The organism is Hyphomicrobium zavarzinii ATCC 27496 (assembly GCF_000383415.1).
Taxonomy (GTDB): Bacteria; Pseudomonadota; Alphaproteobacteria; order Rhizobiales; family Hyphomicrobiaceae; genus Hyphomicrobium_C; species Hyphomicrobium_C zavarzinii.
This window is the reverse complement of the sequence record NZ_KB911265.1, coordinates 1-56,868: the sequence shown is the minus strand read 5'-3', so window position 1 is coordinate 56,868 and position 56,868 is coordinate 1. Positions and strand designations below refer to the sequence as shown.

Here is a 56,868-nt window from a genome sequence, read left to right as displayed (position 1 = left end):
ATCGCTCCCACCGGCGCCGGAAAGACGCTTGCTGGCTTCCTTCCGAGCTTGATCGCGCTTTCCGAGGCGCCAAAGCGGCCGAAGCAGGGGGCGGGCCTCCGCACGCTCTACATTTCTCCGCTGAAGGCGCTCGCCGAGGACATATCCCGTAACCTCGTCGCGCCCGTCTCGGAGATGGGCCTCAAGGTCGCGATCGAGACACGCACGGGGGATACCTCCGTCGCGCGCCGCGCCCGCCAGCGGGTGAAGCCGCCGCACATCCTGCTCACCACGCCCGAGCAGGTTGCGCTGATGTTGTCCAGCTCGGACGCGGGCTACGTGTTCGGCGACCTCGACACCATTATCCTGGACGAGCTGCACGCCCTCGCCCCCTCGAAGCGCGGAGACCTGCTCTCACTCGGCCTCTCCCGCCTTCACACGCTCGCCCCCGGCCTCATGACGCTCGGCCTCTCGGCGACCGTCGCCCGGCCGTCGGAGCTGAGAAGCTATCTCGTGCCTCAGGCTGCGCCGGATCTCATGCGCACGATGGCCGATGTCGTCGTCGCGAAGGGAGGCGCAGCGCCAGAAATCGCGATCCTGGAAATCGAGGAGCCCGTGCCGTGGGGCGGTCACTCGGCGCGCTACGCCATGGCCGACATTTACCGCGCCATCGAAGCGCACCGGACGACGCTCGTCTTCGTCAACACGCGCATGCAGGCGGAGATGGTGTTTCAGGAGCTGTGGCGCATCAACGAATCCAACCTGCCGATCGCGCTGCATCATGGCTCGCTCGACAAGGCGCGCCGCATCAAGGTGGAGAAGGCGATGGCGGAGGGGCAGTTGCGCGCCGTCGTCGCAACGTCCACGCTCGATCTCGGCATCGACTGGGGCGATGTGGATCTCGTGGTGAACGTCGGCGCGCCGAAGGGCGCGTCCCGCCTCGCGCAGCGCATCGGCCGCGCCAACCATCGTCTCGACGAGCCGTCCGAAGCGCTCCTCGTGCCCGCAAACCGCTTCGAGGTTCTCGAATGCCGCGCCGCTCTCGAAGCCGCGAAGGCCGGGGAGCAGGACACCTACATCGCCCGCAGCGGCGCCCTCGATGTCCTGGCTCAGCATGTGCTCGGAATGGCCTGCAGCGGTCCGTTCCGGCCTGAAGATCTGTACGAGGAGGTGCGCGCCGCCGCGCCCTATTCCGCCCTTACGCGCGACCGCTTCGACCGCGTGGTGGACTTCGTGGCGACCGGCGGCTACGCGCTCAAGGCCTACGAGCGTTTCGCGCGCCTGCGCCCCACCGGTGACGGCCACCTGCGCCTCGCCCATCCCTCGCTCATACGCCAATACCGCATGAACGCGGGCACCATCGTCGAAGCGCCGATGATCAAGATCCGCCTGGTCGGGCAGCGCCGCCGGAAGACGACCGGCCAGCCCGGCGCACGTCCCCTCATGGGTGGCCGCGTTCTGGGCGAGGTGGAGGAATACTTCGTCGAGCAGCTTTCGCCGGGCATGACCTTCGTGTTCGCCGGAGAGATCCTGCGCTTCGAGGGCATGGAGGAGACGGAGGCTTACGTCACCCGTGCGCCGGGCGCGGATGCCATGATCCCGAGCTATGCCGGCGGCAAGTTCCCGCTCTCCACGCATCTCGCGAAACGCGTGCGCGCCATGCTGGCCGATAGGAAGCAATGGAACGGCCTTCCGCTTCCGGTTGCGGAATGGCTGCGCCTTCAGGATGGCTATTCGCAGCTCCCCGGCATCGACGACGTTCTGGTGGAGACGTTTCCGCGCGGCAATCGCCACTTCATGGTCGCCTATCCGTTCGAAGGGCGTCTCGCCCACCAGACGCTCGGCATGCTGCTGACGCGGCGGCTCGAACGGGATGGCGCGCGCCCCATGGGCTTCGTCGCCAACGACTATGGCCTTGCCATCTGGGGGCTGGGCGATCTCTCCCAACGCATCGCCGACGGCACGTTAAAACTCGATAGGCTGTTCGCCGAGGACATGCTCGGCGACGATCTCGAAGCCTGGCTTGCGGAATCGAGCCTCATGCGCCGCACCTTCCGCACCGTGGCGGTCATCGCCGGGCTCATCGAGCGCCGCCATCCGGGGCGCGAGAAAAGTGGCCGCCAGGTCACGATGTCGACCGATCTCGTCTACAACGTGCTGAGGCGCCATGATCCCGGCCATATTCTGCTGGAAGCCGCCTGGGAGGATGCGGCCACGGGATTGTTGGATATTGCTCGGTTGGGGCAATTCCTGGCCCGCACGCGCGGGCGAATCAGGCATCAAGCTCTAGATCGGGTCTCGCCGCTATCGGTTCCGATCCTGATCGAGATTGGTGTCGAGCCCGTCGCGCGCATCGCGCGGGAGGATCTCCTGAGGGAAGCGGCCCAGGAGCTGATCGCCGAAGCGATGCGGCTCGATGGCAGCGGCAAGAAGAGGACGTGACGTGAGAAACACGACACAACTGCTCGAGCTCAAGCCGGAGCGGCTCGACGTCGGCGAGTTCAGCCAGCAGCCGATCTCCATCTCGGGCCGCTCGTTCCTGGCGGATGTATCGGGCGCTCTCTACTGGCCGGCCGAGGACGTGCTGATCGTCGCCGACCTCCATCTCGAAAAGGGCTCCTCCTTCGCCGCTCGTGGCGTTCTGCTCCCGCCCTACGACACTGCCGCTACCTTGGAGCGCTTGGCTGCCACGCTGGATGCCTATCAGGCCGCGACCGTCATCTGCCTGGGCGACAGCTTCCACGACCGCAATGCCGGCGAGCGCATGTGCGACAAGGATCGCGAGACGCTGGCCATCCTCCAGGAGGATCGCGAGTGGCTTTGGCTGAACGGCAATCATGACCCGGTGATCGCGGAGTGCTTCGGGGGCCAAGTGCTGCCTGAGATCACGGTGTCCGGCATCACCTTCCGTCATGAGCCGGCGGCAAGCCCCGTCACGCATGAGATCGCGGGCCACCTTCATCCCGCAGCGCGCGTGTCCTTCCACGGCCACGTCATCCGCCGTCCCTGCTTCGTCGGAAACGGCAATCGCCTCGTGCTGCCGGCCTTCGGCACCTACGCGGGCGGATTGAACGTGCTCGACGACGCGTTCGCGCCCCTCTTCGGCAACGACGGCTTGTCCGTGCTCGTCATGGGCCAGGAAGGCCTCTACCCGATCGCCGCACGTCTTCTGAAGGAAGACTAGACCATGATCGCTTCGGACCCTATCAGTCCGAAGCGTGAATCATCGGTCTAACAAAAGAGACCATGATCGCTTCGGACCCTATCAGTCCGAAGCGTGAATCATCGGTCTAACAAAAGAGACCATGATCGCTTCGGACCCTATCAGTCCGAAGCGTGAATCATCGCTCCCGTTAAAGCGCCGGGAGCGCGATTCTGATCCAATAAAAATTGATCGCGCTCTAAGCTGCGTCCCGCCGCCGGAATGCGGCCGAGGCAAGAAGCCCCGCACCCACCGCCACCGCCACCGCAAACAGGCCGTAGAGCGCAGGCTGGCGCATGGCAAAGCGGTAGAGCCACAGCTCGATGCCAGACCGTTCGAGCCGCACACGAGACTGGAACGCACTGAGCAATTCCCCTTCCCGGAACAGATACACGCGCGCCGTGAGCGGCCCCACGGGAACGTTCGCCGGCAGCGAGATGGAACTGCGGAACAGGCTCTTGCCCATGAAGATCACCGCATAGTCTTCCTTGAGATAGAGCCCTTCCTTCTGCTTCAGCCGGATGACGGCATCCTTGAAGGCCTTGAGCTCTTCTGGGTCGGTCTCGATGGCCGACTTCGCGGCCGGCGCGAGGCGCACGAAATCGAGCCCGATCGCATTCCGCTCGAGCAGCGGCTCGTCGGCGATTTCCTCAATGGGCCGTGTCGAGACGATGGCGTAGTAGCTCGGCGCGCTTTCGTAGGCGACGGATTCCGTGTTGACCCACAGCCCCGCCACGTTGGATTTGCGGCGTGCGAGCAGCGGGGTCGGCATCCCTTCGAGCACGACGATCACGTCGTAGTATCCGGCCTCTGCGCTCGGCTGGCGGCTGTTGACCACGGAGCCGAACACGACGATCTCGGTGCCCGTGAAGGCGGAGGTCACTGCAATCGTCCGCGTCGAAACATCGGCTTCGACAGCCTCCCGGGGAGGCGCCTGATCGGTCTTGGCTGCGGTGCGCTCCGTCTTGCGGTTGCGTGGCGTCTTGACCGGAGGCACCCGTTTGTCCGTCGCCCCCGGCTCCTGCGCGATAGCATTGCTCGCGGGCACAGACGCGAGCCCGAGCCCGGCCACCATCACGCCCATCAGCGGAATAAGCCGTAGCCAGCCTCTTGGGATCAGGCGGACGGGCGTCATCACATCCCCCCGAGCGTTGCGGTGATGCTGAACAATTCCCGCGGCGTCACCACGAGATCCCAGCCGATGCGGAAGCAGACGAGCAGCACCAGAGCCGCGAGCAGTAACCGCAATTGCTCGCCCCTGAGCCGGGCTCCGGCAGCCGCGCCATATTGCGCACCGATCACGCCGCTCACGATCAGCAACAGCGCGAGGACCACGTCCACGCTGTAATTCTCGCTCGCCTGCATGATGGTCGTCACGGCCGAGACGAACACCGTCTGGAACAGCGACGTTCCCACCACCACGTTGGTCGGCACGCGCAGCAGGTAGATCATGGCGGGAACCATGATGAAGCCGCCGCCTGCGCCCATAATCGCGCCGAGAAACCCGACAAACGCGCCGATCATCAGCGGCGGAATGGCGCTGATGTAGAGCTTGGAGCGATGGAACCGCATCTTGAGCGGCAGACCATGGATCCAGTTGTGCTGCCCGGGCCGGCGCATGGAGTAAGGCCGGCCGCGGCGCACGCTCTGCAAGGCATTTATGCTCTCGATCAGCATCAGGATGCCGATCACGCCGAGGAACGTCACGTAGGCGAGCGCGACGAAGAGATCGAACTGGCCCGCAAGGCTCAGGATGCGCACCATCTTGACGCCGATGACCGAGCCCGCGACGCCGCCCGCGAGCAGCACCACGCCGAGCTTGATGTCGACGTTGTTGCGCTGATATTGCGCCATCGCGCCCGAGACGGAGGAAGCCACCACCTGCGCGGCACCGGTGCCGACCGCCACCGCGGAAGGAATTCCGGAGAAGATCAGAAGCGGCGTCATCAGAAACCCGCCGCCAACGCCGAACAGGCCGGAGAGAAAGCCCACCGCTGCGCCCATGCCAACGAATAGCAGCACGTTGGCGGACATCTCGGCGATCGGCAGATAGATGTGCATGCGTGGGGAGCTGTTACGCCGGTATCGCGCGATGAGGCTTCACAGCCATCCCGGAGGGATGGAGAACGGCATGGCACCGTCCGCCCGCCCTGGAACGGCGCGAGGACATGTGCGGCCCCGCCGCATCATCGTATTGAACCTTTGCCGCGAGTGCCAGTGCGCAGTGGCCCGCAAGATGCGCCGGCGATTGACGGATTTCGGGCGGGGCAACGCGCCCCGCCGGAAATCTTAACCGTTCGCGTCGTTGTTCACGCGCTTCTTCCAGTCTTCACCGGCCGCGCGGGCATCGTTGGCCAGCGGAACGGGTGTCTGTGCCTTGAACGACGAGACGAGGCTCTCGGCGATGGCGAGGTCGCTCGCGCTCAGCGTGCCCTTGAGCTCGTCACGGCGGGCTTTCGCATCCGTATCGCCGTTCTTCGCCGCGAGCGCATACCACTTGTAGGCTTCGACCCGGTCGGCCTTCACGCCGAGACCGTTCTCGAGCAGAACGCCGAGATTGTACTGGCTGTCGGAGAGGCCGTGTGAGGCAGCCTTTGTGAACCACTGCGTGGCAGTGGTGTAGTCGGGCTCGCCCTGCTCGCCGCCTGCAGCAAGCACAGCGAGATTGTGCATCGACTTGACGTTGCCCTGCTCGGCGGCGCGGCTGTACCAGATGCGCGCGCGTCCGATGTCCTTCGTCACGCCGAGGCCGCGCTCATAGAGCGTTCCCAGGCGATACTGAGCCTGCGCGAAGCCTTTCGTGGCCGAGCGCTGATACCAGCGCAGCGCTTCTGCAAAGTCCTGCGAGGTTCCCTTGCCCTCGGCAAGGCGTGCGGCAACTTCGAATTCCGCCGAAGCATCGCCGTTTGCAGCCGCGAGACGAAGCGAAAGCGGCCCAACCGTTGCAGGCGGCAGGTCGAGCGCGCTCGAGCGCTGTGCGCCATCCACCGTATCCGGCGTGCTTGCGGGCTCGGTGTAGGCCGTCTCGACGCGGCCGCTCTGCTCCGGAAGCAGCGCGTCCGGCGACTGTGCCGCAGCGATCGTGCCGAGCTTGCCGGAAAGGCTCGCCAGCACCTGCTGCTGATAGACGTCCGCCACCATGGCATCCGGCACGGCGCCGTTGGCACCGGCAATCGTCATGCCGCGCGGAGGCGAGGCCGGCGCGCCGCTGGTTTCGAGCGCGGGCGGATCGAGCACGTCGTCCATGAAGCCGTAGGGCGTAAGCGCCGAGCTGCCGGTGGGGTCGGCCTGCTGTGGTTCAGCCGTCGCGGCCGGCGGCACGAACTGCGCAAAGCCGGTCTCGTCGTCCGTGAGATCGGAGCGCGGGGCCGTATTCGGAGCGGGCTCCGGCGTCTGCTGAGGCGCTGCCTCGGAGCCGCTGGCCGCCGGGGCCTCCGGCTCGGCGCCGATACCCTCGGGCTGGATCGTGATCTGCGGCGCAGGCGGCGGGCTGCTCTTCCGGTTGAGCAGAAGGATGCCGCCGTTGATGGCGACGACGAAGGCCAGCGCGGCCGCGAGGAGCTTGGGAGAAGCGCCGAACAGGCGGCCCGCGCCTGCGGCGAACGGCAGGCGGGCGGCCTGGGCGAGAGCTGCGCGGGCGGGCTCGGCGGCTGGGCGGCGCGAAACCTCAGTCTTCTCGGCGATCGCCTCGGCCCGGTTGGCCGCCGCCTTGAGCTTGGCGCGGCGTGCGTCCGCGATGAAGTCGCGGCGTAGGCGATCGACGGGCGATGCCGCCTCGTCGGTGGATGCGGACACGTCGGCGTCGGCAGGAGCGGCGAAGACCGAAGGCACTTCGACGGGCGCGACCAGCATGGGATCGGCCGCCTCACCTTGATCGTGGAAGCGATCCTGGAAGCGGCTGGCGGAAAAGTCGGCAGGCGCAATGTCGGCAGGGGCCGGAGCCGCCGCATACCGCCGGGCGGGCTCGTCGTTGAACGAGGCGAACATCTGCGTCTCGGCGGCAGGCTCGGCCACGGGCCACGGCGCGGTGGTCGCGGGATGGCCCTGCTGCTCGAGCGAATCCATCCGGTCGAGGATGCGCACCATCGCCTGCTGCAGCGTGTCGAGCATACCGAACGCGGTCTGCTCGTTCTGGCGCTGCTCCTGGATCGCCTGTTCCAGAAGCACCTTGAGCTCGTCGTAGCGGTCCGCCTGCGCGTTGACGCGTCCCGAAAGGCCGGTCACCAGAGACGTCGCCGCGGCTTCCGCCTGGCGCCGGTCCTGGATCGAAGCCTCGATCAGGTCGCGCAGCTCCTGATGGCGCGCGGCCTCCGCGCTTGCGCGCTCGCCATCCTGGCCAAGACGCGCGTGCACTTCCTCGGCGGCGCGCACGGCCACCGCTTCGATGTCGGCGGCAAAGCGCGTGTCGTAGTCGAGCAGCTTCGCGATGCGCTCGTCCGACACCTGCTCCATCACGCTGCGCACATCGGCTTCGATGCCGTCGATGCGTGCCACGTGGCGATCCAGCTCGTCGAGCTTGTCGCCGAGAAAGCTGATATGGGTCTCGATGAGCCGCAGTCCGTCGAGATCCGAGCGGCGCACCACGTCTTCCAGCGCCGAGCTGATGTGCTTCTGGAACTGATCGAGGCGCTCTTCCAGCAGCATCATGGTGCTGCCGGGCTTGAGGTCGGCCAGCGTGCGCTTGATGCGATCGGCGATGTCGTAGAAGCGGTGGCCGAGCCAATCCTGGCGGTCCTGGGCCTCTGTCGCGGCAGCGTGCTGAGATGCTGCGTCGGTCTCGTAGGTCCGCATCAGCGCTTCGGCGCTGGCCGCATCCCAGGGCTCTTCGCCGGCCGGATGCGTCTGGTCGGGGCGGCGCAGATCCAGCGCGCGAAGCCGCTCGACGATGCTGGCGATGGTCTCGCCCTGGCGCCGCTGTGTCTCCTCGATCTCGCGCGCAAGCTCATGCACGAGCCGGTTGGGGCCGCCTGGCATTCCAGAATAGCCGTAGGCCCCCTGAGAGGCTGGCCATTTCTGTTGTTCTGTATGCAACATCACGATCCCCACGGTGAATGCGGCGCCCACGGCCGGCCGTTCCCTTGAGGGAGTCGAAGGCGGATCAAAAACCGCCCCGTCTTGCCGGGCTGAAGCGTGCGAGAAGGGTCAGACGAGGCACAAGCAGAAACCCGAACAGTGTGAAGGTCTCAGCCGTCAGTAAATGTTCAGTTAAGTCCCTCTTGGAGCCAGGAAATCGGCCATTAAATGAGGGTGTTGGCAGGGCGAAGCGCCCCCGTGGCGTGCGAAGTGATTCGTTGGCCTAGGGGGCGACGGCGCGGACGCGGTCACAAACGGCTGCTATGCTTGAGCCAAAGCCTGCCATGTAACGAATGGAGAATTTCCGTGAGCAATATGTCTCGTCGCGGCTGTAACCATGGCCGCCGCCCGTGGCTTCTGGGCTCGCTCGCCGTCGTCCTTGCCGCGCCCGCCTGGGCGGCCGGAAACGAGTCCGGCCGCTACACGATGTCTCCCACCGAAGGCGGCGTCATTCGCCTCGATCGCGAGACCGGCGCCATGTCGTTCTGCGCCGGCAAGGAGGGCGAGTGGTCCTGCAAGGAGATGCCCGAGACCGAGAGCGCCTTGAAGAAGCGCGTGGAGGAATTGGAGGGTGAGAAGCGGGCGCTCGAAGCGGAAAAACGCCTGCGCGACGGCGCCCTCGGCGGCCCTTCCGTAAAAGAGCCGGAGGCGGGCGAGCCTCACGCGGAAGCGGTGCCGGCCCCTCCGGGCGATTTGCCTGTCCCGAACGAGCGCGACGTGGACAAGCTGTTCGACTACGTCGAAGGCATGGTCAAGAAGTTCAAGGAGCGCATCGACCGCCTGGAGCGCGAGGCCAAGAAGGAGCCGGAGATGCCGCTCTGAAGCGGCACCCCGGTCCGATCCTTAGGCTGCGGTCGGCTGGGCCTGCGGCTCACGCAGTGGCTCGCGGCGCGGCGTGAGGCGGAACGCGTCTGGCCGCGTGAACAGGAAGCCCGCCCACGTGCCCTTGACGGCCCACTGCAGCGCCAGCGCCCCCACGATTCCGGCAAGCGCCGAGAGAAGTGCGATGGCCGCAGCCGCTTCGCCGCCGGTGAGCTTCAGAAGCACGATCCGCACCGGTCCCATGAACACGGTGAAGGCGAGGTAGACGGCAATCGAATTGCGCCCGCAGTAGGCCAGAACGTCGCCGGCCGTACGCTGCGTGGCGAGCACGCTGAACGCGATCACCGCACCGATGCCGATGTAGGAGAACACGAGATCCGGACCGTGCACGAGCGCGACGCCTGAGGTGACGCCCACAGCGTTGAACGCGGCCCACACGACGAGGCCAAGCGCCATTGCGGCCGCCGGAACTGCGCGCAGCCTGTCTGCGAACGACAGGATAAAGGGCGCGAGCGCGTAGCCCGAATAGAAGAACACGAAGCGGTTCGAGAACTCGTCGACGATGAACACGCCGCTCTCGGGCGCTGCCACGTGCAACAGCGCCGCGACCGCCAGCACGATCCACTTGGGCACGGGGCGCAGGAGCTTTGCGACCACGAAGTAGACCATCAGGAGATAGATGAACCAAAGCGTGCCGAAGGGGATGAGGTAGCTCGCGAGGTAGTCCTGAAGCGTCGCCGTCGCGCCGCTCTCCTGCACCATGCCCGGCGCCTTGAGCGCGAACTGGATGGTGAGCCACAGCACGTAGAAATAGGCGAAATGCACGACCTTGGTGTCGAGGTAGCTGCGCCACGGACGATCGATGCGGGCAGCGAGGAACAGGCCCGAGATCAGAAAGAAGTCCGGCATCCGGAACGGCCGCGCCCAGTCGATGAAGGCATGAAGGCTCGTTTCCGAGCCGATGGCTTTTTCGACGCCGAGCGTGGCGTGCATCATCACGACGAGGATGATGCAAAGGCCTTTCGCCACATCGACCCAAGCCAGACGGGCTTCGGAACTCTTCTCTGAACGTGTCATTTTGCGCCTCGATTGGGGAGCGGCCCGTACCAGTGCGGCACACGACGGCTGATGCTGAGGAGCAAAGCAAGACGCGTTCCGGGTCGCCGGACCCTAGCGCCGGGAGAGTTAGAAAATGAGCCTGTAGCGGACGAAATCGTCCGCGAGCGTAAAGCGATCGTAAACGCTGCGCGCCGCCGCGTTCGAAGTCCGCGTGTGCCAGTAGAGGCGCGACCAGCCCTTGGCCTTGGCCGTTGTGACGAGATCGCGGATCAGCGCTTCGCCGATACCGCGCCCCCGCCGCTCGGGCGCGACGAAGAGATCTTCGAGATAGCAGACGGGGTCGGTCGTCCAGGTGCCCGCATGGAGCACCGAAAGGCTGAAGCCGCACACCTCGCCCGATGTCTCGGCAACCCGGCAGAACAGCCCGTCCTGGCGGCGGATCAGCCGCTCCCAGGTCTTGGCTGTCACCTCGTCTGGCAGCTCGGACTCGTAGAAGGCCAGGTAGCCGGCCCAAAGCTGGCGCCAAGAGGGTTCGTCGCTCGGAACAGCGTCTCGGATTAGCACGGGCGGAGGGGTCCTTTTTGTGAACGCCACATAGTTACCGGTCTGCTCCCCTCCTGACCAGCCGAAGAGATGAATTATGGTCTACACCTCTAAAGGTCAGTGTGCAGGCTTATGCGATCGCGTGCCCAAAAAAGAAGCGCGACGGCCGCTGAACAGCGGCCGCCGCGCTAAAGACCGAAAGACGATCGATATTAGATGATATCGATCTCGGCCGGCAGGTACGAAGTGACCTCGAGGCCAACTTCCTGCTCGCGAACCGACGGCTTCATCCAAGTCTTCATGGGTAGTTCCTCCTTAAAAACATGCGAGACGAGATGCGTCTGCGCACGGGTATTAAATAGGCAGGTGACCGCCTGATTTCCAATCGTATTTTCATTCGCGTTCTATCAGGCAGGCTGATGCTACTGTGTACCAGTTTCGGCCTCGAATGCGTGTCACGAAACACGCGTGAAACCTCCGCAGCAGGCGAGAAAAACGCGGAAAAAGGCTGTCTGGGAGCGAGTGAAGTCCGCGATAGGTGGGGAGCGCGGCAGAGGAAAGAGGGCGTGCGAAGCGCCTAAAATCGCGGGGTTGTCGGCAGCCGCCACGCGCGGGAACACGCACATGTGAAGGGAAGCGGTGCCCGTGTGATGCCCCTCATGCGAGAAGAGAAGGCGCGATCTAATTTCCGCGCAAAGCAGCCCGAAAAACAGAAGCGGGAGGTCCGCCGAAAACCGGAGCGGGCGGATATGAAGATCCGATTAAAAAACCCGTCAGCGTATGAACGCAATGACACAAAGTAATGACACAAAATAAAAACGGCGGCCGCTTTGGCGACCGCCGTCTAATTCGACAAAAAGCCGATCGACTTAGATGATGTCGATCTCAGCCGGCAGATACGAGGTAACCTCGAGGCCGACTTCCTGCTCGCGAACCGAGGGCTTCATCCAGGTCTTCATGGCAATTCCTCCTTAGGGATCCAATGACCAGCGGGCCGCCAGCCCGTCTAGATCTAGGGCATATATAGTCGCACCCCCTGATAACGACAAATCGCAAGTTCGTGATCTGTACATCAGGTAATTTTATCGGATAGAAAAGATATTCTTATCGCGGAAATAGGCAAAAAATAGAAGTGATATCAACTGACTGAATGTTGATCAGAAAAGCGGAGCCTTCAAGCCCACAGCACGCCTGCCACGGGAAGCGCCAGCCATACGAGGGCATGGGCGATCCTCGGTGCACGGCCGAGCCAGGCCAGCAGCAGGCCCGGAATCGTGAAGAGGAGCAGCGGAAGCGCGATTGCGATGCCCATGCTCTCGTCAGCTGACGAGCCGAGCGGATCGAGCGATTGCAGCTTCAAGTGCGCGAACAGCAGAAAGCCAATGATCTGGATGCTGCCGACGGCCAGCGTCGCCAAGCGAAGCACCTCTCCGCCCCGCAATACATCCTCACGATCGATATCGTCGGTCATTCCTGGCTGTCCGTTCGGTGGGCGGGGTCAATTGGCGGGCACGCCTTCGCAGAGCTGAAGCCCTTGGGGCTCCAGCGCACACGGCGCGAAGTCGAGGATCACCAGATTGGCCGCTTGGCGGGCCCTGCGAAAGACGGCGCGGCGTCTCAGGCGGCGCTGCCGCGGTCCTCCTCGAAATCCGATTCCAGCGAGGCCGCGAGATCCTTCAGGTCTTCCGGGATCGGCAGACCGTAGGCCTTGAGCTCGTTGAGCCGCTCCTTGAGCTGAAGGTAAAGCTCGTGGCTGTCCTCCGGCTCGTTTTGCATCTGTGTGAGCAGAAGCCCGATCTCCGCTTTGACGTCTTCAAAGGCCATGGGGGTCTCCCGAGAAGAAGCGCGACATCCCGAACCGCACCAGGCGCGCTCACGTGGAACCAGAGCGTCTCCAAGTGCTTATCCGGAGATAGGGATGTCCCCCATGCCGCCGCAAGAGGCGAGGGGCCTTCCCGCGCCGTCCGCCGCCACAGCGAGGTCCAATTTTTCGGCCCATCTGCCCGCGTGCGGAACAAAGGAACCATTGGGGGAACAATGGACACTCCAAACATCCGCCGCGGAGCCGGCATTCTCACCGCGTCCGCTCTTCTGATCGCGCTCTGCCACCCGCTGCCGGCATCCGCCGATGATCCGCCTCAGTACTGGGCGGTGACGGGCGTTGCCGACAACGACACGCTGCACATGCGCGACGTGCCGCACGGCGACAGCCGGATCCTGGCCGATATCCCGCCGAAGACGCGCGGATTGAAAGGGCTCGGATGCCTGAAGCCCGAGCCGAGCCTCGACCGCTGGATGACGATGACGGCCGACGAGCGCGCCAACGCCAAGCTCGAATGGTGCCGCGTTGACTACAAGGGCCGGCAGGGCTGGGTCGCTTCGCGCTTCCTGCGTCCAGACAAATAACCCCACGCTGCGCGCGTCATCTCGGCTCGCGAGCTTGCGCCCTTCTGAGCACAAGCCCACGAATGCGCGAAACAAGCGCCACACGCCTGCAACTGCGCGGAGGAGAAACGATACGCGCAGTCCCGCGTTGTCCTCCACGTGTGCTATCCTCTTCGCCGTGCGGGACGAACGGGGATGGAGTGAGAGCATAGGCGATGCCTGAGCGGCAGGCTGATCGCGTGGTGGGGTGGTGATGCGTTTTGATTTCGAGGCTCTTCGGCAGCACGTTGCGGCAAAAGCCGCGTTGAGCGTGCCCGCATTGGTGGCAGCCGGAGGCGTGGCGCTGGCCATGCTCGCGGTGCTCTATGGCGTGATGCGCGGAGCCGATGATGTCCCCGCCGATGCGGTCGTCGTGAACGGCCCCGTTTTTACACCCGTCGCGCTGACACCGCCTGCTCCCGAGCCCGCCATGCGCCCGTCGTCGCCGGGCAGCGCGTCCGCCATGCGCTTCGATGATGCCGTATCGGTGACGCGCGCCGTGCAGACCGAGTTGAAGCGCGCCGGATGCTATCAGGGGCCTGTCAACGGCGTCTGGAGCGTGCCGACGCGCAAGGCGATGGCCGAGTTCACGACCCTGGTGAACGCGCGCCTCCCTGTCGACCGCCCGGACAGCGTGCTCCTCGTTCTTCTCGAAACGCACAACACCACATCATGCTCGGACGGTGCGTCGGCCGGAGCGGAGGAAAAAAGACGCGGCCGCGAGCGCAGAACGGAAACCGCGAGCATCGAGCAACGCCGTGCTGACGAGCAGCGCGATGTGACGCGCGCGCCGGTCGAGACCGAAGCCTCCATTCCGAAGTTCCGGAGCGAGGATCGTCGCTATTCGGTGGAGGAGAGGCAGCCGTCCGACGCAGCCTCCTCCGTCGAGACCGCGGCGGTTGAGCCCGAGCCTGGGAGCGACACGCTCGGCACAGGCGAGGCGGCAGCACTGGCCGCTGCAGGAACGGCCGCCGCAACGACGCATTACAAAGCCTCGCCGCCCGAGCGCCGCCGCACGTCCCGCCGATACAAGAAGCAACCCTCGCTCGCGCGCTCCGTGTCCAAAGGCTTCCGCCAAATTCAACGCAGCCTCAACAAGCTGTTTTGATCGGCGCGGTTCTTGGGGTCTGCGCGACCTAGCATATGATGCCGGCTCGCCTTTCGAGCGGCCGGTATCGTGCAATACGAGCGCGCAACAAAAAACGTCACTCCGGCGAAGGCCGGAGTCCAGACACATCAAAGTTCAGAAATCCTCGGTTGAATGCTCCGTCTGGCGCATCTGGACCCCGACCTACGTCGGGGTGACGGAGTGGTATCTCGCAGAGCACCTATGTATTCAGCGCGGATCTCACGCTGTTTATGCGTTATGACCCACTTCCCAAACCTCCTCCTGCACGCGGATGTCGGCGAGGATGCGGTCGAGGAGCAGGCACGTGCGCTTGAAGAGATCGGACCCGCGGCGGTAGTCGGCGGCGGCATAGAAGTCCACGCGGCCCGCCCGGAACAGCTCCACGCACTTCTCGGGCGCCTTGCCATCCGGATGCACCGCGATCGCGTGTCCGCCGCTCTTCCTCATGAGCGCCATGGAGGGAACGTCCGTGTCGCCGTCGCCGAAATAGATCATGTTGCGGAACGGGATCGGCCGCTGGTCCTCGGGCATGTGCGAATTGATGCTCTCGCCCAGGTCCTCGATGCCCTTGTTGATGCGGAAGAGATACTGCGTCTTGCCGGTGTCCGTGATCACGCGCTTCGGATACGGCAGCTCATAGGCGTCGAACCAGTATTCGGACGCGAACACGTTGTGGAAGTGCTTGCGGATCTTCGTGCCCTCGACGATCTCGGTGAGGCCGGAGGAGACGAGATAGTGGCGCAGCTTCACGCCGTGGCTCTCCGCGCGGATCTTGATGTACTCGGCGATGGCATCGAACCATGCCTCCACCCCGGGAAAGAGCTCCACGTCGCGCCCCTGCTTGACGAGGTCGGAGCGATCGATGCGGATGCCCTTCTCCTTCGCCTTTTTGTACATCAGGTGCATGTAGGTGATGAGCGGATCGGCGCCCTGTTCGCGCGCCACACGTCCGCACTCTGCCCAGAACTCGGCCGGATCGACGCCGAGCTGCGGCAGGAACGAATATTCCTGCATCGGGCGCGGAGAGAGCGTGCCGTCGAAATCATAGACGAGGGCGATGGTCTTCTTGTCGAAGCCCGCAGCTTTCGGCTTTTTCTTGGCCTTGCCGGAGGGTGCGCTCTCGCGCGCGGGAACATCCTCGTCCCGCTCTCTCTGCCGCCCCGTCGCGCGCTCGGTCATCGCCGGCTCCTGTCCCAATCTAGTGACGGAGACTTTCCGCCGATTCGGGTGGCGGGCTGAAGGCGGCAAGCTCCCGAGAACAGGGTTGATGCACAACTTGAAGCAGCCGCTCAGGCTGCGGTGGCCGTCGGGAACACGAGCGACTGATGTACGCTGGCGCCGGCCATCACGCCGTCCGCCGAGGCCAGCGTCGCATTGTGCATGGCGCGCGTGATGTCGCCGGCCGCAAAGACGCCGGGAACGCTCGTGCGTTTGGTGGCATCGGTGGTGAGGATAGGGCCGAGCGGACCGTCCTCGATGGCGCATCCCAGTCGATGCGCGATGTCGCTCTGGAAGCTGGTGCGAGGCGCCACGTAGAGCGCGGAAACCGGCACCAGCCGCCCATCCGCGAGCCGGACGCCGTCGAGACGTGGCGTCTCGCCTTCGAGCGCAGTGACGGGCGCAGGCTCGATGGTGACGCGTCGTTGAGCGAGGCTCGCGAGCGTCTCGCTGTCCGGCATCGCCCCGCCATTGAGAAAGAACGTCGTCGGCCCCCATTCGGGAATGAGTTGGGCCTGATGCGTCGAAAGCGGCATCACGCTCAGCACGCCGAGCGGCTGGCCCAGGAATTCGAAGCCATGACAGTAGGGGCAATGGATCACCGTCTTACCCCAGCGGTCCTGGACACCCGGTATGTCCGGCAACGTGTCGGCGAGCCCGAACGCGAGCACGAGCCTGCGCGAATGCAGCCGCCGCCCGTCGGCCAGCGTCACCGCGAAGCCGGTCTCTTCGGCTGCGGCAGTCACCGCTGCGCCGTCGACGAAGCGCACGCTCGGATAGGCAGAGACCTTGGCCCGCGCTGTCGCCAGCATCTCGGCGGGTGCCATTCCGTCCTGCCCGAAGAAGCCGTGCGAGGCAGCGGCGAAGCGGTTGCGCGGCGTGCCGGTGTCGATCACGCACACAGCCCGGTTCGCGCGCGCAAGCTGCATCGCGGCGGAAAGCCCCGCGAAGCTGCCGCCGACGATGATCGCGTCGCAGCGGTTCTTATCCATGAGCATGCTCCTTGTGAGTCCGGCCGTGTTTGCGGAGGCGGCGGTTGAAGTCCTTGGAAAGATCGGCCAGCGTCACCGAGGCAAGCTTGGCCTGGAACAGCGCCTCCACCTCGCGGAACGTGGTGTCGAGCGCGTGGTTCACCGCCTGCTCGACAAGGCATTGGGGATTGTCGCTGCGGTGGCCGAGCGCGACGAGAGGCGGCTCGCCGACCGCCTTGTAGATGTCGGCGAGCGTCACGGCCGCCGGATCGCACACCACGGTCCAGCCACCGCCGTGGCCCTTTGCCGAGGCGACGAAGCCCTGCTCGCGCAGCCCCGCCATTACGCGGCGGACGACCACGGGATTGGTCTCCATCATCTTCGCGAGTTGCTCGGATGTGGCAGGCCCCTTCGTGAAGAGCATGTGCAGGAGGACGTGGAGAACGCCCGAGAGTTTGCTGTCCTGTTTCATGTAACTAGTTATGTTACATGATGGCGAAAATTGCAAGAGCATGTCCCGTGGATGTGCCGCGGGAAACAGCCGTTCACGCCTCTTTGAGCGAGAAACGGCTTGTTTTCGGCGCAATTCGCAGCTATCAGCGCCGCCCATACGAATTGCCGAAAGGAGACCTCCATGCGCCGAGCCACCAACGAGACGCTGACAGCAGCCGTCCGCGGTGGCCTCATCGCGGGCATGGATACCTTCTATCTCCTGAGCAACTGCCATGGGCAATTCACTCACGGACGCGACGCCTAGCGCGCCGAGCGACGTCCGGCTTTTCACCACCGACAAATCCTGGATCGAGGGCGCGGCCCTCGAGCAACTGAACACCACGGCACGCCTTCCGGGCATGGTGCTGGCGGCTGGCTTTCCGGATCTGCATCCCGGAAAGGGCATCGCCGTCGGCGCCGCGTTCGTCTCGCGTGGCGTGTTCTATCCGGCCCTCGCAGGCAACGACATCGGCTGCGGCATGAGCTTCTGGGCGCTGGACCTTCCGGCCCGCAAGCTCAGGCTCGACCGTCTGGAGCGCAAGATCACGGGGCTCGAAACGCCCTGGGATGGCGATCTTACCCCCTGGCGAGACAAGTTTGGCATCGCGCCATCCCTCGCGGATGCAGGTCTCGGCACCATCGGCGGCGGCAACCACTTTGCCGAGCTGCAGGTGGTGGAGGAGGTCCGTGATGCGGAGGCATTCGCGGCGCTCGGACTCGACAAGGCCGACGCGGCCTTGCTGATCCACTCGGGCAGCCGCGGCCTCGGCCAGGACGTCTTCCGCGAGCTGCTGGAGCGTCACGGCGCCAACCCGCTCGAGGAGGACAGCGAGGCGGCTGCGCACTATCTCGCGCGGCATGACCACGCCATGCGCTTCGCCCGCGCCAACCGCGCGCTGATCGCGCACCGGTTCGCGGGCGAGATCGGTGCAGGTCTGCGATGCATCTCGGACGTCGCCCACAACATGGTGACGCGCGAGGACTTCGCGGGTGCTCCGGCGTGGTTCCATCGCAAGGGCGCGGCGTCCACGCGTGAGGCGCTGCAGCAGGGCGCACTCATGATCCCGGGATCGCGCGGCACGCCGAGCTATCTCGTGCGGGCGCTCGCGGGCGAAGGCGAGAAGGCAGCCTGGTCTCTCGCTCACGGGGCCGGGCGGCGCTGGCAGCGTGGCTACGCCAAGTCGCGTCTTTCGCACAAATACCGCGTGGAGGACCTTGCACGCACGGAGCTCGGCGGCCGCGTGATCTGCGAGGATCGCGAGCTGCTCTATGACGAGGCACCCCAAGCCTACAAGGACATCGCCCAGGTGATCGCCGATCTGGAGGCGGCCGGTCTCGTCACCACCGTTGCCGTCTACCGGCCGGTGCTCACCTACAAGGTGCGGAGGGCGCGCGATGAGGACTGACAGCAAGGAGCACGAGCGCATCTGGCTTCAGATCACGTCGGGACGCGGCCCCGCCGAATGCCAGCTCGCCGTCGCCAGGCTGGCGGATGTGCTGGAGAGGGAGGCCAGCAAGCAGGGGCTCGCCTGCGTGCTGCTCGACGTCGTCGAAGGCCGCGAGCGCGGCACGGCCCTCTCCGCGCTGCTCTCGCTCCAAGGGGAGGGCGCCCGCGCCTTCGCCCATCGTTCGCGCGGCAGCGTGCTTTGGATCTGCCCGTCGCTGGTCCGTCCAGGGCACAAGCGCAAGAACTGGTTCGTTGGTGTGGAGCTTCTCGCGCCGCCGGACGCAGGAGCAACGGCGCTTCGCCCCGCGGATGTGGTGTTCGAGGCCATGCGCGCGTCTGGCCCCGGCGGCCAGCACGTCAACAAGACCGAAAGCGCGGTGCGGGCCACGCACCGCCCCACCGGGCTTGTCGCAACGGCGCGCGAGGAGCGCTCTCAGGCCATGAACAAGAAGCTCGCACTCGCGCGTCTCGCGGGGCTTCTGGCGGAGGGTGCCAACGCTGCGAAGGCGGACGCCGAGCGCGACCGCTGGGCCCAGCACGATGCCCTGGAGCGCGGCCGTCCCGTTCGCACCTTCGAAGGCCCATCCTTCACGGAGCGCAAGTAGGCACATCCCTTCTCCTCATCGAAGCCGGTGGGGAGAAGGGAGCCTGGGTCAGTGAGTGCGAGTGCCGGAGTTCAGTGATTGTGTCCGCAGCCGCAGCCGCCCTGGGCGTGCTGATGGTCGTGGTCATGATCGTGCGCGTGGCCCTGGCCGCCGCAGCAGCCGCCGCCCTCGTGCGAATGGGCATGATGGTCGTGCCCATGATCATGGGAATGATCGTGCCCGCATCCGCATCCGCCGGCGTGATGGTGCGCGTTGGGGTCGACCAGCGTCGCGGCCAGCCGGCGCTCGATCGCGATCGATTGCTCGCGCGGCGCGTCGCGTGCCTCAATGGCGAGCGCCATCACCTCCGCGCCGAGACGCAGATCGTCCACCTGGCCCAGGTAGTGGCGGCGCAGACGGCCCTGACGGTCGAACACGAGCACGGTCGGCGTACCCTGGATCTCGTAGGCTTCCATCGTCTTCGGCAGGCTTTTGCCGTTGGTCTTGTCGAGCGCGATGGCGAACGGAAGCTCGTGCTCTTCCACGAATTTCTCGAGCGCTGCCTTGTTCTGCTTTTCGGTCTCTTCGAACGGGGTGTTGAGGCCGATCACCACCACCTCGTCGGGGCTGAATGCACCTGCGATGCGGGCAGCCTGCGGCAGGCCATGCTTCACGCTGCCGGGACAATGCTGCTGGAACGCCGCCACCACGACGACCTTGCCCTTTTGCTCCTTGAGCTTGAGGGGCGCCTCGGTGTTGAGCCAATGGGCTGTTTCAAGCTCGGGCGGGCTTTCGGGGTCGAACATCGACGGCAATCCTCTCTCGAAATTTGTGCGTTCATGTAGGCTGGCTGGCGCCACCATAGCCGGAAATGGGTCGAGACGTCAGTGGGGGACCGGTCGCCGCTTGAGGAATACGCCCCTGGTTGGCCCAACCACTTGAGCAAACTCAAGTTCCTTGCGTGCGGCCAATGCGGCGGCCCCGGTTGCCTTGCGGCCCGCGCCCGCCCGCGCGCTGCCGCGTGACCCGATCGTCGAAATGGATCATAGTGAGCATCTGGCTCAGACAAGACTCTTGCCAAAGGGAGCGAGCATGTTTGGGAAGGCCGCCTGTTTAAGCCTGATCGCGGGAGCGGTCCTGCTGACCACGTCTATAGGCGTGCCCCAGCTTCGCGCTCAGAGCATGATCGACATGGTCGATCTCTCCTCGCCCCAGTTCACTCAGGCCGAGATGACCCGCGCCGACATCGAGGCCGCCCTCGCCAGCCTGCCCGAGGGCGAGACGTTGAACCTCTTCGGCAAGGCCCTGAACAAGCTCGACCTCTCGGGCATGGATCTGCGCCGCGTGAATTTTCAGGCCGCGCGCCTGATGGGGGCGACCCTCGCGAAGGCGAACCTGGAGGGCGTGAACCTCGATTCGGTCTGGGCGCTCAATTCCGATTGGACCGGCGCCAATCTCAAGGGCGCGAGCCTGTTCGGAACCCAGCTCATCGGCGCAAAGCTCGATGGGGCGGATCTGACCGGCGCCCGCGTGGCGGGTGACTTCTCGAAGGCCAGCATGAAAGGCGCCAGGCTCGACGGCGCCGATCTCTCGGCCGACGAGAAGAACCAGTCCATGGGCCTCATGCGCGGCACCTTCAAAGGCACGAACCTCGAAGGCGCATCCTTGCGGAATGCCAACCTACGCCGCGCGTTGATCGAGTTCACCGACCTCAACGGCGCCGACCTCACGGGCGCCTCCCTCGCCGGCAGCGAACTTGGCGGAACGGACTTTACGGGCGCCAACGTGGACGGCGCCGATTTCGACGAAGCGGATGTGAACAACGCCCGCATCGGCGCGATGGCGAACGCTGGCAAGGCCAAGAACCTGGATCGGGCCAAGAACCTCGACCGCGCCTTCCGTAACTGAGCGATCATCCAGAGCGCCGGGGCCCCTTTAACGGGCTGTTAGCCATCCCGCCAGGAACAGCGGCGCGCAACGCAATCCTTAACTCGCACTTAGCGCAACGCCACAGACAATCCCGGCCGATGAAGTCCGGTGCAATCCAGGATGTCTCCGGTCTGGAGTGGGTGATGCGCGAGTTCGAGGTCGCAATCGTCGGCGCGGGTTTGGCGGGGTCGATCGCCGCCACGATGTTGGCGCGCGCCGGCCATTCCGTGGCGATCGTCGACCCGAACGAGACCTATCCGGACGAGTTCCGCTGCGAGAAGATCGACTTCGACCAGATCGACATCCTGAATAAGGCTGGCATCGGCTCCGCGGTCCTGGCCGCAGCCACCCACGATAGAACCGCCTGGGTTTCGCGCCTCGGCCATCTGGTCGAGAAGCGCCCGAGCGACCAGCTCGGCATCGACTACGGACGCCTCGTCAACACGATCCGCACGGAGATTCCGCCGGAGGTCACCTTCATTCGCGGCAAGGTCACCGCCGTCGCCAACGGACCCGAGACGCAAAAGGTGACGCTCGCCTCGGGCGAGATCCTCACCGCCCGGCTCGTGATCATGGCTAGCGGCTTGAACAACAGCCTGCGCCAATCCCTCGGCATGGAGCGCTGCGACTTCAAGCCGTGCTATTCCATCACCTTCGGCTTTGACCTGGAGCCGGCGGAGGGAGGCAGTTTCCCGTTCCGCGCGCTAACGTACTACGGCGAGCATCCCCGTTCCCGCGTCTCCTACATCACGCTGTTTCCCATCGGCACGCGTATGCGGGCGAACTTCTTCGTCTACCGTGACCTCGACGATCCGTGGATGCGCGAGTTCCGCGCCGCGCCCGAGGCCATGCTGAAGGCCACCATGCCCCGCCTCGAGCGCCTCACGGGACCGTTCCGCGTGGCAGGCCCGGTCAAGGTTCGCCCCATCGACTTCTACGGCACGAGCAACTATCGCCAGCCGGGCGTGGTGCTGATCGGCGATGCCTTCGGCACGGCCTGCCCCGCGACCGGAACCGGCGCGCGCAAGGCGATGATCGACGTCGAGCGCTTGTGCAACGGCTATGTCTCCACCTGGCTCACAACGCCCGGCATGGGCGTCGAGAAGATCGCCGACTTCTACGACGATGCCGCGAAAGTCCGCTCCGATCGCAAATCCCGCGCGCTCGCCGCCAGCGCCAAGGGCATGGCGACGGACACCGGGATATACTGGTGGGCGCGCCGCTGGGCGTCCGTGGCCCTGGGATTGGCCCGCTGGGCACGCAACATTGCCCGTGAGACGTGGCAGAGCGCGCTGCAGAGCTTCCACGCCGCGCAAGCGCCCGCCGGCTCCCCCAAGCCGCGCGCCTGAGCGCTTCCCGCGCTCTTACACGAGCTCGGCCGCCGGCCAGATCTGGAACACGCCGTTGCCTGTGCTGCTCATGGCCTCCACCACGGCCATGTTGTCGAAGCCCGTGAGGCGCACCTGCATGGTCTGCAAAAGCGCATGTTCCCCGTCGGCCCCCATCGGGATGGTGAGAAAGCTTCGATTGTCCCGGTCGGAGAGAACCCAGAAAAGGTCGATCTCGAATGGTCCGAGGTCGGTGGTGAGCACCGTGACGCTCGCCACGTCCGCCCAGGCAAGCGTCGAGACCTCGGCACCGTCGCGGACTGTGATGGTCTTGTCGTCGTGGGTGACGCGAACGGGGCTCGCCGTCGCGGGGCGGCGTCGAGGGGCGACCTCATGGCGTCGCAGGAACAGCCTCGAAAGCCAGTTCAGCATCGCGATTGTCCCATGACCCAGCCTCTCGGAGCCCGGCCCGCTATTCGCCCTCCACTCTCGTGAGTATCGAGCCGCGGCTCGCCTCGACAGCCGGAGGAAAGGTCGTCAGTACACTTGATTTATAGCGCGTGTGAGGACGCTTTTTGATCCTTCTCAAATCGATAGACCACGATTCACGCGGGAGATCGATAGCCGATGCGTCGCGTTGCGGTAGCGAGCGAAACAAAGCGCGGCAAACCCCGGGCTTGCACCCGAGGCGCGCTGCTGGAGCACGGTGTCGTGATTAGCCGAGGCGTTGCTCGAGCGCGGCGAGCTCGTCCGAGAGGCCGCGCGGAAGCTTGCTTCCGAAGGTGGCGAAATGCTCCCCGATCGAGGGGAGCTCCGCCTTCCAGCCGTCGCGGTCCACTTTGAGCAGCTCCGCCATCGCCTCGGGCGTGACTTTGAGGCCCTGAACGTCGAGCGCGCCTTCCGCGGGCAGTTTGCCGATCGGCGTTTCCACGGCGTCCGCCGTACCCTCGCACCGCTCGAAGATCCATTTGAGGATGCGGCTGTTCTCGCCGTAGCCGGGCCACAGGAACTTGCCTTCGGCGCTCTTCCGGAACCAGTTCACGTAGAAGATTTTCGGCATCTTGCTTCCGCCCTTCTCGCCCATGTCGAGCCAGTGCTGGAAGTAGTCGCCCATGTGGTAGCCGCAGAACGGCAGCATCGCCATCGGGTCGCGGCGAAGCTCGCCGACCGTGCCGGCGGCAGCCGCTGTTTTCTCAGATGCCATAATGGAGCCGAGGAACGTGCCGTGTTGCCAGGAGAGCGCTTCGGAGACGAGCGGCACCACCGTTGCGCGCCGTCCACCGAACAGGATGGCGTCGATCGGCACGCCCTCGGGGTCGTCCCATTCCTTGGCGATCACGGGGCACTGGGCGGCAGGCGCTGTGAAGCGCGCGTTGGGATGAGCCGCCGTGCGGCCCGCGCTGGGGGACCAGGAGCGGCGCAGCCAGTCGGTGAGGTGCGCAGGGGGCTGGCCGCCCATCTGCTCCCAATAGATGTCGTTGTCGTCCGTCAGGCCGACGTTGGTGAAGATGCAATTGGCGTCCAGCGTGCGCATCGCATTGAGGTTGCTCTCGTTGGATGTGCCGGGAGCGACGCCGAAGAAGCCGGTCTCGGGATTGATGGCCCGGAGCCGCCCGTCCTTGCCGAACTTCATCCAGCAGATGTCGTCGCCGATCGTCTCGGCCTTCCAGCCCGGAATGGTCGGGATGAGCATGGCGAGGTTGGTCTTGCCGCAGGCAGACGGGAAGGCGGCCGCGACGAACTTCGAGCGCCCGTCCGGATTGGTGAGCTTCAGGATGAGCATGTGCTCGGCCATCCAGCCCTCGTCGCGCGCCTGGGCGGAGGCGATGCGAAGAGCATGGCATTTCTTTCCGAGAAGCGCGTTTCCGCCGTAGCCGGAGCCGAACGACCAGATCTCGCGGGTCTCCGGGAAGTGGCAGATGTACTTGGTCGTATTGCAGGGCCAGGGCTCGTCGGCCCAGGTCTGCTTCTTGAGCGGAACGCCGACCGTATGCAGGCCGCGCACGAAATCGGTGCTGGAGCCGAGCGCGCCAAGCACGGCATCTCCCACGCGCGTCATGATGTGCATGTTCGCGACCGCATAGGCGCTGTCGGTCACCATGATCCCGATGCGGGCGATGGGCGAGCCCACGGGCCCCATTGAATAGGGAACCACATACATGGCCCGGCCCACCATGGCGCCGTCGAACAGGCCCTGGAGCGTGGCCTTCATTTCTGCCGGGTCCGCCCAGTTGTTGGTCGGGCCTGCGTCGTCCTTGGAGAGCGAGCAGATGAAAGTCTGGTCCTCGACCCGCGCGACGTCGGCAGGATCCGAGCGCACGATGACGGAGTTGGGTCTCTTTTCTGGATTGAGCCACTGCGCGGTGCCCGTCGCCACCATCGCGTGGAGGAGCTGCTGGTATTCGGCCTTGCTGCCGTTGCACCAGACGACGCGCTCGGGTTTGAACAGCGATCTCGCTTGGTCCACAAAGGCCAGAACCGCAGGATTTTGGGTTGCGGGTTTGACCGGTGGCATCGCGTTCATGAATAGCCCTCCGCGCGCGCAGCTCCGAAGAGCTTGCACAATCACTGAAAAAATAGGGTCTTGCTGCGGGTGCTAACTAGCACCCGCCATATTACCCCTTCAAGCGTGCGGTGGGTACTTATGCCTTCGACTTTCGGTCACGCGCCAAGGCTGCGAGACGCACGAATTCCTGCCGTGCCCCGTCTGGCGTTTCGACTTTAGTGGAAAATGGAAGCCTCAACGCTGATCCATCGCAGACAATGTCGAAGCCGCCGGGATCCACGCCCGTAAGCCGCCAGGGGCCGCTCGGCGCGCCGGCAAGCTCCGTTGCATAGAGCTCGACCGCCGCGGCGTGATCCTCGTTCATATGCGAGACGATGTCGGCGTGGGCGGCGATGAGGGGCTCGGCCCCCTTCGTATCCACGAGAATGTCATCCGGCTTGAGGTCGACGATGCGGCCGAAGCCGCCGATGAAATGCGCGCGCTCGGGGACCAGCTCGTAGAACGCGAAGTCCGGGAAATCGGCATAGGCCCGGGCATGGTCCTGGCGGGCCAGGAAGCGCTCCCGCGCCGAGGCGCGCTGCGTCTTGACCGCCCGCCCCATGACCGTCACGCGGCCCCCGGCAAGGGGGTCTCCGCTGGCGTCCGTGCCGTCGAACAGGAGGCTCGCCCGGCTATCGGACAGGAGATTTTTCGTGTGGAGAGCGAGGGTTGAGATGAAGAACAGCGGCGTACCGTCCACATCGGTTGCGATTGTCACCAGCGAGGCGTAAGGATGGCCCGTCGACGTCTCGAGAGTGGCGAGCGAAGCCTTGAGGGCGCAGCGCATCAGGACGCGCGTGGCCTCGCCTGGAGAAATCTGTGCGGCAGTTTGCTGCTGAGGGATGCCGGGGTTGGGAGCTGCCATTAGGATCTCACTTGGTTTGTTTCAGGGCCCAGGGGCCGTTCAGACTGGGTTCAGACGTCGGCACGTAGGAAGGTTCCTGCCACAATTGATCCACCTTGGGACCATAAAGCGCCATCTACGGTTTAGGGTGCCGCGAGGATAATCGGGACATGAAAGAGAAAAGCACGATTGCGCTGGTCGATGACGAGCGGAACATTCTGACCTCGCTTGGTATGGCGCTCGAGGCTGAAGGTTACAAGGTTCGGACCTATAGCGACGGAGCTTCCGCATTGGAGGCCCTCACTGAAGATCCTGCCGATCTCGGCATCTTCGACATCAAGATGCCCCGCATGGACGGGATGGAGCTTCTGCGCCGCGTCCGCCAGCAATCGGATATGCCCGTCATCTTCCTGACCTCGAAGGACGAGGAGATTGACGAGCTGTTCGGCCTGAAAATGGGCGCGGACGACTACATCGCCAAACCCTTCTCGCAGCGCCTCATCGTCGAGCGCGTGCGGGCGATTCTCCGCCGCCTTCAGCCGAAGGATGGCCAGGCCCCGGAGCCGACCGTCGCCCACATCCTGGAGCGCGGCAAGCTGAAGCTCGATCCGGAGCGCCACACCTGCCATTGGGACAACCGCCCGGTCACGCTCACCGTCACCGAGTTCCTGATCCTTCAGGCGCTCGCCCACCGCCCGGGCGTGGTGAAGACGCGCGACGCGCTGATGGACGCGGCTTACGATGATCAGGTCTACGTCGATGACCGCACGATCGACAGCCATATCAAGCGGTTGCGCAAGAAATTCAAGCAAGTCGACGACGATTTCGACGTCATCGAGACGCTTTATGGCGTAGGCTACCGCTTCAAGGAAGCGTAGCCTGGCCGGACCGCCCGAAGTGTCCGGATGCGCGTCCGGACGGGCGAGGGCTACAGGAAAAGTGGTGAACCGGGCTGATCGAGACATTCGGTCGGCAATGGAGGGTTTATGGCGCTCGAGACCGAGCGAACGCCGGCTGATGTTACCGGGCCCGAGGCCATGGTAGCCGGCGTGCGCCGGTGGATGACGTCGCTGGCTGCGCGGTCTCGCTACTTCCTGCGCAGAAAGCCCGCGCCTCCCGAGTCTCAGGCAGCCGCGACCGGGTTCGGCCGCTGGTGGCGCGCATTCCCGGTCGTACGGTTCGTCAGCGGAAGCCTTTTGCGGCGCATCCTGGTCGCCAGTCTCGCCGGTCTTGTCGTGATGATCGGCGGCATCCTTTATTTCAGCGAAAACAATGCCTGGCTGATCGACGCTAAGCGCGAGTCGCTGCGCGTTCAGGGCGAGATCATCGCTGCCGCCATCGCGGGCGATGCCCGTGTCGAGACCGGCCGCCTGATCATCCATACCGATAGCCTGCCCTCGAACGAGAAGGCCGCTCCCCCGGACGACGTGGCTTTCACCGCGCACGAGTTGTCCATCCGGCCGGAGCGCGTGGCGCCCATTCTGCGCCGTCTCATTCAGCCGACCACGCGCCGCGCCCGCGTCTACAGCCGCGACGGAACGCTGGTGATGGACTCGGCCACGCTGCTGAAGCGCGGCCAGCTTTCGCGCCACGAGCCGAAGGTGAGCGGCGACAGCAAGACCCGCACGAAGAACTTCTGGACTCGCCTCAAGTCCTGGATGCTCATGAATGAGGATCTGCCGGTTTACCGGGAGATCGGCAACGCCAACGGCACCTCCTATCCCGAGGTGAGGATGGCGCTGCAAGGCACCGCGACCGCCATGCTTCTGCTCAACGAGAAGGGCGAGCAGATCGTCTCAACCGCCGTACCGATCCAGCGCGCGTCTGTTGTGCAGGGCGTGCTGCTGATGTCGACGCCACCGGGCGAGATCGACCAGATCCTGTCCGACCAGCGTGACCAGATCTGGCTCCTGGCTGCCTTTGCGATCCTCGCGACGCTGCTGAGCGCATTGATGCTGGCCCGAACCGTTGCAGGCCCGATCCGCCGTCTCTCCGCCGCGGCCGAGCTCGTGAGCCGCAACATCAGCGCGCGCCACGAGCTGCCGGACTTCGCCCAACGCACCGACGAGGTCGGCCAGATGGCCTCAGCCTTCTCGGCCATGACCGCCGCTCTCTATCGGCGCGTGGAGGCGAGCGAAAGCTTCGCAGCCGACGTCGCGCACGAATTGAAGAACCCGCTGACCGCCGCGCGCTCGATGGCGGAATCCCTCGCCTACGCCAAGACCGAGGATCAGCGTAAGGAGGTCGTGAAGCAGATCCAGAACGAGCTGAAGCGGCTCAATCGTCTCATCACCGACGTCTCCAACGCCTCCCGCCTCGATGCGGAGCTGGCCCGCCAGCAGATGGGTCCCCTGGACGCGACCAGCGTGGTCGCCAGCGTCACCCAGATCTTCCGCGATATCCTGTCCGGCGATACGCGCCGCGTGGAGACCACCATCGTCCCCGCGCCCTTCGACGGCGCTTTCCTCGTCAACGGCCATGCGGGCCGGCTCGGTCAGGTGCTGACCAATCTTGTCGACAACGCCATCTCCTTCTCGCCCGAAGGAAAGGCCGTTTCCGTGCATGTCAGCCGTGTCGACGGCATGGTGGAGCTTTCCGTCGAGGACGAAGGTCCCGGTATTCCCGACGACCGCCTGGAGATCATCTTCGACCGCTTCTACACGGACCGCCCCGACACCGAGGCGACCCGTGGCAAGAACTCGGGCCTCGGCCTCTCGATCTCACGTGAGATCATCCGCGCCCACGGCGGCGAGATCTACGCGGAGAATGTGAAGGGTGACGGCAAGAAGCGTGGCGGGCGTTTCGTCGTGCGGCTTCCGGGACTTCTGAGCTCGGCCCGCGCTGGCGTCACGAGCGGCCGGCGTGCGGGAGCGGATCGGTATCATGAGCCAATCCGAGAGCGCGGCTGATCTCGTCCACGCGACGGCGGTGGCCTTGGGCGGCAAGGCTGCGCTGATCCGCGGCCCGTCGGGATCCGGAAAATCGGACCTCGCCCTGCGCGCCATCGCGACGCCCCGGCTCGCGCATCTCACCCACCGTGTCGAGCTTCTCTCCGACGATCAGGTGCGTCTGGTCTCTACCCCGGGCGGTATCGAGGTCACCCCGCCACCCACGATTGCCGGTAAAATCGAGGTTCGGGGCCTCGGCATCGTGCAGCTTCCGTATTGCCCTTCGGCGTTGCTGGCGCTGGTCGTGGATCTCGTCCCCGCGGCCGAGGTCCCTCGCTATCCGCTGGAGGAGAGGCGGGAGACCTTTTTCGGCCTGTCTGTGCCCGTCGTGCGCCTCGCGGCGTTCGAACCCTCTGCTCCTCTCAAGCTGGTTCTGGCTCTCGATGCGGCCCCGGCGATATTAACTCCCCCGTGAGTGTGAGCAGGAAACCCCTTGCTTTGCCCGCGAACCCCTGTAAGTCTCCGGCCCGCCGTACAAGACGGGGCGGCGGCTGCCGCAAGCATCATGACACCACGGAGATTGTCGTGACGCCAAGGAGACTTAGGGGACGCCCCCGACATCGGGCCAGCGCTCGGCATATGCGAACTCGAAACAATTTCGGCACAGCTCGATGATCGGACTCGTGATCGTCACCCATGGTGGCTTGGCAGTCGAATTCCGGGCGGCACTCGAACACATCGTCGGGCCTCAAACCCAGCTCGAGACCATCTCGATCGGTCCCGAGGACGACATGGAAGCGCGCCGCAGCGAGATCCTGGAAGCGGTCCGCCGCACGGAAACCGGGTCCGGCGTCATCATCCTCACCGACATGTTCGGAGGCACCCCGTCCAACCTTGCCATCTCCGTCATGGACGAGGCCAAGGTGGAGATCATTGCCGGCATCAATCTGCCGATCCTGGTGAAGCTTGCCGGGCTGCGCGAGGAGGTGCCGCTGGACGAGGCGGTAACTCTGGCCCGCGAAGCAGGGCGCAAGTACATTAAGGTCGCCAGTCAGGAATTGTCGGGCGAGCAATAGAGTGTGACGGGACGCGCGAATGCCCGAGATCCGAGACAGCAAGCGTCCCGAGGCCGTCGTTACGGTCGTGAACCGCAAGGGCCTGCACGCCCGCGCGTCCGCCAAGTTCGTGAAACTCGCCGAGAACTATGAAGCGGCTGTCACCGTCACGCGCGACGGACAGACCGTGGGCGGCACATCCATCATGGGCCTCATGATGCTCGCCGCTGGCCCCGGCTCGACGCTGTACATCACCGCCGAGGGTGCGGAAGGCCCCGAAGCGCTGGAAGCCCTCGTCAATCTGGTGGAAACCGGCTTCGGCGAGGAACTGGCCGAGGAAGACTGATCGCGGCGCTTGCGTCCCGCAAGGCGCGGTGCCTCTGCCGAACGTGGCCACTCCCGTACCCAGAGCCGACCTGTGACAAAGTCAGGCCTGCCACGGACCTAGGACGGCGTCGTCCTTCCACTCCTTGACCTCCCCTCGTCATCGCAACCCGCCTGCCGCCAATGCGGCACGCGTGACTGGATCCCGGCCTCCGCCGGGATGACGTTGGAATTTGTTGCACCGGATTGACTACCCTCTCATCCGTCACCCCGACGAAGGTCGGGGTCCAGACACATTGAAGCCGAAACGAGAATGGGGTCTGTGGCCCAGGGTTTGGTGGAAAACGGGCCTCCGCAGAACGCATGCGGGAATTTGGGTGACGAGCGCTCGCCGTCCTTCGCGGTCATGGCGGAACCATGCTTCGCAGGGACGGTCGGGGTCCAGATTCGTCTGCCGCATGCCGCGCAGGCGGGTGGCTGCCAAAGGAGTGAAGCGGTGGCTTCCTTTCGACGTCATCCCGGCGGAGGCCGGGATCCAGACACGCCAGGATTGAAACGCCTAAGGCGCTGCACCCGGTGGGCTAAAACCGGCCCTTTGCCGAAATCCATGGCCGGTCCCCTCTAAGGCATCCCGTCGCGGGGACATAAGGACTTGTTTATATCTTATTGCGAGGAGCGGACGGCGCGGCTATAGGAGGGCGGACTTTCGGCCCGATGAGCCATTGGTCTCTCGGGAAACGCTCGAAAAAGGGACCCCCATGACCGCCTCCAAGGACTACATCGTCAAGGACATCTCGCTCGCAGCCTTCGGCCGCAAGGAGATCGAGCTTGCGGAAACGGAAATGCCGGGCCTGATGGCGATCCGCGCCGAGTACGGCCCCAAGCAGCCGCTCAAGGGCGCGCGCATCGCGGGCTCGCTCCACATGACCATCCAGACCGCGGTTCTGATCGAGACGCTGAAGGCCCTCGGCGCCGACGTGCGCTGGGTCTCCTGCAACATCTTCTCGACGCAGGACCACGCCGCGGCCGCCATCGCGGCGGCCGGCACGCCGGTGTTCGCCTACAAGGGCGAGACGCTGGTCGAGTACTGGGACTACACCGCCCGCCTCTTCGACTGGCACGGCGGTGGGGTTCCCAACATGATCCTCGATGACGGCGGCGATGCCACCATGCTCGTCCACCACGGCCTGCGCGCCGAGAACGGCGACACCGCCTTCCTCGACAAGCCGGGCTCCGAGGAGGAAGAGATCTTCTTCGCCCTCATCAAGCGCCTGCTCAAGGAGAAGCCCTCGGGCTGGTTCGCTCACGTGGCGACCTCCATCCGCGGCGTGTCCGAGGAGACCACCACCGGCGTTCACCGCCTCTACAAGCTCGCTGAGCAGAACCAGCTCCTGTTCCCGGCCATCAACGTCAACGACAGCGTCACCAAGTCGAAGTTCGACAATCTCTACGGCTGCCGCGAATCTCTCGTCGATGCCATCCGCCGCGCAACCGACGTGATGCTGGCCGGCAAGGTCGCTTTCGTCGCGGGCTTCGGCGACGTCGGCAAGGGCTCGGCCGCTTCGCTCCGCCAGGCCGGCGCGCGCGTCATCGTCTCCGAGATCGATCCGATCTGCGCTCTGCAGGCATCGATGGAAGGCTACGAGGTCGCGACCATCGAGGACGTGTTCAGCCGCGCCGACATCTACGTCACGGCCACCGGCAACAAGGACATCATCACCGTCGAGCACATGCGGCAGATGAAGGATCGCGCCATCGTCTGCAACATCGGCCACTTCGACAACGAGATCCAGGTTGCGGGCCTCAAGAACTTCAAGTGGACCAACATCAAGCCGCAGGTGGACGAGATCGAGTTCCCCTCGGGCAACCGCATCATCCTGTTGTCTGAAGGCCGCCTCGTGAACCTCGGCAACGCCATGGGGCATCCGTCGTTCGTCATGTCGTCGTCGTTCTCGAACCAGACGCTGGCGCAGATCGACCTCTGGGCCAACCCCGGCAAGTACGAGAAGAAGGTCTACACGCTGCCGAAGGTGCTGGACGAGAAGGTCGCCGCCCTCCACCTCGAGAAGCTCGGCGTGAAGCTCACCAAGCTGCGTCCTGAGCAGGCGGACTACATCGGCGTGCCGGTCGAAGGCCCCTACAAGGCGGATCACTATCGCTACTGATCGCAGAAGCGATCCGATAACGAACGAAACCCGCGGGCGCTGCCGCTCGCGGGTTTTTCTTTTTTGTGATGCAGCGAATCAGGCGGAGGGCATAGCCGCGCCCCGCAACGGCTCTTTTGGCCGCCACGCTGTGCCCTGGATGGGCTGGCATCGGCCCCCGAAGCTCCTCATACTTCGGAAGCGATTCGCAGCGTCCTTTTCCGGCGCCGCGGCCTCATGGCCTGAAAAACCCCGAGATCGATGCCAACCAAGAGCCCCACGCCAGAGCGGCAGAACACCAGGGTCGAGCTCATCATGCTCATCCTGGCGAGCCTCGCCTGCGTGACCGTGCTGACGGCTACGCTCGCCTCCGGCCGCCGGATGATGGAGGAAGGCGGCCTGCCGGGTGGCCCGTGGATTTTGGCCGCGCTGGTGGCGGCAGGTGCGGCGGGCGCGCTGTATCTGCTCTACCAGACCATCACGAGCCTGCGCCGCCAGACCGGCCGCGCCCAGGACGAAGCCCGCGACCTGCGCCGCGCGCTCGCCGCCGCCGAGGCGTTGATCAAGGCCGAGCCGCAGGTTCTCATGCACTGGGAGCAGGGTAAGGGCTTCTCCGTCGTCACCAACACGCTCGCGGGCGTACCGGGGCTTCCGGCCAATTCGGTGGAGCTCGTGCGTTTCAACTTCTGGCTCGACCAGAAGAGCACCGCGGCGCTCAAGTCCGCGCTCGACGGTCTGCTTGCCGAAGGGCGTGCCTTCAATCTCATTCTGAAGACCGCAGCCGGTGGTCACGTGGAAGCGGACGGGCGCGCTGCGGGCGGCCGCGCGGTGTTGCGCTTCAAGGACGTCGCCGGCTACAAGCGCGATCTCTCCGTCATTCTCGATCAGCACATGCGTCTCGCGCGTGACGTGCGCTCGAGCCGCGCGCTTCTGAGCGCGCTGCCCCACCCTGCCTGGCTGCACGACGCGAGCGGGCGGCTGACCTGGGTCAACAGCGCCTACGTGAAGGCCGTGGACGCGGAGAACGAGACCGAGGTCATCGACAGCCAGATCGAGCTGCTCGAATCCCGCCAGCGCAAGGCCGTGTCGCGCGTTCTGAAAACCGGCCAGACCTTCAAGGAGCGCATGCCGCTCGTCGTCGGCTCCGAGCGCAAGACGCACGAGGTCACGGTTCTGCCGCTCGGCGATGCCACCGCCGGCGCCGCCATCGACGTCGCCGATCTCGAAACCGCGAAGGGCGAGCTGGATCGCCAGATCGCCGCATACGACCGCACGCTGGATCGCGTGGCGACGGCGGTTGCCATTTTCAACTCCGAGCAGAAGCTCACGTTCTTCAACGCGGCGTATCAGAAGCTCTGGCGGCTCGATGCCGATTGGCTGGCGACCAACCCGCGCGACGGAACCGTGCTCGACCGGCTGCGTGAGCTCGGCCGCTTGCCCGAGGTGGTGAATTACCGCGAATGGAAGTCCAAGGTCCTCAAGTGCTACAAGGAGGACACCGAGCACGAGGACTGGTGGCATCTGCCCGACGGCCGCGATCTCCATGTCATGGCCGCACAACGACCGGATGGCGGCGTCACCTACCTCTATCAAGACGAGACCGAGCGCATCGCGCTCGAGAGCCGGTATAACGCGCTCATCAGCGTGCAGACCGAGACGCTGAACAGCCTCAAGGAAGGCGTCGCGGTGTTCGCCACCGACGGCCGCCTGTCGCTTTTCAACTCGGCCTTTGCCTCGATCTGGAAGCTTTCGCGCCCCCAGCTTGCCGAAAGCCCGCACATCGATGAGTTCATCCGCGTCACGCAGGTGCTCTATGGCGAGATGGCCACGTGGTCGGAGATCAGCCGCTCAGTGACCTCGTTCGAGCAGCGTGAGCCGCTCGAAGGCCAGATGGTGCGCCCCGACAGCAGCGTGATCGACTACGCGGTGACGCCGCTGCCGGATGGCGGCACGCTGCTCACCTTCGTCGACGTGACGGATTCGAAACGCTACGAGCGTGCCCTCATCGAGCGCAACGAAGCACTCGTGACCGCCGACAAGCTGAAGAACCAGTTCATCGGCCACATCTCCTACGAGCTGCGCACGCCACTGACCAACATCATCGGCTTCAGCGAGCTGTTGGCCAATCCGATCTTCGGCTCCCTCACGCCGCGTCAGCGTGAATATCTCGATGACATCGCCTTCTCGTCCAAAACGCTGCTCGCCATCATCGACGACATCCTCGATCTCGCCACCATCGATGCCGGTGGGCTGGAGCTGAAGCTCGACGCCGTGAACGTGCGAGCGGTGATCGATCTCGCCATCAACGGCGTCCGCGAGCGCGCAGCCCGCGCCCGCCTCACGCTCGACATCGCCATCGCGGACGATGCGGTCACCTTCACCGCCGACGAGCAGCGCGTGCGCCAGGTGCTCTACAACCTGCTGTCCAACGCCGTCGGGTTCTCGAAGCCCGAAGGGGTCATCCACCTCTCCTGCTGGCGGGAGGATGGCGCCATGGTGTTCTCGGTGGAAGATCAGGGCGTTGGCATCCCCAAGGAGCAGCAGCGGCGCATTTTCGAGCGCTTCGAGAGCCGCAGCCAGGGCTCCAAGCACCGTGGGGCAGGGCTCGGCCTCTCCATCGTCAAGAGCCTGGTGGACCTCCACGGGGGCGACATGATGCTCGACAGCGAGCCTGGAAGAGGAACCAAGGTCACGGTACGGTTCCCGGAACGTGGTCTTGAGCAGAACCGGAATGCCCCCGCAAACGCCACCCTCGACACAGCGCGCCCCGATCCAGCACGATTGGCGCGTAATTGACGCCGACGAAGCAGCCGTCGCGCGCTTGGCAGAACGCATCGCGCTGAAGCTCGCCCGCGGCGACCTCGTGACCCTCTCGGGAGACCTGGGGGCCGGAAAAACCACCTTTGCCCGTGCCCTCATTCGCGCCGTTCTGGCGGATGCGGAAGCGGAAATTCCGAGCCCGACCTTTTCTCTCGTACAGACTTATGCCTCGCCGCGCGTCGAACTCGCTCATCTCGATCTCTACCGCCTCTCGGGCGAGGACGAGCTGATCGAGCTCGGCTTCGACGAGTATGTCGCCAACGGCGCCGCGCTGGTGGAATGGCCGGAGCGCGCCCCGAGCCTGCGCCACGACAACAGGCTCGACATTCACCTGGAGCAAGGAACTGAGTCCGACCAGCGGACGGTGACCTTCAAGGCTAAGGGAACGTGGAGCGTGAGGCTCGCCCGCGTCGCCGCCATGGGTGATTTTCTAAGCCGGTCGCGTCCCTGGGCCGAGGCCCGCGCGGCCTACCTTCAAGGCGACGCGTCCGCTCGCGCCTATGCGCGCCTGACTCTGAATGGCAGGAAAGCCATCCTGATGGATCAGCCGCGCCAGCCCGATGGTCCGCCGATCCGCGACGGCTTGCCCTATAGCCGCATCGCGCGCCTGGCGGAGGATGTCCGCCCCTTCGTGGCCGTGGCGTCCGCGCTCCGCCAATCGGGCCTCAGTGCGCCGGAGATCTACGCCGCCGATATGGACACCGGTTTTCTGCTGCTCGAGGATTTCGGGGATCGCGTGTTCGGCGCCGAGATCGCAAACGGCACGGCGTCTCAGGCCGAGCTTTGGCGCACGGCGACAGATGCGCTGCTCGTGCTGAGCACATTGCCGGTGCCGGACGAGATCGAGCTGCCGGGCGGCGGCGTGCATCGCGTCCCGCCCCAGGATCGCGGCGTGCTCGAAATCGAGGTGGAGCTGCTGCCTGATTGGTATTGGCGCGCGATCCATGCAGGACCGATCCCCCCCGAGATACGCCAGGAGTTCCTGGCGGCCTGGGATAGCGTGTTCGCGCGCTTGGCGTCGGAGCCGAAAGGCTGGGTGCTGCGCGACTATCACTCGCCCAATCTCGTGTGGCTGCCGGATCGCGAAGGCTACAAGCGCGCGGGGCTCCTCGACTTCCAGGACGCGCTCGCGGGCTCGCTCGCCTACGACCTCGTCTCGTTGCTGCAGGATGCGCGCCTCGATGTGCCCGCCGATCTCGAGACCGAGCTGCTGTCCTACTATCTGCGCATGCGCTCGGCTGTCGACCCGGCTTTCGACCGGGAGGCGTTCCGCTTCGCCTATGCGGCGCTCGGCGTCCAGCGAAACACCAAGATCCTGGGAATTTTCGCGCGTCTCGCCATGCGGGACGGCAAGCAAGCGTATTTGCGTCACATACCTCGCATATGGCGCTATCTGGAGCGCGGCTTGGCTCATCCCGAGCTTGCGGCTCTCAAGGGCTGGTTCGATCGTCATGTCCCGGCCTCCACCCGTAATGAGCCTCCGAACATCTGACGAGATGCCCATGAGCGCCTACCTCGCGCGCCCGAAGCCGACAGCGTGCCGCAACCATGTCTGGACCCCGGCCATCCATGCGAAGCATGGCTCTGCCACGACCGCCGGGATGACGGGTGTATATCGGCGAAGGCTCGCCCCATCTCTGACGTCACCCCGACGGAGGTCGGGGTCCAGACACGGTTGCGGATTGTGCGGGGACGCACCTACAGCGCGTCGTCTTTCGCCCCTGGACGGGAGCCGCGCGTGACAGAGAACATCACCACCGCGATGGTGCTGGCCGCCGGTCTCGGCAAACGGATGCGCCCGCTGACGGATGTCGTGCCGAAGCCGCTGGTGCGCCTCAAGAGCAAGCCGCTGATCGACCACGTGCTCGATCGGTTGGCCGCGGGCGGCATCAAGCGGGCCGTGGTGAACGTGCACTACCTGCCGGACCTGATCGAGGCGCATCTCGCCAGCCGCACGAATCCGGCCATCATCATCTCCGACGAGCGCGACGCCCTGCTCGACACAGGCGGCGGCGTAGTGCGCGCATTGCCGCTCCTGGGCGATGCGCCGTTCCTCATTCACAACTCGGATTCGGTGTGGATCGAAGGCGTCGGCTCCAACATCGCCCGCCTGATCCAGGCATTCGATCCCGATCGCATGGATAGCCTGATGCTGCTCGCCCTCGGCGCGACCAGCCTCGGCTACGACGGGCACGGTGATTTCGCCATGGACGCGGACGGCGTGCTTTCGCGGCGTGGCGAAAGGCGCGAGGCACCGTTCGTTTTCACCGGTGTGTCCATCGCGCACCCCAGATTGTTCGAGGATGCCCCGAAAGGTGCGTTTTCCCTCAACACGCTGTGGGATCGCGCCATCGATCGCGGGCGCCTTTTCGGACTGCGCCTAGAAGGCGCCTGGATGCACGTCGGCACGCCGCAATCCGTGGAGGAAGCGGAACGGTGGATAGATCGCGCGGCAAGTGCCTGAAACCCTTCCCGATAGTGCTATACCCCACGCGTCTGCGCACTTTGACGGGGTCTGGGGGCATCACGCTGGCGATGACGCTGCGGGAACGCGCAAATATCTACACTGTTGAAGCTGGGCGGCCGTTCCTCGATTGCCTGGCGACGGCGATTCTCGACGGCAGCCTGCCTGCTTCGGGCGGCCATGCGCCCGGTTTGATGGACCTGCCGCGCATCACGCTCTACCTGCCGACGCGGCGCGCCACGCGTGCCTTGCAGGATGCCTTCCTGCGCGCCTCCGGTGGCCGTGCGCTGCTTCTGCCCAAGATCGTGGCGATCTCCGAAGGCGAGGAGGATCTGTCGCTGATCTCGGCGGCCGCGCAACCCGAGGCATCGGCTGATCTCGGCGCTATCCCACCCGCCATTTCGGAGTTGGAGCGCCGCCTCGTTCTCGCGAGCCTCATCCAGAGGTGGACCGAGGCCATGCACCGGGCGCGCGGAGACGCGGCGCTGGAGCCGCTGGCCGCGGCGGGGAGCAGCACGCCCGCGCAAGCGTCCGTTCTCGCCAAAGAGCTTGCCGCTCTGATGGACATGGTCGAGACCGAGAACGTGAGCCTCGACGGCCTCGCCAAGCTCGTGCCCGAGATGTTCTCCGAGCATTGGCAGAAGACGCTCCAGTTCCTGGAGATCGTTACGCAGGCGTGGCCGGGTTATCTCGCGCAGAGCGGCCACCTCTCCGCCGTGGGCCGCCGCAACGCCGTGATCCGCGCCGAGGCGAACCGCCTCGCAACCTCGCCGCCCGATGCGCCCGTTATCGTCGCCGGCGTCACCGGCTCCATTCCCGCGACAGTAGAGCTGATGCGCGCCGTCGCCGGTCTGCCGCAAGGCGCCATCGTGCTGCCCGCGCTCGATACCGATCTCGATGCCGAAAGCTGGAGCACCATCGGCCCCGAGCATCCTGAGCACCCTCAGTTCGGCTTGAAGAAGCTGCTTGATCAATTGGGCTGCGAGCGTTCCGCCGTGCAGCGCCTGGGCGAGCACGCCTCGGAGGCCGCGCGGGCCCGCAGCCGTCTCATCGCCGAGGCCATGCGCCCGGCCGGAACGACCGAGCGCTGGGAAGCCTTCGCCGCCGCCGCGCGCCGAGATCCGGCAGGCGCCGCGCCGCAAGGCCTGAGCCTCATCGAGGCGCCGACATCGCAGGACGAGGCGGAGGCCGTCGCGCTCATTCTGCGTGAAGCCGCCGAGACGCCGGGCCGCACCGCCGCGCTCGTCTCCCCGGATCGTCTCCTCGCCCGCCGCGTCGCCATCCGCCTCGAAGCCTGGGGCATCAAGGTGGACGATTCCGCCGGCCGGCCGCTCGCCAAGACGCCGCCCGGCGCCTTCCTCGATCTCGTGGTCAATGCCGCCGCGACGCGCTTTGCCCCCGCCGAGGTGGTTGCGCTTCTGAAGCATCCGTTGACGCGCCTCGGCCTCGATCCCTTCGCGGCACGCCGCGCCGCGCGCGCTCTCGAAATCGCGACCTTCCGCACGCCCTACCTTGGCGATGGCCTCGACGGCGTGGAAGCCGCCTTCGAGCGTGCCTCCGCCGATCGCGACCGCCGCGTGCGCCTCCATCCGGCCGTCACGCGTCTCTGGACCGAGGATTGGCAAGGCGCACGCGATCTGCTGGCGCGCTTCCGCGCGGCCTTCGCCCCGCTGATCGCGCTGTACGAGCCTGGCGCGCCTGTGCCGCTTCGCGCCCTGGTGGACGCGCATTGCAAGGCCGCTGAAGCCATGGCCGAGCTGCCTCCCGATCCCGACGGGAAGGACGAGCCGGAAAGCTCGCTCTGGCGCGATGAGGCGGGCGAGACGGCCGCGCGTTTCTTCGCGAGCCTGCTCGACGAGCAACTTCCGCCACTCGAGCTGCCTCCTGCCGATTACGCCGATCTCTATCGCAGCCTTGCGAGCGCCGAGACCGTGCGCCCGCGCGGCCCCGTCCATCCGCGTCTCTTCATCTGGGGACCGTTCGAAGCGCGATTGCAGCAGACCGACGTGGTCATCCTGGGTTCGCTCAACGACGGCACGTGGCCCAAATCGTCGGATCCCGGTCCCTGGCTCAACCGGCCCATGCGCGAAGCGCTCGGTCTGCCTTCGCCCGAGGAGAAGATCGGACAGTCCGCCCACGATTTCGCGACGCTGCTCGCCGCTCCGGAGGTGATCCTCACGCGGGCCGAGAAGAAGGATGGCGTGCCCACCGTGCCGTCGCGCTGGCTGCTGCGTCTGCAAGCCTTGCTCGATGGCATGAACGTCGGCTCCGCCCTCGTGCCGAAGCAACCTTGGCTCGCATGGGCGCGTCAGCGCGATGCTGTCGCGCCCGTGCCGCGCCTCAAGGCGCCGGAGCCGCGTCCCACGCTCGCGCAGCGCCCCCGCAAGCTGTCCGTCTCGCGCATCGAGACCTGGATCGGCAATCCCTACGCGATCTTCGCCCGTGACATTCTGAAACTCGAGCCGCTCGATCCGCTGGGCCAGCCGCCTGGCGCGGCGCTTCGCGGCAGCATCATCCACGGCGCCCTGTCTGCGTTCGCGGAGGCTTATCCGACGGAGCTTCCGGAAAACACCGAGGCCGAGCTTGTCCGCTTCGCGCGGGCGACGCTCGATGCCTACGCCGCCCATCCCCGCATCGCCGCGTTCTGGATTCCCCGCTTCGAGCGCTTTGCCGCGTGGTTTGCCGCCACCGAGCCCGCACGGCGCGCGGGCGTCGCGCAAGTGAGGACGGAAATCAACGGCCAGCTCGTGTTCGCCGCGCCGGCCGGACCGTTCACGCTGACGGCTCGCGCCGACCGCATCGATATCATGCAAGAAGCGCTGGTGATCTCCGATTATAAGACCGGCAATCCGCCGAGCGATACCAAGGTGCTCGCGGGCGTCGCGCCGCAGCTTCCGCTCGAAGCCGCCATCGCAGGCGATGCGACGCTCGGCTTCGAGAAGATGCCGAAGCGCCCCGTCGCCACGCTACGCTACATTCGCGCGTCCGGCGGTGAGCCCCCGGGCGAGGAGCACGATGTCAAGGTGCCGGACGTCGCCACGCTGGCGGCGGAGGCTCTCGTCGGCCTCCAGCGTCACGTCGCCCGCTTCGACGACGAACGGACGCCCTATCGTCCCCTGCGGCGCGCGCGCTTCGGATACGACTACGACGAATACGCGCATCTCGCGCGCGTTGCCGAATGGTCGTCCGGTGCCTCTGGCGAGGAGGAGGTCTGAGTCATGTCCAACCTCGCGTCCATCAAGGCTGAGCTCGAGCGCACCACGCGCCTCCAGGCCGACGCGGCGGACCCCGTCGCCTCGGTCTGGGTCAGCGCCAACGCGGGCACCGGCAAGACGCACGTGCTCACCATGCGCGTGCTGCGCCTCCTGCTCGCAGGAACGCCGCCCGAGCGCATCCTCTGCCTCACCTACACCAAGGCCGCCGCGGCCGAGATGTCGAAGCGCGTATTCGAGAGCCTCTCGAAATGGGTGATGCTGCCGGAGAGCGACCTTGCGCGCACGTTGACGGAGTTCCTGGGCCGTGTGCCCGCTCCCGAGGAGACCGCGCTCGCCCGCACGCTCTTCACGCGCGCCACCGAGACGCCGGGCGGCCTCAGCGTGCAGACCATCCACGCGTTCGCCGAACGCCTGCTTCAGCGCTTCCCGCTCGAAGCCGGTGTGACGCCGGGCTTCGCGATCCTCGATGAGGAAACATCCCGCAAGCTCATGCGCGAGGCCATCGATCAGGTCATCGGCGCCGCCGCGCGCAAGCGGTCGAGCCCGATGGGGCAGGCGCTCGAAGCCGCCATCGCCTACGCCGCCGACGATCGCTTCGACGAGATCCTGGCCGATGCCTTGAGCCACCGCGACTGGCTGGAGACGGCCGTGCGCATGCCGTCCGTTTCGGACGGCGGGCCGTCCGGCCTCGGCGCGGTGGACGAACTCTACCGGCGCCACTTTTCCATTCGTTCCGGCATCACGCGCGCCGCCATTCAGGCGGAAGCTGCAACCCTGCTCTCGCCGCGCGATCTCGCGCACGTGCGGTCTGTCCTGCTAGGTGGCGGCAAGACCGACGCCAACATGGCCGCGAAGATCACCGATGCGCTTCAGGCCGCAACCGACCACGCGCGCATCGAAGCCCTTTCGGGGTTGTTCCTGAAGAGCGACGGCGCACCCCGCGACAAGTTCCTCACCAAGGCGCTGAAGGAGAAGAACCCGGAGGTCGAGCCGATGCTCGCGCGCGCGCAAGGCCGCTTCGTCGCCCTCTATGCCGAGCAGCAGGGTGCGGCCATCGTGGAGGCGACCATGGCGCTCCTGCGTCTCGCCGATGCCGTGCAGCAGCGCTACACGGAAGCCAAGGTGCGGCGCGCCGCGCTCGATTTCGACGATCTCATCGCCCGCACCCGCAACCTGCTTTCAACGCGCGAGTCTGCCGAATGGGTGCTGTTCAAGCTCGACAAGGGGCTCGATCACATCCTGGTGGACGAAAGCCAGGATACGAGCCCCTCGCAGTGGCGCGTCGTCGAGGCCATCGCCACCGAGTTCTTCTCCGGGGTGGGCGCTCGCGAGGAGCCGCGCACGCTGTTCGCGGTGGGTGACGAGAAGCAGTCCATCTATTCGTTCCAGGGTGCCGCGCCGGAAATGTTCTCGGAGATGGGAAACCGGTTCGCGGAGCTCGGCGCCAGCGCCGGGGTGACGTGGCGGCGCATCCCGCTCACGCTGTCGTTCCGAACCGTCGCTCCCGTGCTCGATGCGGTGGATCGCGTGTTCGCCGATCCCTTGCGCACGCCCGGCGTCACGCCCGCCCCGCACGCGGCAAAGCGCGCAGGCCATGCCGGTCTCGTGGAGATCTGGCCGACGGAGCAGGTGGTCGACGTCGATCCCGCGGATGCCTGGTCGCCGCTGGAGGAGCAGTCGGCGGAGCCGCCCGTCGTCAAGCTCGCCAACCGCATCGCGGACACCATCAGGGACTGGCTCGCGCGGGGCGAGATGCTGGCGTCAGCAGGCCGTCCCATCGAGCCCGGCGATATCCTGATCCTCGTGCGCAAGCGCGCGCCCTTCGCAGCCCCGATGGTGCAGGCGCTGAAGGCGCGCGACATCCCTGTCGCCGGTGCGGACCGCATGCGCCTTACCGAGCAGATCGCGGTGCAGGACATGCTCTCGCTGGGAGACTTCCTGACGCTCCCCGAGGACGATCTCGCCCTGGCCGAGGTGCTGAAGAGCCCGATCTTCGGCCTCGATGACTCGGATCTCACCGCGCTCGCCTTCAGGGGACGGGAACGGGCCGACGAGCCGCGCAAGGGCACGCTTTGGAAGGCTCTGCTCGAAATGGGCAAGGACACGCCGCGCTTCACCGAGGCGGCGGAAACGCTGAAGCGCTGGCGCAAGGCGGCCGACTTCCGTCCGCCGTTCGAGTTCTTCGCAGACCTCCTCGATCGCGACCAGGTGCGCGCGAAGCTCATCGCGCGTCTCGGCCCCGATGCCATCGATCCGCTCGACGAGTTCCTCAATCTCGCGCTCACCTACGACGATGGCGCGCCGCCCTCGCTCGCCGGCTTCCTCTCGTTCATGCGCGACGGCACGCGCGACATCAAACGCGACATGGAGCATGGCCGCAATCAGGTGCGTGTCATGACGGTGCACGGCGCCAAGGGGCTGGAGGCCCCCGTCGTGTTCCTCCCCGACACGTGCAGCGCAGGCTCGGCCGCGAGCCAGGCGGGCCGCCCCATGAAGCTCGACGCGATGCAGCGCCCAGGAGGCACGCCGCCCCCGTTCGTCTGGCCGGTGAAGGGCACGGGCGGGCTCGATCCGATCCGCGAGGCGCGCGATAGCCTGAAGCAGAAGGACCGCGAGGAGCGCAACCGGCTGCTCTACGTCGCGATGACGCGCGCGCGCGATCGCCTCTACGTGGCAGGCTTCGAAGGGCGCCGCGGTCCCGAGCCCGGCTGCTGGTACGAGCTGATCCGCAATGGCTTGGAAGGCGCGCTCGAACGCGTTCCGGGAGATGGAGGCCGTGAGGTGCTGCGCCTCGCCGTGCCACAGACGGCCGAGCCGGAGCGGCCCAAGGTTACGCTGACGGCGCAGCAAGCCGCTGCTCCGCTTCCGCCGTGGAGTGAAACCGCGGTGCCGCGCGAGCCCCAGCTCACGGTGCCGCTCGCTCCATCACGGCTCGCGCCCTACGATACCGACGATGAAGGCGAGCCGCTGCCGGCGCCGCCGCCGAAGGACCCCAAGGCCGAGCCCGCGGCCATGAGCCCGGGCAAGCTCGCCGATCAGTCCCGCTTCCTGCGCGGCACGCTCACGCACGCCCTGCTGGAGCATCTGCCTGCCATTCCGCCCAAGGCTCGCGCGAAGGCGGCGAAGGCCTTTCTGGCCGAGCGCGGACGCGGCCTTCCGGCACGCACGCTCGCGAGTATTGCCGAAGAGGTGCTGGCCATCTTGACTGATACAACTTTTGCGCCAGTGTTCGGCGCCGGAAGCCAGGCCGAGGTGCCGGTCGTGGCGGTGATTCCCCGTCCCGATGGCGCGGCGGGCCCGCCGCTTCGCATTGCCGGTCAGCTCGATCGGCTGGCCATCACGGACAGCGAAGCCCTCATCGTCGACTACAAGACCAACCGCGGCGCCCCGCGCGATCTGGCGGCCGTCGCGCCGGTCTATCTCTACCAGCTTGCCGCCTACCGCCTGGCTGTGCGCGAAATCGTCCCGGACAAGCCGGTCCGCGCTGCTCTGCTCTGGACGCAAGGTCCCTATCTCATGGAAATCCCTCAAGAAACGCTCGACGCTTATGCTGCCGAACTCTGGCGGTTGGATATATCCAGTCTTGACGCATGAGGTCGGCATTCCTACGTTCACGATCCGCGCAGCCAGCGAGTGGATCGCGCTTGAGGGAACCCCGCCGGATATGATCCGGAAGATGAAATTCCCCGTATAAGACGCAACATCACAGCTCTCGGCTGACGCCGAACAAGGAGATTCGTAAGATGACCGCACTCGTATCCGACAAGACGTTCGACGAGGAAGTTCTGAAGTCGACCGAGCCCGTTCTCGTCGATTTCTTCGCCGAATGGTGCGGTCCCTGTAAGGCTATGGCGCCCGCTCTCGAGCAGGTCGCGGCTGAGCAGAAGGGCAAGGTCAAGGTCGTGAAGATCGACGTGGACCAGAGCCCCGCCATCACGACGAAGTACGGCATCCGCGCCATGCCGACGCTGATCGTCTTCAAGAACGGTCAGGTCGCCGGCCAGCACGTCGGCGCACTCGTCCAGAAGCGCAAGCTCGAAGAGTGGCTGGGCTCGCAGATCGGCGAGACCCTGGTCGCGAAGGCCTAGGCGCGCTGCACGCTATCGAATGACGAAGGGCTCCGACATCCGTCGGAGCCCTTTTGTTTTTGCGGAGAGTTCGAAAACTACAGGCCAGCATCTAGATGCGCTGCCGGCTAGTTCGCCTGCGGCTCCACGCCTTCCTGCAGCGCCAGCACATGCCCCGCGAGATAAAGCGATCCCGTGATGAGGATGCGCTTGGGCCCGGCATCGATCGCCTCGATGCGCTTGAGCGCGGCTTCGACGGACGGAGCCGCCTCCGCGCTGAGCGAGACCGAGCGTGCCGCATCGGCCAAGGCATCCGGCGAGAACGGTGCCTCGTGCGCGCCGGGGATCGGCACGCCGACAACGTGGCGCGCAAGCCCGCGGAACGGTCCGAGGAAGCCCGGGGCATCCTTGAGGCCGAGCATGCCGACGACGAGATAGAGCGGCTTCGGCGCGCGCTCCTCGAGGTCTGCGAGCGATTGCGCGATCACGAGGCCTGCAGCGGGATTGTGCCCGCCGTCCAGCCACAGCTCCGAGCCCGGCTTGAGCAGCGAAGGAAGCGGCCCGCTGTCGATGCGCTGCATGCGGGCGGGCCAGCGTGCATTGACGAGCCCGCGCTCGATCGAGGCCTCGTCGAGCACGACGTCCTTCAACTCCAGTGCAGCCGCGACTGCCGTGCCCGCGTTGATGATCTGATGGCGCCCGATGAGCGCAGGCAGCGGCAGGTCGAGAAGATGGTCCGACTTCTGCACGATGAGACGGCCGCGCTGCTCGTAGGCGTCGAAGTTCTGCCCCCACACGAAAAGGTTTGCCCCAACGCGTGTCGCCTCGCGCGCAATGACCTCGTGCACGCTGTCTTCCTGCTGCGAGACGATGCACTCGACGCCACGCTTCAGGATGCCCGCCTTTTCCGTCGCGATGCTCTCGATGGTCCCGCCGAGCTTTTCGGCATGATCGAGCGAGATCGGCGTGATGACGGTGAGCGTGGGCTTTGCGATCACGTTGGTCGCGTCGAGACGTCCGCCGAGACCCACTTCCAGCAGAACGATGTCGGCAGGGTGCTCCGCAAACGCCAGGAACGCCGCCGCGGTGGTGATCTCGAATTGCGTGATGTCGTCGCCGCTGTTCACCGCCTGCGTGCGCGACAGCACGTCGACGAGATCCGCTTCCGCGATCGGCTGCGTGAGGCCTGGCGCGCTCGCCAGCTCGATGCGCTCATGGAAGCGCACGAGATGCGGAGAGGTGTAGACGTGCACGCGCTTGCCGGCCGCCGTTAGCATGGCCTTGAGGTAGGCCGTGACCGAGCCCTTGCCGTTCGTACCCGCGATATGAATGACGGGCGGAAGAGACTTGTGCGGGTTACCGAGCTTGGCCAGAAGCCGCTCCACCCGCCCGAGCGAAAGATCGATGAGCTTGGGGTGCAGGAGCTTCATGTCCGCGAGGAGCTGGTCGCTAGTTAGGATGGCACGCTCCTCCTTCAGCGGGCATCGCCCGCACTGCCAGTCTTGATCGCGCAATCTGCATGCGATTCCTGCTGGCCTGCGTCGAGAATAGTGGGAACCGGCTGCCCGGCGAAGAGAGAAAGCCCTGGCCCTGGGGAGAGGTCAACAGGACTCGACACGCACAGGAAATATCCCGCAGTGCGAAATAATGCGTCCCGGAGCGGAAACGCTCCTTGCACGAGCGCCAAATCCATCGGCACAACGCCCCGCGCCAGTCGTCTGGCGAGCTCAATTCCTGGGTTGTTCCCTGGCGGTGCCGCCGGCGGCGTCCGCATCGCCCTTCTGCTCGCCGAAGCGCTTGTCCTCTTCGACAGGCTCCAGCTCGACGGCGGATTCGATCAGCTTGCCGTCCACGCTTCCGTTGACCGGCATCTTGCCGTTTCCGCGCCGCGCCTTGGTCTTGTCGATGGCTGCGCCGTGCATCAGCAGGCTGCAGATGCGGCTCAGCGTTTCGCGCATCTTGTGGCGATGCACGACCATGTCGATCATGCCGTGGCTAAGCAGATACTCGGCCCGCTGGAAGCCGTCGGGAAGCTGCTCGCGGATCGTCTGCTGGATGACGCGCGGCCCCGCGAAACAGATGAGTGCGCCGGGCTCGGCGATGTGGACGTCGCCCAGCATTGCATACGAGGCCGTGACGCCGCCCGTGGTCGGATCGGTGAGCACGACGATATACGGCAGCTTCGCATCGCGCAGGCGTTGCACGGCGATCGTCGTGCGCGGCATCTGCATCAGCGAAAGGATGCCCTCCTGCATACGAGCGCCGCCCGAGGCCGCGAACAGGATGAACGGCGCCTTGAGCTCGACTGCGCGCAGCATTCCGGCGATGACGGCTTCACCTGCGGCCATGCCGAGCGAGCCGCCCATGAACTCGAAGTCCTGTGCGGCCGCGACCACCATGCGCCCGTCGAGCGTGCCTTCGCCGATCAGCACGGCATCGTCGAGGCCCGTCTTGGCGCGGGCATCCTTGATGCGGTCCGTGTAGCGCCGTCCGTCGCGGAAGCGCAGCGGATCCTGCGCGACGGTGGGGACTGCGACCTGCTCGAACACGCCGCCGTCGAAGAGATTGGTGAGCCGCGCGCGCGAGCCCATCTTCATATGGTAGTTGGAGCCCGGCACGACGAATTGGTTGGCCTCGAGGTCCTTGTAGAAGACCATCTGGCCAGTCTCCGGGCACTTGACCCAGAGGTTCTCGGGAACCTCGCGCTTCGTCGTGAGGAAGCTGCGGATCTTGGGCCGGACGACGTTGTTGATCCAGTTCACGCTTGACCGCTCCTCGAAACCCCGCGTTCCGTCTGCCCACCTGGGCAGCGCCGCTCATGCCATTCGCCGTAGAAAGATTGTGCCACCGCCAGCGCCCGAAACCGTCTGCTTCGAATGCCTCTGGCCGGTTGTCGCTGCCCGCCTCTCATGAAGAGCGCAGGGCGGCGCTCAAGCCTTCGACCAAATTTAGAACGGAGCCGACCGTATTTCCAGTCGGGCGGCCGTCCTCAGTTAAGCTCTCTTCGATGGCGCGCACCAATGCTGAGCCGACCACTACGCCATCCGCGCCCTTCGCCATGGCACGCGCCTGCTCCGGCGTTCTTACGCCAAAACCGACCGCGACGGGAAGAGTTGTCGCCTTCTTTATCCGCGCCACCTGCAGTTGAACGTCGTCGGGATTTGCCGCCCCGGCTCCGGTGATGCCGGTGATGGAAACATAGTAAAGAAATCCGGACGTGTTTTTCAGCACTGCTGGCAGGCGCTTATCGTCGGTAGTGGGGGTCGCGAGGCGAATGAAGTTGATGCCCTTGTCGCGCGCCGGCAGGCAAAGCTCGTCGTCGGCCTCGGGGGGAACATCCACAACAATAAGCCCGTCCACCCCGGCCGCCGCCGCGTCCTCCAGGAACGCCGCAACGGGATACACGTAGATCGGATTGTAATAGCCCATCAGCACGATGGGCGTGTCCGGGTCTGTCTTTCGGAACTCCCGAACCATCGCGAGCGTATCGCGCATCTTCTGCCCGGCCTTGAGCGCGCGAAGCGAGGAAGCCTGGATCGCGGGCCCATCCGCCATCGGATCCGAGAACGGCATGCCGAGCTCGATGACGTCTGCGCCTGCCTTGGGCAGCCCGGCCAGGATCTTCTTTGAGGTTTCGAGATCCGGGTCGCCCGCCGTGACGAATGTCACGAGCGCCGCCCGGCCTTCCGTCTTGAGCGCCGCGAAGCGCCGGTCTATCCGCGTTTCGAATGTGTTGGTCAAAGCTTGATCCCCAGATAGCCGGCAACTGCGAACACGTCCTTGTCGCCGCGTCCGCACATGTTCATGACGAGCAGGTTGTCCTGAGGGAGCGTCGGCGCGAGCTTCGTGACCCAGCCGAGCGCGTGCGACGGCTCGAGCGCCGGAATGATGCCTTCGAGCTTGGCGCTGAGCTGGAATGCGGTCAGGGCCTCCTTGTCCGTGATCGAGACGTAGTCGACGCGGCCCGTATCCTTGAGCCACGAATGCTCGGGACCCACGCCCGGATAGTCGAGGCCCGCCGAGATCGAATGACCTTCGAGGATCTGGCCTTCCGCGTCCTGCAGGAGATACGTGCGGTTTCCGTGCAGAACGCCCGGCCGTCCGCCGTTCATTGAGGCCGCGTGTCCGTTCTCGACGTCGAGCCCGTGTCCGCCCGCTTCGACGCCGTAGATCTTCACGCTTTCGTCGTCGAGGAACGGATGGAAGAGGCCGATCGCATTCGAGCCGCCGCCGATGCAGGCAACGAGCGTGTCCGGCAGGCGCCCTTCACGCTCGAGCATCTGCTCGCGCGTCTCGGTGCCGATCACCGACTGGAAATCACGCACCATCGCGGGATAGGGATGCGGACCTGCCGCCGTGCCGATGAGGTAGTATGTATCGTGCACGTTGGTCACCCAATCGCGCAGCGCTTCGTTCATCGCGTCCTTGAGCGTGCCCGCGCCCGCCGTCACCGGGTTGACCTTGGCGCCCAGCATGTACATGCGGGCAACGTTCGGTGCCTGGCGCTGCACGTCCGTCGCGCCCATGTAGATCTCGCAGGGAAGGCCGAAGCGCGCGCAGACGGTGGCGACAGCCACGCCGTGCTGGCCCGCGCCCGTCTCGGCGATGATGCGCGTCTTGCCCATGCGGCGCGCGAGCTGGATCTGGCCGAGGCAGTTGTTGATCTTGTGGCTGCCCGTGTGGTTCAGCTCGTCGCGCTTGAAATAGATCTTGGCGCCGCCCGTGCCGCCCGCCGCCTTGGCCACGCCACGGAAATGCTCGGTGAGACGCTCCGCGTAGTAGAGCGGGCTCGGCCGCCCGCCGTAGTGAAGCATGAGCTGCGTGAGTTCGGCCTGGAACGCGGGATCGTTCTTTGCCGCCTCGTAGGCCGTTTCCAGATCGAGGATCAGCGGCATCAGCGTCTCGGCGACGAAACGTCCGCCGAACATGCCGAAGTGACCGCGCGGGTCGGGTCCGGAGCGCAGCGTGTTGAGCTTCGCTTCGTGGGTCTTCTGGTCTTTTGAGGCCATCGGCACTGTCCTCGGTTTAGCCCCGCCGCGGCGGGTGGAGAATTTTCATGCCTGCTTAGCGGCCTTTGCGGCGCGAAGGAAGCGGCGGATGAGATCGGGGTCTTTCTGGCCGGGACGGCTCTCGACGCCGGACGAGACGTCGACGATCTCGGCTCCGGTCAATTCGATTGCGGCAGCAACGTTCTCCGGCGAGAGGCCTCCGGCAAGCGCGAATGGAGCGCGACCTCGTGCCCCATCCAGGATGTGCCAGTCGAAGGCAAGCCCGTTGCCGCCAGGCAAGGCATCGGCATTGGCGGGCGGCTTGGCGTCGAACAGCAGAAGATCGGCGCCGCCCCCGGCCGCGAGATAGCGCAAGGCGTCATCCACCTCGCTCCGGTCCGAGACGGGAACCGCCTTCATGACGCGAAGGCCACTGCGCCGGCGGATCTCCTCGGCGCGCGCGGGCGTCTCGTGCCCATGAAGCTGCAGGAGATCGGGCTTGATCTCTGCGGTCACGCGATCGACGAGCACGTCGTCGGCGTCCACGAGCAGCGTCACCACCTGGACGCCGTCACGGCGCGAGCGCGCGTGGCGGGCGAGCGCGGCGGCGCGCTCCACGCTCACGTTGCGCGGGCTCTTGGGAAACAGCACGAAGCCCACGAGATCCGCGCCCGCGTCGAGGGCCGCCTCGAGCGTTGCCTCGGTGCTCAAACCGCAGATTTTGACTTGCGTCGTCATCGGGCGTCGGTTCAGCGCTGAAAGTTTCGGATGGCACCCTCGGTGTTGCCACGAGTTCCCGGAATCACCGGAATATGGCTTGGCGCGACAGTGCGGAGAATCGTGGAGGACGCTCGCGGATCGCACATAGGGGCGCAAGGAGAGTCCGCTGCGCGGAGACGCTCACGCCGCGTTGCGCTTGTCCGGCGCGGCAAGGGCCTTGGCCCGGCTCGCAACCTCGGCATCGCGCTCGCGCGTGAGCCGGTCGGCCTCCGATCGCCATCGCTTGGCCTCGCCGCTCCTGACGCGCGCCGTGCGGCGCCATCGCGATTGAGAAAGCCACGTGGCCGCGCCGCCGAGAACGACGCCGATCAGAAGCGCACCGAACAGAAAACCGTAGAACGGCAGCACCACGGAAAGAACCGGCGTCTCCGGCCGGAAAGGATCGAGCACCAGGCGAACGGAATGGCGGTTCGCAATCGCAAGCGTGATGAGCAGCGCCGCTGCGGGAAACGCGATCAACAGCCAAATGATACGTTTGAGCACGCTCGTGTCTCGTCTGCGAAGTTCGCCTGCAACGCCTATTCGATCGGCGCCGCTTATGCGTTCGTGTTGAGCCGGTCTCTCAGTTCCTTGCCCGTCTTGAAGAACGGCACGAACTTTTCTGCGACAGGAACCGGCGTCCCGGTGCGCGGGTTGCGTCCCTGGCGGGCGGCGCGGTGCTTCACCGTGAAGGCGCCGAAGCCACGCAACTCGACACGATCGCCCTGCGCAAGGGCATCTACGATTTCATCGAACACCACGTTGACGATGCGTTCGACGTCCCGATGATAGAGATGCGGGTTCGAGGCTGCAATTTTCTGGATCAGTTCGGATTTAATCAAAGCACACGCCCTCCCGAAAGTAATTGTATTTATTCTAATTTTCAGAAGGTTGCCAAACAGAAACGAGGCCGTCAAGGCCAACTCGACCAACGGCGGGGGTAAGAGTTGCGAGATGTGCGACACTGCTTAACACGGAGGCAAGGGCCGAAATGGCGGCCTGAGAGGCGCTTCCGGTAACCTTGCCCCAGGCGCCTTCCGGCGTGGGTTTCCAGTCGACCACCTTGAGATCCTTGCTGACGCCGCGGCTCGTCTCGAGCCAGCGCACGGCTTCGCTTTCCCCGCCGATCTCGTCCACCAGCTTGTTCTCGAGCGCCTGCCGGCCCGAGTAGATGCGCCCCTCGACCAGGCCGTTTACGTTTCTGGCGACGATGCCCCGCCGCGTCTCGACAAGCGACAGAAACCACTGAAAGCCGTCGTCGATGGTGTCCTGCATCACGCGGCGCGCGCCTTCCGAGGCAGGCTCGAACGGATTGGGCGCGGCCTTCAGCTCGCCGCTCTTAACCTCGTTGAATTTCACGCCGAGCTTGGCCAGCATCTCGCTGATTTCCGGCCACTGCGCCAGCACGCCGACTGAGCCTGTGATTGTGTTGCCACGCGCCACGATGTGGTCTGTGCCGAGCCCCACGATATAGCCGGCGGACGCCGCGACGGTGCCGAACTGCGCCACGACAGGCTTCTTTTCCGCGACGTCCCTGAGCGCGAGATACAGGCTCTCGCCGCCCGTGGTGGTGCCGCCCGGGCTGTTCACGAACACCAGCAGCGCCTCGACGTGCTTGGCGTCCTTGATCTTCTTCAGCATGGCGATCTGGTCGCGATCGTCGGTGATCGTGCCCTCAATGGAGACGCGCGCGATCTGATGCGTGCCGGCGAGGCTCGAAAGGTCGTCGCTGCTGAACATCAGGGCGCCGAGCAGCAGTCCGACGAACAGCACGGCCGCGCTGCGCCAGAAGGCCAGCCGCCTGCGCATGCGGCGCCGGTCGAGAACGGCTTCGGTCTCAAGGGACATCGGTCATCGCTCCTGCCAATAAGTCGTTGCTGCAAAATTAGGAAACTGCCGGGCGCTGCGCAATGGCGCTCTCGCGGGAAAGAAAAATGCGCGGGACGTCTCCGCCCCGCGCATGGTGTGATCTCGAATTGCGAGAGGGGAAGGGCTCAGCCCTCGTCGCCCGCGTCGCGCTTCTTGATGGCGGCCTTGAAGATGTCGCCGAGCGAAGCACCCGAATCCGAGGAGCCGTACTGTGCGACCGCCTGCTTCTCCTCTGCGATCTCGAGCGCCTTGATCGAGACGCCGATGCGGCGGGCAGCCTTGTCGACCGAGAGAACGGCCGCGTCCACCTTCTGGCCGACGGTGAAGCGCTCCGAGCGCTGCTCCGAACGGTCACGCGAGAGATCCGAGCGCTTGATGAACGTGGTGAGATCGGTATCCGCGATCTTCACCTCGATGCCGTTCTCCTGCACCTGGACGACCTCGCAGGTCACCTGGTCGCCCTTCTTGTACTTGCCGAGCTCGTCGGCCGGGTCGCCGGCGAGCTGCTTGATGCCGAGCGAGATGCGCTCCTTCGAGCTGTCGACGTCGAGCACCACGGCTTTGACGGTGTCGCCCTTCTTGTAGTCCTTGATGACCTCGTCGCCGGCCTTCTGCCAGTCGAGATCCGACAGATGGACCATGCCGTCCACGCCACCGTCGAGGCCGATGAACAGGCCGAACTCGGTGATGTTGCGGATCGGGCCTTCGACGACGGTGCCCTTCGGATGCTGAGCCAGGAAGGCATCCCACGGGTTGTCCTGGGTCTGCTTGAGGCCGAGCGAGATACGGCGCTTGGCGGGATCCACCTCGAGGATCTGCACCTCGACCTGCTGGCTGGTCGAGACGATCTTGCCGGGGTGCACGTTCTTTTTGGTCCAGCTCATCTCGGAGACGTGGATCAGGCCCTCGACGCCGGGCTCGAGCTCGACGAACGCGCCGTAGTCGGCGATGTTCGTGACCGTGCCGGAGAAGCGGGCGCCGATCGGGTACTTGGCCTCAATGGCCGACCACGGATCGGACTGGAGCTGCTTCATGCCGAGGCTGATGCGCTGCGTCTCGGGGTTGATGCGGATGATCTGCACCTTCACCGTGTCGCCGACGTTCAGGATCTCGGACGGATGGTTTACGCGGCGCCACGCCATATCGGTGACGTGCAGCAGGCCGTCGATGCCGCCGAGGTCGATGAACGCACCGTAGTCGGTGATGTTCTTGACGAGACCGTCGATGATCTGGCCTTCGGCGAGGCGGGCGACGATGTCGGCGCGCTGCTCGGCGCGCGTCTCTTCGAGCACCGAGCGGCGCGAGACGACGATGTTGCCACGGCGGCGATCCATCTTGAGGATCTGGAACTGCTGCGGCTGATGCATGAGCGGACCGATATCGCGCACCGGACGGATGTCGACCTGCGAGCCCGGAAGGAAGGCCACGGCGCCGTCGAGATCGACGGTGAAGCCGCCCTTCACCTTGTTGAAGATCACGCCGGTGACCTTCTCGCCCTTCTCGGAGAGCTTCTCGAGGCGGGTCCAGCTCTCTTCGCGGCGTGCCTTGTCGCGCGAGAGAACGGCTTCACCGAGCGCGTTCTCGATGCGCTCCAGGTAGACTTCGACCGTATCGCCGACCTTGATGTCGCCCGGCTTGCCGCCGAGGCCGAACTCCTTGAGCGGAACGCGGCCTTCCATCTTGAGGCCGACGTCGATGACGGCGAGATCCTTCTCGATGCCGACGACCTTACCCTTGACGACGCTGCCTTCGAAAACGTCGTCCTTCGCCAGGCTGTCGGCGAGCATCGCGGCGAACTCGTCGCGCGACGGGGTGTAGTCTTTGCTGATTTCGGTGGTCATTCAGACTCCTGAACGTGTGTTGGAAATGGATGTTTGCCGCCCGGCACCCGTTGCAGGCTGCCCGGCGACGCGGATGAGTGATGGCCGCGAGCCCCGCCGAACGCGCACGGAAGCGCGAGCGGACGGTTTTCTACCGGCACGTTTCTTTGAATATTGTCTCGGCGCCGTCGTGATGGGCCCTGGCCCGCCAGTGAAAATTGAGACGCATGTGTCATGCGCCCCTAGTGGCTGATCTTCCTCTTGATCAATCCGACGACGGCGTCGAATGCGGCTTCTATACTCAAGTTACTGGTATCGAGCAATATCGCATCGGCAGCTTTGGCCATGGGGGCGTCGGCCCGGCCGGCATCGCGGGCGTCCCGGGCCAGGATATCGGCCAGAACCGTTTCATAGGCAACGCCTGTGCCGCGCGCCTCGAACTCGGCAAACCGGCGCCGGGCCCGGATTTCGGGGCTGGCGGTCACGAAAATCTTAACGTCCGCGTTCGGGCAGACCACGGTACCGATGTCCCGCCCGTCGAGCACGGCGCCGGGCGGCTGGGCCGCGAAATCCCGCTGATAGGCGAGCAACGCTGCCCGAACGGCTGGAATCTTGGCGACGATCGAGGCCGCGTCCCCGGCGGCGGTTCCCCGCAGCGCCGGATCGTCGAAGGTCGCAGGAACGAGGCCCCGCGCTGCGGCCACCGCTGCCCAGGTGTCCTCCAGCCGGAACCCGCGCGAGGCCACATCGCGCGCCACCGCCCGGTAGAGCAGGCCCGTGTCGAGGCAGGCGTAACCCATGTGATCGGCGAGCCGTTTGGCGAGGGTGCCCTTGCCGGAGGCCGCCGGTCCGTCGATGGCGATGATCATGCGCCGCCGCCTTCGCCGAACTGCGCCCCGATCTGCTCCATAAGGTGCCGGAACTCCGGGAAGCTGGTGGCGATCATGGCCGTATCGTCGACCGTGACGGGAGACGTGCTCGCGAGCCCCATGGCCAGGAACGACATGGCGATCCGGTGGTCGAGATGGGTCTCAACCCGCCCGCCGCCCGGCACGGAGCCTGTGCCGTGAACGATGAGCGTGTCGCCGGAAACCTCGGTGCGAACGCCGTTCGCTTCGAGCCCCGCGGCCGTTGCCGCGAGCCGATCGCTCTCCTTGACCTTGAGCTCCGCGAGGCCGTCCATCCGCGTCGCGCCCTTGGCGAAGCCCGCGACGACCGCCAGCATCGGATACTCGTCGATCATCGAAGGCGCGCGGTCCGCCGGCACCGAGACGCCGGAAAGCGCGGAGAAACGGGCGCGAATGTCCGCGATAGGCTCTCCGCCTTCCTCCCGCTCGTTGAGGAAGGTGACGTCGCCGCCCATCTCCTGGAGGGTGGTGTAGAAGCCCGTCCGCGTCGGGTTGACGAGCAGCCCCTCGATGGTGATGTCGGAGCCCGGCACGATGAGCGCCGATGCGATCAGGAATGCAGCGGAGGAGGGATCGCCCGGCACCGTGACATCGCGGCCCTCGAGCTCCGCGCCGCCGCGCACCGTGATCCGGGTTGCGCCGCCTTCGGAAACCGTCCGCACGTCCGCGCCGAAATGCCGGAGCATCCGCTCGGTGTGATCGCGCGTTGCCTCGGGCTCGACGACTGTGGTTTCGCCGGCGGCGCCGAGCCCCGCGAGCAGGATCGCGCTTTTGATCTGGGCCGACGGCACCGGAAGCTCGTAGACCATCGGCACGAGCTCAGAGGTGCCGCGGAGGGTTAAGGGCAGCCGGTCGCGGTCACCCTCCACCTCGAGGCCCATCTGCTTCAACGGGTTGAGAACCCGGCCCATCGGCCGCTTGGAGAGCGAGGCGTCGCCGATCATCGTCACCGTGATGTCGTGCGGCGCGATCACGCCCATCATCAGGCGGGTGCCGGTGCCCGAGTTGCCGAAATCCAGCGGCTTGTCGGGCTGCGTGAGCCCGCCGGTGCCGCGGCCGAGCACCTCCCAGGTGTCTCCGGTTTTCCGGGCAGGCGCGCCGAGGGCCGTGACCGCGTGTGCGGTGTTGATCACGTCCTCGGACTCGAGAAGGCCGCGGATGCGCGTTTTTCCGGTCGCCAAGGCGCCGAGCATCAGGGCCCGGTGGGAGATCGATTTGTCACCGGGCACCCGAAGTGTGCCCTTGAGGGGGCCGGAGCGGCGGGAAGCGAGCGGGGTAGGATCGGCGTGAGTCACGTGGTGGCGCCCGAAATGTCGCGGGGAGGCGCCGGAGGGACGCCTGAGCCCGGGTTGTGAAGGAAAGCCCGGGCATAGAGCCGCCCCATCCAGGCCCTGTCAACGCCGCGCGACGCTTTATCAGCACCGGCACCGGATTTCGTTTTGACAGCCGCCGGATGCTGTGGCAGACCCCGCTATCCCAATTTGACAGGTGAGACAGCCATGGCGACCAAGCAAGCGCGCGGGACAAAGCGCACCTGCCAGAGCAATGAATGCGGTGCTCGGTTCTACGACCTCAACCGAGATCCCATTACCTGCCCGATCTGCGGCTCGATCTATGAGCTGGCTTCGTCGCCGCTCGCGCTCGCTGCGGCTGGCGAGGAGAAATCGAGCCGTCGCGGCCGCAAGTCGGATTATACCGAGAAGGCGCCGGTGGAGACCGCAGAGGCGGACGCCGACGATGCGCTGCCGGACATCGAGGATGGCGACACCGCCGTTGCCGCCGACGAGGACGAGACCTTCCTCGAGGAAGAAGAGGAAGAAGGCGGCGATATGTCCAACATCATCGGCGGCCCGGTCACCGAAGGCGACGAGGAGCGTTAGGACCACGATCGCGCCAGATCCTGCCATCTGGCGCGTGAATCGTCGGTCCAGTCAGTGACCACGATCGCGCCAGATCCT

50 protein-coding genes (1 of these 50 only partly in view) are annotated in these 56,868 nt (G+C 65.7%); 23 read left to right on the top strand and 27 right to left on the bottom strand.

What is annotated here, in order from left to right; translation table 11 throughout:
* Positions 1-2,421 carry the 3' portion of a ligase-associated DNA damage response DEXH box helicase gene (locus tag F812_RS0121230; RefSeq protein WP_040499008.1) on the top strand. The gene continues 111 nt to the left of window position 1, outside the view, so 2,421 of the gene's 2,532 nt are visible here — the last part of the coding sequence; its start codon lies off the left edge, out of view; its stop codon occupies positions 2,419-2,421.
* The gene (gene pdeM, locus F812_RS0121225) at positions 2,396-3,163 is read left to right on the top strand and encodes a ligase-associated DNA damage response endonuclease PdeM (RefSeq protein ID WP_020088000.1); all 768 of its coding nucleotides are present in this window, start codon (positions 2,396-2,398) and stop codon (positions 3,161-3,163) included. Before F812_RS0121230 ends, pdeM begins: the two co-directional genes overlap by 26 nt.
* 217 nt (positions 3,164-3,380) lie before the next feature.
* Here pdeM and F812_RS0121220 read toward each other — a convergent pair whose 3' ends face one another.
* From F812_RS0121220 to F812_RS0121210, 3 genes are all read right to left on the bottom strand, one after another.
* Positions 3,381-4,316, bottom strand: a complete 936-nt coding sequence (locus tag F812_RS0121220) for a TIGR02186 family protein (protein WP_245257741.1) — start codon at positions 4,314-4,316, stop codon at positions 3,381-3,383.
* Positions 4,316-5,242: a sulfite exporter TauE/SafE family protein gene (locus F812_RS0121215; protein WP_020087998.1), complete on the bottom strand. Its 927-nt coding sequence runs from the start codon at positions 5,240-5,242 to the stop codon at positions 4,316-4,318. Before F812_RS0121215 ends, F812_RS0121220 begins: the two co-directional genes overlap by 1 nt.
* 228 nt (positions 5,243-5,470) lie before the next feature.
* Positions 5,471-8,245 (bottom strand): tetratricopeptide repeat protein, encoded by a 2,775-nt coding sequence (locus F812_RS0121210; RefSeq protein WP_020087997.1) that lies wholly within the window; start codon positions 8,243-8,245, stop codon positions 5,471-5,473.
* Positions 8,246-8,560: 315 nt separating this feature from the next.
* Between F812_RS0121210 and F812_RS25805 the strand changes: the two genes are divergently transcribed.
* Entirely contained in the window at positions 8,561-9,076 is a 516-nt protein-coding gene (locus F812_RS25805; protein ID WP_156827592.1) for a hypothetical protein, read from the top strand.
* A 21-nt stretch (positions 9,077-9,097) separates the two neighbouring features.
* Here the strand turns inward: F812_RS25805 and F812_RS24980 are convergent, their stop codons facing one another.
* From F812_RS24980 to F812_RS0121175, 6 genes are all read right to left on the bottom strand, one after another.
* Entirely contained in the window at positions 9,098-10,153 is a 1,056-nt protein-coding gene (locus F812_RS24980; protein WP_020087995.1) for an acyltransferase family protein, read from the bottom strand.
* A 108-nt stretch (positions 10,154-10,261) separates the two neighbouring features.
* Positions 10,262-10,699 carry a GNAT family N-acetyltransferase gene (locus F812_RS0121195; RefSeq protein WP_020087994.1) on the bottom strand — a complete coding sequence of 146 codons (438 nt, stop codon included), beginning with the start codon at positions 10,697-10,699 and terminating at the stop codon, positions 10,262-10,264.
* Positions 10,700-10,890: 191 nt separating this feature from the next.
* Positions 10,891-10,980: a pyrroloquinoline quinone precursor peptide PqqA gene (pqqA, locus tag F812_RS24975; RefSeq protein ID WP_020087993.1), complete on the bottom strand. Its 90-nt coding sequence runs from the start codon at positions 10,978-10,980 to the stop codon at positions 10,891-10,893.
* A gap of 567 nt (positions 10,981-11,547) precedes the next feature.
* The gene (pqqA, locus tag F812_RS24970) at positions 11,548-11,637 is read right to left on the bottom strand and encodes a pyrroloquinoline quinone precursor peptide PqqA (protein WP_020087993.1); all 90 of its coding nucleotides are present in this window, start codon (positions 11,635-11,637) and stop codon (positions 11,548-11,550) included.
* Positions 11,638-11,852: 215 nt separating this feature from the next.
* On the bottom strand, positions 11,853-12,149 hold the full coding sequence (locus F812_RS0121180) for a hypothetical protein (protein WP_020087992.1): 297 nt from the start codon (positions 12,147-12,149) through the stop codon (positions 11,853-11,855).
* 146 nt (positions 12,150-12,295) lie between these two features.
* The gene (locus tag F812_RS0121175) at positions 12,296-12,502 is read right to left on the bottom strand and encodes a hypothetical protein (protein ID WP_020087991.1); all 207 of its coding nucleotides are present in this window, start codon (positions 12,500-12,502) and stop codon (positions 12,296-12,298) included.
* A 213-nt stretch (positions 12,503-12,715) separates the two neighbouring features.
* Between F812_RS0121175 and F812_RS0121170 the strand changes: the two genes are divergently transcribed.
* The gene (locus F812_RS0121170; RefSeq protein ID WP_020087990.1) at positions 12,716-13,084 is read left to right on the top strand and encodes an SH3 domain-containing protein; all 369 of its coding nucleotides are present in this window, start codon (positions 12,716-12,718) and stop codon (positions 13,082-13,084) included.
* A gap of 232 nt (positions 13,085-13,316) precedes the next feature.
* Complete coding sequence (locus F812_RS0121165) at positions 13,317-14,210, top strand: peptidoglycan-binding protein (protein WP_020087989.1); 894 nt, start codon at positions 13,317-13,319, stop codon at positions 14,208-14,210.
* Between the two features lie 249 nt (positions 14,211-14,459).
* Here F812_RS0121165 and F812_RS0121160 read toward each other — a convergent pair whose 3' ends face one another.
* The 3 genes from F812_RS0121160 to F812_RS0121150 form a co-directional block, all read right to left on the bottom strand.
* A complete protein-coding gene (locus F812_RS0121160) occupies positions 14,460-15,410 on the bottom strand; it encodes an HAD family hydrolase (protein ID WP_020087988.1) in 951 nt (316 codons plus the stop codon).
* A gap of 110 nt (positions 15,411-15,520) precedes the next feature.
* Positions 15,521-16,441: an NAD(P)/FAD-dependent oxidoreductase gene (locus F812_RS0121155; protein WP_020087987.1), complete on the bottom strand. Its 921-nt coding sequence runs from the start codon at positions 16,439-16,441 to the stop codon at positions 15,521-15,523.
* Positions 16,434-16,892 (bottom strand): Rrf2 family transcriptional regulator, encoded by a 459-nt coding sequence (locus F812_RS0121150; protein WP_020087986.1) that lies wholly within the window; start codon positions 16,890-16,892, stop codon positions 16,434-16,436. The genes F812_RS0121155 and F812_RS0121150 overlap by 8 nt, the downstream gene beginning before the upstream one ends.
* A 162-nt stretch (positions 16,893-17,054) precedes the next feature.
* Here F812_RS0121150 and F812_RS27195 point away from each other — a divergent pair, with 162 nt between their 5' ends.
* From F812_RS27195 to prfH, 3 genes are read left to right on the top strand one after another with little or no spacing between them, the layout of a single operon-like run.
* The gene (locus tag F812_RS27195; protein ID WP_280647637.1) at positions 17,055-17,177 is read left to right on the top strand and encodes a hypothetical protein; all 123 of its coding nucleotides are present in this window, start codon (positions 17,055-17,057) and stop codon (positions 17,175-17,177) included.
* Complete coding sequence (locus tag F812_RS0121140; RefSeq protein WP_020087984.1) at positions 17,146-18,318, top strand: RNA ligase RtcB family protein; 1,173 nt, start codon at positions 17,146-17,148, stop codon at positions 18,316-18,318. Before F812_RS27195 ends, F812_RS0121140 begins: the two co-directional genes overlap by 32 nt.
* Positions 18,308-18,964: a peptide chain release factor H gene (gene prfH, locus F812_RS0121135; RefSeq protein WP_020087983.1), complete on the top strand. Its 657-nt coding sequence runs from the start codon at positions 18,308-18,310 to the stop codon at positions 18,962-18,964. The genes F812_RS0121140 and prfH overlap by 11 nt, the downstream gene beginning before the upstream one ends.
* 71 nt (positions 18,965-19,035) lie before the next feature.
* On the opposite strand, the gene F812_RS0121130 is transcribed toward prfH, so the two are convergent.
* On the bottom strand, positions 19,036-19,749 hold the full coding sequence (locus tag F812_RS0121130; protein WP_020087982.1) for a peroxiredoxin family protein: 714 nt from the start codon (positions 19,747-19,749) through the stop codon (positions 19,036-19,038).
* Positions 19,750-20,035: 286 nt separating this feature from the next.
* Here F812_RS0121130 and F812_RS0121125 point away from each other — a divergent pair, with 286 nt between their 5' ends.
* The gene (locus F812_RS0121125) at positions 20,036-20,851 is read left to right on the top strand and encodes a pentapeptide repeat-containing protein (RefSeq protein WP_020087981.1); all 816 of its coding nucleotides are present in this window, start codon (positions 20,036-20,038) and stop codon (positions 20,849-20,851) included.
* Positions 20,852-20,970: 119 nt separating this feature from the next.
* Entirely contained in the window at positions 20,971-22,221 is a 1,251-nt protein-coding gene (locus F812_RS0121120) for an FAD-dependent oxidoreductase (protein WP_020087980.1), read from the top strand.
* A gap of 15 nt (positions 22,222-22,236) precedes the next feature.
* Here the strand turns inward: F812_RS0121120 and F812_RS25800 are convergent, their stop codons facing one another.
* From F812_RS25800 to F812_RS0121105, 3 genes are all read right to left on the bottom strand, one after another.
* Complete coding sequence (locus F812_RS25800) at positions 22,237-22,632, bottom strand: hypothetical protein (RefSeq protein WP_020087979.1); 396 nt, start codon at positions 22,630-22,632, stop codon at positions 22,237-22,239.
* 283 nt (positions 22,633-22,915) lie between these two features.
* Positions 22,916-24,724 carry a phosphoenolpyruvate carboxykinase (GTP) gene (locus F812_RS0121110; protein WP_020087978.1) on the bottom strand — a complete coding sequence of 603 codons (1,809 nt, stop codon included), beginning with the start codon at positions 24,722-24,724 and terminating at the stop codon, positions 22,916-22,918.
* A 118-nt stretch (positions 24,725-24,842) separates the two neighbouring features.
* Positions 24,843-25,610 carry a HugZ family pyridoxamine 5'-phosphate oxidase gene (locus tag F812_RS0121105; RefSeq protein ID WP_020087977.1) on the bottom strand — a complete coding sequence of 256 codons (768 nt, stop codon included), beginning with the start codon at positions 25,608-25,610 and terminating at the stop codon, positions 24,843-24,845.
* A 149-nt stretch (positions 25,611-25,759) separates the two neighbouring features.
* Between F812_RS0121105 and F812_RS0121100 the strand changes: the two genes are divergently transcribed.
* The 12 genes from F812_RS0121100 to trxA all read left to right on the top strand — a co-directional run bounded on the left by F812_RS0121100 (position 25,760) and on the right by trxA (position 44,587).
* Entirely contained in the window at positions 25,760-26,467 is a 708-nt protein-coding gene (locus F812_RS0121100) for a response regulator transcription factor (protein WP_020087976.1), read from the top strand.
* Positions 26,468-26,575: 108 nt separating this feature from the next.
* Positions 26,576-28,498, top strand: a complete 1,923-nt coding sequence (locus F812_RS24960) for a stimulus-sensing domain-containing protein (RefSeq protein WP_020087975.1) — start codon at positions 26,576-26,578, stop codon at positions 28,496-28,498.
* Entirely contained in the window at positions 28,473-28,952 is a 480-nt protein-coding gene (locus tag F812_RS0121090; protein WP_020087974.1) for an HPr kinase/phosphorylase, read from the top strand. The genes F812_RS24960 and F812_RS0121090 overlap by 26 nt, the downstream gene beginning before the upstream one ends.
* A gap of 196 nt (positions 28,953-29,148) precedes the next feature.
* Positions 29,149-29,553: a PTS sugar transporter subunit IIA gene (locus F812_RS0121085; RefSeq protein ID WP_020087973.1), complete on the top strand. Its 405-nt coding sequence runs from the start codon at positions 29,149-29,151 to the stop codon at positions 29,551-29,553.
* Positions 29,554-29,572: 19 nt separating this feature from the next.
* Positions 29,573-29,878: an HPr family phosphocarrier protein gene (locus F812_RS0121080; RefSeq protein WP_020087972.1), complete on the top strand. Its 306-nt coding sequence runs from the start codon at positions 29,573-29,575 to the stop codon at positions 29,876-29,878.
* 736 nt (positions 29,879-30,614) lie between these two features.
* A complete protein-coding gene (ahcY, locus tag F812_RS0121075) occupies positions 30,615-32,021 on the top strand; it encodes an adenosylhomocysteinase (protein WP_020087971.1) in 1,407 nt (468 codons plus the stop codon).
* Between the two features lie 240 nt (positions 32,022-32,261).
* Positions 32,262-34,796, top strand: coding sequence for a sensor histidine kinase (locus tag F812_RS0121070; RefSeq protein ID WP_020087970.1), 2,535 nt, complete (start codon positions 32,262-32,264; stop codon positions 34,794-34,796).
* On the top strand, positions 34,717-36,312 hold the full coding sequence (tsaE, locus tag F812_RS0121065; RefSeq protein WP_245257740.1) for a tRNA (adenosine(37)-N6)-threonylcarbamoyltransferase complex ATPase subunit type 1 TsaE: 1,596 nt from the start codon (positions 34,717-34,719) through the stop codon (positions 36,310-36,312). The genes F812_RS0121070 and tsaE overlap by 80 nt, the downstream gene beginning before the upstream one ends.
* A 270-nt stretch (positions 36,313-36,582) precedes the next feature.
* On the top strand, positions 36,583-37,284 hold the full coding sequence (locus F812_RS0121060) for a nucleotidyltransferase family protein (protein WP_051113900.1): 702 nt from the start codon (positions 36,583-36,585) through the stop codon (positions 37,282-37,284).
* Positions 37,257-40,499 (top strand): double-strand break repair protein AddB, encoded by a 3,243-nt coding sequence (gene addB / locus F812_RS0121055; protein ID WP_245257739.1) that lies wholly within the window; start codon positions 37,257-37,259, stop codon positions 40,497-40,499. The genes F812_RS0121060 and addB overlap by 28 nt, the downstream gene beginning before the upstream one ends.
* 3 nt (positions 40,500-40,502) lie before the next feature.
* A complete protein-coding gene (gene addA, locus F812_RS0121050; RefSeq protein WP_020087966.1) occupies positions 40,503-44,093 on the top strand; it encodes a double-strand break repair helicase AddA in 3,591 nt (1,196 codons plus the stop codon).
* Positions 44,094-44,242: 149 nt separating this feature from the next.
* Positions 44,243-44,587, top strand: coding sequence for a thioredoxin (gene trxA / locus F812_RS0121045; protein WP_020087965.1), 345 nt, complete (start codon positions 44,243-44,245; stop codon positions 44,585-44,587).
* Positions 44,588-44,694: 107 nt separating this feature from the next.
* Here trxA and F812_RS0121040 read toward each other — a convergent pair whose 3' ends face one another.
* The 11 genes from F812_RS0121040 to aroA all read right to left on the bottom strand — a co-directional run bounded on the left by F812_RS0121040 (position 44,695) and on the right by aroA (position 56,205).
* A complete protein-coding gene (locus F812_RS0121040) occupies positions 44,695-46,080 on the bottom strand; it encodes a bifunctional folylpolyglutamate synthase/dihydrofolate synthase (protein ID WP_245257738.1) in 1,386 nt (461 codons plus the stop codon).
* Between the two features lie 213 nt (positions 46,081-46,293).
* Positions 46,294-47,328, bottom strand: coding sequence for an acetyl-CoA carboxylase, carboxyltransferase subunit beta (accD, locus tag F812_RS24955; RefSeq protein WP_020087963.1), 1,035 nt, complete (start codon positions 47,326-47,328; stop codon positions 46,294-46,296).
* 145 nt (positions 47,329-47,473) lie between these two features.
* On the bottom strand, positions 47,474-48,307 hold the full coding sequence (gene trpA / locus F812_RS0121030; protein ID WP_020087962.1) for a tryptophan synthase subunit alpha: 834 nt from the start codon (positions 48,305-48,307) through the stop codon (positions 47,474-47,476).
* Positions 48,304-49,575, bottom strand: coding sequence for a tryptophan synthase subunit beta (trpB, locus tag F812_RS0121025; protein ID WP_020087961.1), 1,272 nt, complete (start codon positions 49,573-49,575; stop codon positions 48,304-48,306). The genes trpA and trpB overlap by 4 nt, the downstream gene beginning before the upstream one ends.
* A gap of 45 nt (positions 49,576-49,620) precedes the next feature.
* Complete coding sequence (locus F812_RS0121020; RefSeq protein WP_020087960.1) at positions 49,621-50,292, bottom strand: phosphoribosylanthranilate isomerase; 672 nt, start codon at positions 50,290-50,292, stop codon at positions 49,621-49,623.
* Positions 50,293-50,454: 162 nt separating this feature from the next.
* Positions 50,455-50,817, bottom strand: coding sequence for a hypothetical protein (locus F812_RS24950; RefSeq protein ID WP_020087959.1), 363 nt, complete (start codon positions 50,815-50,817; stop codon positions 50,455-50,457).
* A gap of 53 nt (positions 50,818-50,870) precedes the next feature.
* The gene (gene ihfB / locus F812_RS0121010) at positions 50,871-51,155 is read right to left on the bottom strand and encodes an integration host factor subunit beta (RefSeq protein WP_020087958.1); all 285 of its coding nucleotides are present in this window, start codon (positions 51,153-51,155) and stop codon (positions 50,871-50,873) included.
* 34 nt (positions 51,156-51,189) lie between these two features.
* Positions 51,190-52,161 (bottom strand): signal peptide peptidase SppA, encoded by a 972-nt coding sequence (sppA, locus tag F812_RS0121005; protein ID WP_020087957.1) that lies wholly within the window; start codon positions 52,159-52,161, stop codon positions 51,190-51,192.
* A 146-nt stretch (positions 52,162-52,307) separates the two neighbouring features.
* Complete coding sequence (gene rpsA, locus F812_RS0121000; protein WP_020087956.1) at positions 52,308-54,023, bottom strand: 30S ribosomal protein S1; 1,716 nt, start codon at positions 54,021-54,023, stop codon at positions 52,308-52,310.
* Positions 54,024-54,244: 221 nt separating this feature from the next.
* Positions 54,245-54,871: a (d)CMP kinase gene (locus tag F812_RS0120995; RefSeq protein ID WP_020087955.1), complete on the bottom strand. Its 627-nt coding sequence runs from the start codon at positions 54,869-54,871 to the stop codon at positions 54,245-54,247.
* On the bottom strand, positions 54,868-56,205 hold the full coding sequence (gene aroA, locus F812_RS0120990; RefSeq protein WP_026868339.1) for a 3-phosphoshikimate 1-carboxyvinyltransferase: 1,338 nt from the start codon (positions 56,203-56,205) through the stop codon (positions 54,868-54,870). The genes F812_RS0120995 and aroA overlap by 4 nt, the downstream gene beginning before the upstream one ends.
* A gap of 204 nt (positions 56,206-56,409) precedes the next feature.
* Here aroA and F812_RS0120985 point away from each other — a divergent pair, with 204 nt between their 5' ends.
* Entirely contained in the window at positions 56,410-56,790 is a 381-nt protein-coding gene (locus tag F812_RS0120985) for a TIGR02300 family protein (protein WP_020087953.1), read from the top strand.
* Positions 56,791-56,868 lie beyond the last annotated feature (78 nt).

Excerpts from the sequence above, each read along its gene's own strand:
- F812_RS0121140 (WP_020087984.1), top strand. The coding sequence starts at position 17,146 with ATGGGCAATTCACTCACGGACGCGACGCCTAGCGCGCCGAGCGACGTC.
- pdeM (WP_020088000.1), top strand. The coding sequence starts at position 2,396 with ATGGCAGCGGCAAGAAGAGGACGTGACGTGAGAAACACGACACAACTG.
- pqqA (WP_020087993.1), bottom strand. The coding sequence starts at position 11,637 with ATGAAGACCTGGATGAAGCCCTCGGTTCGCGAGCAGGAAGTCGGCCTC.
- F812_RS0121180 (WP_020087992.1), bottom strand. The coding sequence starts at position 12,149 with ATGACCGACGATATCGATCGTGAGGATGTATTGCGGGGCGGAGAGGTG.
- F812_RS0121130 (WP_020087982.1), bottom strand. The coding sequence starts at position 19,749 with ATGTTCGACCCCGAAAGCCCGCCCGAGCTTGAAACAGCCCATTGGCTC.
- F812_RS0121100 (WP_020087976.1), top strand. The coding sequence starts at position 25,760 with ATGAAAGAGAAAAGCACGATTGCGCTGGTCGATGACGAGCGGAACATT.
- F812_RS0121165 (WP_020087989.1), top strand. The coding sequence starts at position 13,317 with ATGCGTTTTGATTTCGAGGCTCTTCGGCAGCACGTTGCGGCAAAAGCC.
- ahcY (WP_020087971.1), top strand. The coding sequence starts at position 30,615 with ATGACCGCCTCCAAGGACTACATCGTCAAGGACATCTCGCTCGCAGCC.
- F812_RS0121125 (WP_020087981.1), top strand. The coding sequence starts at position 20,036 with ATGTTTGGGAAGGCCGCCTGTTTAAGCCTGATCGCGGGAGCGGTCCTG.
- F812_RS0121085 (WP_020087973.1), top strand. The coding sequence starts at position 29,149 with ATGATCGGACTCGTGATCGTCACCCATGGTGGCTTGGCAGTCGAATTC.
- F812_RS0121080 (WP_020087972.1), top strand. The coding sequence starts at position 29,573 with ATGCCCGAGATCCGAGACAGCAAGCGTCCCGAGGCCGTCGTTACGGTC.
- trpB (WP_020087961.1), bottom strand. The coding sequence starts at position 49,575 with ATGGCCTCAAAAGACCAGAAGACCCACGAAGCGAAGCTCAACACGCTG.
- F812_RS0121020 (WP_020087960.1), bottom strand. The coding sequence starts at position 50,292 with ATGACGACGCAAGTCAAAATCTGCGGTTTGAGCACCGAGGCAACGCTC.
- F812_RS24960 (WP_020087975.1), top strand. The coding sequence starts at position 26,576 with ATGGCGCTCGAGACCGAGCGAACGCCGGCTGATGTTACCGGGCCCGAG.
- sppA (WP_020087957.1), bottom strand. The coding sequence starts at position 52,161 with ATGTCCCTTGAGACCGAAGCCGTTCTCGACCGGCGCCGCATGCGCAGG.
- pqqA (WP_020087993.1), bottom strand. The coding sequence starts at position 10,980 with ATGAAGACTTGGATGAAGCCGTCGGTTCGCGAGCAGGAAGTTGGCCTC.
- F812_RS0121155 (WP_020087987.1), bottom strand. The coding sequence starts at position 16,441 with ATGGATAAGAACCGCTGCGACGCGATCATCGTCGGCGGCAGCTTCGCG.
- F812_RS0121105 (WP_020087977.1), bottom strand. The coding sequence starts at position 25,610 with ATGGCAGCTCCCAACCCCGGCATCCCTCAGCAGCAAACTGCCGCACAG.
- trxA (WP_020087965.1), top strand. The coding sequence starts at position 44,243 with ATGACCGCACTCGTATCCGACAAGACGTTCGACGAGGAAGTTCTGAAG.
- F812_RS0121090 (WP_020087974.1), top strand. The coding sequence starts at position 28,473 with ATGAGCCAATCCGAGAGCGCGGCTGATCTCGTCCACGCGACGGCGGTG.
- rpsA (WP_020087956.1), bottom strand. The coding sequence starts at position 54,023 with ATGACCACCGAAATCAGCAAAGACTACACCCCGTCGCGCGACGAGTTC.
- F812_RS0121110 (WP_020087978.1), bottom strand. The coding sequence starts at position 24,724 with ATGAACGCGATGCCACCGGTCAAACCCGCAACCCAAAATCCTGCGGTT.
- F812_RS0121215 (WP_020087998.1), bottom strand. The coding sequence starts at position 5,242 with ATGCACATCTATCTGCCGATCGCCGAGATGTCCGCCAACGTGCTGCTA.
- F812_RS0120985 (WP_020087953.1), top strand. The coding sequence starts at position 56,410 with ATGGCGACCAAGCAAGCGCGCGGGACAAAGCGCACCTGCCAGAGCAAT.
- F812_RS0121175 (WP_020087991.1), bottom strand. The coding sequence starts at position 12,502 with ATGGCCTTTGAAGACGTCAAAGCGGAGATCGGGCTTCTGCTCACACAG.
- F812_RS0121160 (WP_020087988.1), bottom strand. The coding sequence starts at position 15,410 with ATGACCGAGCGCGCGACGGGGCGGCAGAGAGAGCGGGACGAGGATGTT.
- F812_RS0121220 (WP_245257741.1), bottom strand. The coding sequence starts at position 4,316 with ATGACGCCCGTCCGCCTGATCCCAAGAGGCTGGCTACGGCTTATTCCG.
- F812_RS0121060 (WP_051113900.1), top strand. The coding sequence starts at position 36,583 with ATGGTGCTGGCCGCCGGTCTCGGCAAACGGATGCGCCCGCTGACGGAT.
- prfH (WP_020087983.1), top strand. The coding sequence starts at position 18,308 with ATGAGGACTGACAGCAAGGAGCACGAGCGCATCTGGCTTCAGATCACG.
- F812_RS0120995 (WP_020087955.1), bottom strand. The coding sequence starts at position 54,871 with ATGATCATCGCCATCGACGGACCGGCGGCCTCCGGCAAGGGCACCCTC.
- F812_RS0121070 (WP_020087970.1), top strand. The coding sequence starts at position 32,262 with ATGCCAACCAAGAGCCCCACGCCAGAGCGGCAGAACACCAGGGTCGAG.
- F812_RS0121150 (WP_020087986.1), bottom strand. The coding sequence starts at position 16,892 with ATGAAACAGGACAGCAAACTCTCGGGCGTTCTCCACGTCCTCCTGCAC.
- F812_RS0121170 (WP_020087990.1), top strand. The coding sequence starts at position 12,716 with ATGGACACTCCAAACATCCGCCGCGGAGCCGGCATTCTCACCGCGTCC.
- F812_RS27195 (WP_280647637.1), top strand. The coding sequence starts at position 17,055 with ATGCGCCGAGCCACCAACGAGACGCTGACAGCAGCCGTCCGCGGTGGC.
- F812_RS0121120 (WP_020087980.1), top strand. The coding sequence starts at position 20,971 with ATGAAGTCCGGTGCAATCCAGGATGTCTCCGGTCTGGAGTGGGTGATG.
- F812_RS24980 (WP_020087995.1), bottom strand. The coding sequence starts at position 10,153 with ATGACACGTTCAGAGAAGAGTTCCGAAGCCCGTCTGGCTTGGGTCGAT.
- F812_RS25800 (WP_020087979.1), bottom strand. The coding sequence starts at position 22,632 with ATGCTGAACTGGCTTTCGAGGCTGTTCCTGCGACGCCATGAGGTCGCC.
- addA (WP_020087966.1), top strand. The coding sequence starts at position 40,503 with ATGTCCAACCTCGCGTCCATCAAGGCTGAGCTCGAGCGCACCACGCGC.